Genomic DNA, 57,058 nt, shown 5'->3' on the forward strand with positions numbered 1-57,058 from the left:
CCTGCTGTTTCAATGCTAAAGCGAGTAATGCTTTTATAGGCAATTGATTTGTATTCTGTTTTACTTCCTGTAATTCCTTGTACGTCAACCAGAATTAATCTTTTGTTCGTGAAGATAAAAGTATCGCGGATAAGTTTAAAACCCATTTCGATTTCTTCATTGTCTGTTAAAAGTTGTCCGTATTTTTTAATTAAATCTTCTTGACTTACTGAACCAGCATTACCAATAATAGCCGAAAATATTCCCATTTTTATAGTTTTTAATTTTTAATACAATCCTTTTTATATACTGTAAATATACTTGATTTTACTGATTTTATGAATTGCTTTTTAATTTTATAAAGAAAGGAGTTAAGATGAAAGAAAGTAAAAAGGATGAAATTCAGGATGTGAAAAGGAATCAGAGCATTAAAAAAAATCCATAAAAAAAGGCAGAACCTAAATTCTGCCTTTTTATTTTGTTATTCCAGTTCCGTTTTTATTGTAATTGGAAGATTGTATGCGGTGCGAACCGGTTTTCCGTCTAAGATACCTGGACTCCATTTTGTTCTTAATGATTTCAGAACGCGAATAGCTTCTTTTCCCATTCCGTAACCCGGATCTTTTTTTACCATGATGTCTGTTAAGGAACCGTCTTTTTCAACGACAAAAGAAACATAAACCTGTAAAGTTTTTTCAGCATCCAGTTCCGGTCTTTGGAAATTATTTCCAACGAAAGTGTAGAATTTAGCCATTCCTCCCGGAAATTCAGGTTGTTTGTCTAATGTTGCAGCAAGCACAGGTTCGTTAGTGGTTGGAGCTACTGAAGCTACTTCTCCGCCATTACCATTTGATGGTAAAACATTAGTAGTAGCAACCCCTGTTCCGCTGGTATTTTCAACTACGGGTGCATTTACTTTATTAGTCGCAATTTCCTGCACAGCCTCTTCAGTTCTGGCAACAACAGGATTTGTAAGCTGAACTACTTCAGTTAATGGTGTCGAAGCGCTTTGCGGTGGTGCAGGAGGAGCGGGCGGTATGTCCTGATTTAGATCTACTTGTGTAACAATAACAGGATCCGTCATGGGAATATCCGTAGGTATTGGGTCAATGACTGCACTTGGTTTAAATTTGTTTACCAAAACAGAAGCACTGCCTATAGTTGCTATGACTAGCAATCCTGCAAATAAAGCTGTTATTGAATTTTTAGAACTTTCCTGGCGTAATTGGTACGCGCCGTATTCTTTGTTTTTGTTTTCGAAAACAAGATTGGTCCACTTGGTTTCATAGATGCTTAGTTTAGACATAATTAGATTGGATTTTAAGGTTAAGTAAACATTAAATCATAAGCAACAAAATTTTTGATTTTGATTGGACAATAAAAACAAAAGAACATGTAAGGGTTTGTGAAATTTTAATCTTTTTAAGAAAAAATACGTGGCTATTTTAATCTTTAACTAAAGATAATAAATTATCTATTACGTTCGATGATTTCTGCTAACAATTTTTTAGCGCGGAGTAGTTTTACTTTTACGTTGCTTAAAGGCTCATCAATCTTGAGTGCAATTTCCTGATAAGTCATTTCCTGAAAATAACGCAGCTGAATTACTTCCTGATAATGGGGTTTTAATTCTTTGATGCATTGCAGCAGACGGGAAAGATTTTGCTCTTTAATTAAAGCATCTTCCGCAGACGGAGTAGTGTCAGCGATGTTATATGCCTGTTGGTCTTCAGTATCCGTAATTTCTATAAAAAGATTGGTTTTCTTTTTACGTAATAAATCAATGTAAACATTTTTTGCAATTGCAATTAACCAGGTGTTGAACTGAAATTCAGGATTGTAAGAGGCAATTTTGTCGAAAGCTTTTGAGAAAGTTTCGATCGTAATATCTTCGGCAGTAGTTTCGTTTTCGGTACGTTTCAGCATAAATCCGTACACTTCATTCCAATAGAAATCTAACAAAAAAGTAAAGGCGATCTGATCGCCTTTTTTTGCTTTTTCTATTTTAGAATTTATTTCCAATGTACAGGTTTTGAAAAGATATTAGTTATAAAGATATTAATTTGCGTGAATATAAGCATGATTTCTACAATAGGAAACCATACTTTTAAATCTTTTTCTCTCAATTTTCCGGCTGAAAACCCCATTACAATCCACGCAATGGTGTAGCGAGTCGCGATTAAAGCCAATACAGCAATCCACTGAAATTGAAAAGACAATAGAAGGATAACTAATAAAAAGAAAAATAATTGTGAGGTGTAAAAAAGACCTAACTGAATTTTATCAAAAACTTTGTAATAATTTGCAGTAGAAACATGTCTTCTTTTTTGAGAAAACCATTCTGCATATGTTTCTTTTGGTTTCGAATACGTGAAACTTTCAGGAGTGTAGGCAATTGTAGTGTTGCTTTTATTGGCAGCCTGATTCACGAACAAATCATCATCACCCGAACGAACCTGAATGTGCTCGATAAATCCATTTACATTGAAAAACTCTTCCCTTTTGTAAGCTAAATTTCGCCCAACGCCCATATAGGGAAGTCCAATTTTTGCCCAGGAGAAATATTGTACTGCCGTAAGAACAGTTTCAAATCGAATAAGTTTATTCAATAACGAACGCTCTCTTTTCTCGTAACCGCCATAACCTAAAACAATGGTTTTGTTCAGGGTAAATTGTGAAGTCATTGCCGTAATCCATTCTTTTGATGTCGGATAACAATCTGCATCGGTAAATAAAAGATATTCTTTTTTGGATGCTTTAATTCCAAGTGTCAAAGCATATTTTTTGTTCCCCCAAAAGGCTTCATTGTTTTCTACTTTTACTAAACGAATGTTGCTGTATTGTTTTTCAAATTCTTCAAAAACTTCCAGTGTTTCATCGCTTGAAGCATCATCAATTAAAACAATTTCAAAGTCAGGATAGTTTTGTTCCGCTAATAGCGGGATATATTTTTTTACATTTTCTTCTTCATTTTTGGCACAGACAATCACAGAAACCGGAATGTCTTTTGGTGTGATGCTTTGCGGTTTGCCGAAAGCAAATTTCCCGAAAATGCCCAGATAGTAAGAAAGTTGTAGAACAACAATAGCAATAAAAAAGTAAAAAATGAATGTAAGCATCTGATTTTAATGTCTTTTGATTTCTGAATCTTGCGCGTGCAAATGTACTTATGAATTCCTAATTTTCAATGATTAATACCAATTTACTTTCGGCATTTTGACATTTCTTTCGCAACAGCAATAGCCTGAGGGTTTTCGGTCTTTTCCAACTCCGAAATTATGTTTTTATAATTAAAATCGTCTCTGTTTTGCGATAGTTTTTTTGTCGCCTGAATTTCATCAATTGCGATTTCAAAACCAAAAATTCCTCTGGCTTCACGCATGGTTTTTGTGGACAGGTTATCCAGGCGAACCGGATTCTCTGAACCAGCTTCGTATTTATCAACCAATTTTCTAAGGGATTCAATTGTTGCGGCTTCATCGGTAATTTTGATGCGTCCGTAAACATGTACGGCTATATAGTTCCATGTCGGGACATTCTCATGATCGTACCACGAAGAAGAAATATAACTGTGAGGACCTGAAAAGACAGCAAGAACCTGATCGTTTTCTGCAAAACCTTCTGCCTGCGGATTTAATTTTGAAATATGACCCTGCAGAACTTCTGTGCCATCAGCCTTAATTTCGAGTTCGATCGGAATATGGGTAGCACATAATTTTCCGTTGGTCAGATTGATCAGGATTCCAAAACTATTTTCTCTTAAGAAAGCTCTGATCGATTCCGGATCTTCGTTTTTGTATATCTCAGGTGTGTACATTTTTAGGTCTTGTTTTTTTGCCACGAATTGCATGAATTAATCCGAATAAATTAGTGGGAATTCGTGTAATTCGTGGCAGGATATTTAAATCAAATCACATTTACTTCAGCTTCGATATGAATGCCAAACGTTTTAAAAACCGTATCCTGAACGTCTTTTGAAACGGCTAAAATTTCCTGCCCGGTGGCATTTCCGTAATTCACCAAAACCAAAGCCTGATTTTTATGAACTCCGGCATCTCCGAAACGTTTTCCTTTAAAACCGGCTTGCTCAATCAGCCAGCCCGCAGGGACTTTTACTTCCGTTTCCGAAACTTCGTAATATTTCATTTCCGGAAATTTTTGGTGGATTTTCTCAAAATCAGATTTCAGTAAAATCGGATTTTTAAAAAAACTGCCGCTGTTTCCCAATTCCTTCGGATCCGGTAATTTACTTTGCCTGATAGTAATTACAGCATTGCTTACGTCTTTTAAAGTCGGCGCAGTAATATTGTTTTTAGCCAGTTCAGCCAGAATATCTCCATACGAAGTGTTGATTTTATGATTGCGTTTCGTCAGTTTATAAATGACCGATGTGATAATATATTGGTCTTTGATTTCATTTTTAAAAATGCTTTCCCTGTAGCCAAAATTACATTCGGCGTTGGTGAAGATTCTCATTTCCTGAGATTCAATGTGCATCGCTTCGCAGGAAACAAAAGTGTCTTTGATCTCGGTTCCGTACGCACCAATATTCTGAACCGGAGTCGTGCCAACGTTTCCGGGAATTAAGGACATGTTTTCTAAACCGCCAAAATCATTTTCAATGGTATAGAGAACGAAATCATGCCAGGTTTCTCCTGCCTGACTTTCGACCCAGACAAAATCATCGTCTTCTTTAATGATTTTTTTACCTTTTAAATCGATATGAATGACCAAAGCGTCAATATCTTTCGTTAAAAGCATGTTGCTGCCCCCGCCCAGAACAAATTTTTTCTGGTTTTTGCTTTCCTCTAAAATGGTTTTCAATTCGGCTGTTGAATGAACGGCTACAAATTGTTTCGCTTTGGCTTCAATACCAAAAGTGTTGTGTTTTTTTAAAGAAAAATTGGATTGGATTTCCATAGATAAAAGGCTTTTTTGACGTCCCTAAAATTCGGGATTATTCTGAGTTCAAAAGTAAGAATTATAATTTTTGGTTTTACCGCAAAGACACAAAGTTTGTGCAAAGTTCGTTAAGCTTTGTGTTCATTGCGTATCCCGATAGCTATCGGGATTGCGTTCTTTGCGGTTAATTTTTATTTCGCAAGTCTAACAATTCATGATACTTATCCGCAATAATCTTCATATTAATATTGTAATTCGCATTCTCTTCCACAAACTTTCGATTCTGTAAAATTGCATTGTTCCGGGATTCGACATTATTAAAAGACCAGATTAATTCTTCTGCCAGCATTTCGATATTATCAATTTCAATCAATTGCCCGTTCTCGCGGTGCGTGATCCAGCTTTGATTTCCGGCAATATCAGAAACTACCGGATAACAATTGCAGGCCATCGCTTCAAATAAGGAAGCCGAAACGCCTTCGGTTATCGGCATGCTGATATAAATATTCGATTGCTGCAATAATCGGGGAAGTTCCGTATTCGGAATTCTTCCTGTAAAAATCACTTTGTTTTCGATCTGTAAATCTTTGGCTAAATCTTTCAAAAAAGACAAACGGGTTCCGTCGCCCACAATAGTCAGTGAAAAATCAATCCCTTTTTGGTTTAAAATCGAAAAAGCTTTTAGAATCGAATCATGTCGGTATTCCGGCTGTAAAGAACGTGTTACGATAGCTTCAATTCGGGTGGCATTGGAAATGGACGGGGTGAAAACTGAAAAGTCAATTCCTTTTGGCAGCACCAGCACTTTATTCATGTCAACACCTCTTTCCTTCATCGAAATGGTCATCACGGGGCCCCAGGCATGAATCAGGTGTGCTTTTTTGAAAGCATATTTCTGAATGAATTTCTTAAAAGGCAATAAAATGGAACCTTCCGGCCATAAATCGGTTCTTCCCTGTTGCGCAATGGCAATGGTTTTGGCACCGGATAAAGCCGCAAGAAAGCCATAACTGGTGGTTCTTTCGGCAATTACCATATCGGGTTTTTCTTTTCGAATGATTTTTCGAATAGCAAAAGGAGCGAAGAAATATTCTGCGATACGCCTGAACCGGTTTAATTTTGAATTATTGGGTGTCTGAAGTTCCCATGTTATAATGTCAAAATCGCCAAATTCTTTCAGGCCTTTCATCCAGGTGATAGCATCAGCGCGATAGGACTCGCCAAGAAAAAGTATTTTTCTTTTTTTCATTCGGCAAACTTAATTTTTTTGCCACAGATTAAAAGATTTTACAGGATTTTTTAATCTGTGTGAATCTGTGAAATCTGTGAAATCTGTAGCAAAACTTTATATTTTCTAAAATTCATCAGTTTCTAAAGCACGATTAATGAATTCGTTTAAAGGTTTTAAAGCAATCAGCTTCTGACTCATCTTTGCCACAAAATCTTTTTGGGTCACTTCTTTAATGTCATACTTTTGAGTAGCGGTAAAACTTTTTAATTTTAAGAATTCAATGGCAGGATGTTCTTTTTCATAACCACGCGGTGGATTTTTAAGCGAATTGTTTTCATCGAAATCCAGATTTCCAAACTCTTTTTTGAAGTTCTTGTCGGCTATAATACCTTCTAAGTCCTCATGGAAAAAAGCAATTTCTTTACGGACTTTTTTTAGTTGTTCCGGATCCGGTGAATAAAAACCTCCTGCAATAAAACTGGCGCCTTTTTCAATATGGACATAATATCCCGAACGATTCTGACCTTTTGCGCCAGAAGACATCCAGACTCCTAAATGTGCTTTGTAAGGCGATTTGTCTTTAGAAAACCGAATGTCACGATTGATTCGGAACGTGCAATTTTTAACTTCCAATAATTCCAGCGAAGGATCTAAAGGTTTCATCGCATGAAGAAAATCACCCACTAACTGATGGTAATCTTTTTTGAAAATCTCGTATCGTTTTTTATTATCTTGAAACCAGTCTCTGTTGTTATTGGCTTTTAAGTCGTCTAAAAATTGCAATGATTCTTTCGTTAGCATATTGGATATTTATGACAGTTATTTGTTTTGGCTAATTTAATACTTCTCCGTCAGAGTGGTTGTAAAGTTCGACACGAATTTCACGAATTAGCACGAATTTTAAAAGTTTTTTTAGTCGTCTGGCTTTTACAAAGTCTTCAAATCTGTGGCTAATGATTATTGCAGATTATTATAATGAGTAAAAATTCGTGGCAAAAAAAGCTTCTTACAAATTAAAGATCTTATAACTCTGATGGGTCGATTTTACGATGGCTTCAGTTCGCTCCGGATGGGTATCGGAAATAAAGAGCTGCCCAAAAGTGTCACTGTTTACCATTTCGATAATTTTAGCTACCCGGCTTTCGTCTAATTTATCAAAAATATCATCAAAAAGCAACAGGGGTTTTACACCGCTTTGTTTTTTCAGAAATTCAAACTGAGCGAGTTTTAAGGCAATCAAAAAAGATTTTTGCTGGCCTTGCGAACCGAATTTCTTTATCGGATGCGAATCGATTTCAAAAGACAAATCGTCTTTGTGAATTCCGGAACTGGTATAATGTAACGCACGATCCTTATTAATCGTTTCCTGTAAAAGCGTCAACAGGTCTTTTTCGAATAAATGGCTTTCATAGACCAGTTGCACGGATTCTTCAGATCCGGTTATGGCTGCATGGTGTTTATTAAATATAGGTATAAACTGTTCCAGGAACTCTTTTCGCTTTTCAAAAATAGATTTTCCAAAAGCATCCAGTTGTTCATTATATATAGATAAGGTGTCGTTGTCAAAAACATGATTCAGGGCAAAATATTTCAAAAGGGCATTTCGCTGCACAATGATTTTCTGATATTGAATAAGCTGATGCAAATAGGTATGGTCCAATTGTGAAATTACACTGTCCATGAATTTACGGCGTGTCTCGCTGCCTTCAACAATCAGATCGCGGTCGGCGGGTGAAATAATCACTAATGGAATAAATCCGATATGATCTGAGAACTTATCATAGGCTTTACCGTTTCTTTTTAAGATTTTTTTCTGTCCTTTTTTTAAACTGCAGATAATTTGCTCTGTTCTGTCATTTTTTTCCAGTTCGGCATCAATCACAAAAAACTCTTCCCCGTGTTTGATGTTTTGAACGGCCAAAGGATTAAAATAACTTTTTCCATACGCTAAATGATAAATTGCATCCAGCACGTTAGTCTTTCCTATTCCGTTTTTCCCAACAAAACAATTGATTTTGTGGTCGAAATCAAAACTGGCTTCGGAGAAGTTTTTATAATTGAATAAAGAAATTTTGTTTAGGTGCATTTTTAAGGATTGTAAAGGATAAAATCTGCTGTTTTGAGCAGGACTTTTTCCGGAGATCCAGTTTTTACACCACAGATTGAAGGATTTTCAAAGGATTTCTTTTAAAATAGTGCTCTAATCTGTGAGAATCTGTAATATCTGTGGCTGAAATGATACCCGCAGCTCAGGAAAAGTCATGTTTTGAACAACAAAAATTTGAGGGTGCAAATTATCGAAAATTATCGATATAAAAGGCTTTTGAAGCTTTTCAGGATGAATTATTTTGCTGCTGAAGTCAAAGGAGTTGCGATTGTTGAAATTATTTTTTTTAAAATAGTGATAAAATTGATTTTTTTTACCTCAGTTTCAATAAAAATTTTATTTTTGCCGTTCACTAAATTAATTTTAAATGGCTACTTACAATAAAAGAGGATATAAAGCACCAAAAGAAAAGGAAGTTAAAGAAGTAAATGAAGAACAACAGGTAATCATTGACGAAAAAGACAGCACAACAGCTGGTGTTTTTTCAAAATTAGATGAGACTGCTTCTAAAACGGAGGATTGGGTTGCTAAAAATCAAAAAATCATTATTGGTTTAGTTGCTGGTATTGCAATTGCGACTATTGGATATTTGGCTTACCAAAAATTTATCGAAGCTCCGAAACAGGATGAAGCTGCCAACGAAATGTTTGTTGCACAACAAAACTTCCAAAAGGCGACTGATGGTGTAGCTAGCGATTCATTATACAAATTAGCTTTGAATGGTTCTGAAGGTAAATTCGGATTCATAAAAATTGCTGACGAATATTCAGGAACTGACGCTGGAAACTTAGCAAATTACTACGCTGGTATGGCGTATTTGAATACAGGTAAATTCGATGAGGCAATTAAATATTTAGGTGAGTTTAAATCTGAAGATTTGATTTTAAGTGCTTTGGCAAAAGGTGCAATCGGAGATGCTTACTCTCAGAAAAATCAGCAAAAAGAAGCTTTAGACTATTATGTAAAAGCGGCTGAATCTAACAAAAATGATTTTACAACACCTCGTTTCCTGCTTAAAGCTGGTAAAACTGCTTTAGCTTTAGGTCAGAAAGAAGATGCTTTAAAATACTTTACCGATATTAAAGAAAACTTCGATGCAACACCGGAAGCTGCTTCTGTTGATGTATTGATTGGATTAGCACAATAAAAATATTAGATTTTAAATTTAAGATTGTAGATTTGTATTTAAGAATCTAAAGTCTAATATCAAAAATCTTAAATATAAAAGATGGCTACCGAAAATAAAAATTTATCAGAATACGATAAAAACACGATCCCAAATGCGAAAGACTTTCGATTTGGGATTGTTGTTTCTGAGTGGAATGAAACGATAACTGAAGGGCTTTACAATGGTGCATTTGAAGCATTGATTGATAATGAAGTTCCTGCCCAGCAAATTATCCGTTGGAATGTACCGGGAAGCTTTGAGCTTATTTACGGTGCAAAAAAAATGCTGCAGACCCAAAATGTTGATGCCGTTATTGTCATTGGATGTGTCATTCAGGGACAGACGAAACATTTTGACTTTGTATGCGAAGGTGTTACGCAGGGAATTAAAGATTTGAATGTTCAAACGGATATTCCGGTTATTTTTTGTGTTTTAACAGACAATAACATGCAGCAATCTATCGACAGAAGTGGTGGAATTCATGGCAATAAAGGAACTGAAGCGGCAATTGCAGCTATAAAAATGGCTTATATCCGTCAACAGGCTTCTATGTCACACCCTTTTCATCAGCCATTATTGGCTTCAGGCGCTATTCAAATTGAAGAAACACCCATAAAAATCGAGAAAGAATAAAACACAATCGTTTTAAAAATACTAAAACCTGTACTGTGTAAAAATAGTATGGGTTTTTTGTTTTTTTTATGACTGCAGATGTTCTGAATCACAATCAAAATTAATTAAATTTGTACACCTTGGTTTTTAAAACCGGAAAAAATTAACAATATCAATCTGAGATTTTCCAGTTGGCTGAAATCGAGGACAAAACCTTAAACCCAAATTTCTTAATGTCAAGTATTATTCAATTACTTCCTGATCACGTTGCTAATCAGATTGCCGCCGGAGAGGTAGTTCAAAGACCTGCTTCGGTTGTAAAAGAGTTGTTAGAAAACGCTGTTGATGCCAAAGCAACCGACATTAAATTGATTATTAAAGATGCCGGAAAATCGTTGGTTCAGGTGATTGATAATGGAGCAGGAATGAGTGTGACCGATGCACGTTTGTGCTTTGCACGTCATGCGACCTCAAAAATACGTCAGGCAGAAGATTTATTCTCCCTTCATACCAAAGGGTTTCGCGGTGAAGCATTAGCTTCTATCGCTGCGATTGCCCACATGGAAATGAAAACCAAACAGGATCAGGAAGAACTGGGAACACACATTGTGATTGAAGGCAGTAAATTTATCTCTCAGGAAGTAGCGGTTTTGCCAAAAGGAACTTCATTTGCAGTTAAAAATCTGTTTTTTAATATTCCGGCACGCCGTAACTTCTTAAAGTCTGACACTGTTGAATTTCGCCACGTGATGGATGAGTTTCAGCGTGTAGCCCTGGCGCATCCCAATATTCATTTTACTTTTTATCATAACGGAAGCGAAATGTTCAATTTGCCCGCTGCGGGATACCGACAGCGAATTGTAGGTATTATGTCGGGTAAAACCAATGAGAAACTGGTTCCGGTAAGCGAAGAGACCGAAATCATAAACATTCAGGGATTTGTATGCAAACCTGAATTTGCTAAGAAAAACAGGGGAGAACAGTTCTTTTTTGTAAACGATCGTTTTATTAAAAGCGGTTATTTGCACCACGCTGTAATGGCGGCTTATGACGGACTTTTGAAAGATGGTTCGCAACCGAGTTATTTTCTTTATCTGCAAGTACCGCCCAATACAATCGATATCAATATTCATCCGACTAAAACGGAAATCAAGTTTGATGATGAGCAGGCTTTGTATGCCATTTTGAGAGCTTCGATTAAACATAGTTTAGGTCAGTTTAATGTAGCACCTGTATTAGATTTTGATCGTGACTCGAATTTGGATACGCCTTATCATTATAAAGATTTAGAGGGTGAGACACCAACTATTCAGGTAGATGGAACTTTTAATCCGTTTACAGACGACAAAACCAACCAGCATTATTCTAAATCCGGATCAGGATCGAGTTACGCAAGTAGTTCCGGCTCTGGTTCAGGATCAGGTTCTTATTCCGGCTATTCCAAAAGAGTGGAACCAACTGCCAGTTGGGAAAGTTTGTACGTGGGTTTAGAAACGGAAAGTATTGAAAGTTCTCCTTTTACATTCGAAAATGAAGAAGTTACTTCGTCTTTATTTAACGATGAGGATGTGGAACAGGCCAGTCAGAAAACCTATCAGATTCATAAAAAATATATTGTTTCCCCAATAAAATCCGGAATGGTGATTGTGGATCAGCAACGGGCGCATCAGCGTATTTTATACGAACAATTTTTGTTGAATATGACTGTTAATCAGGCTTCAAGTCAGCAATTGCTCTTTCCGTTGAACCTCTTTTATTCTTCGGGAGAAATGGAATTGATTGAAGAACTGAAACCTTCTTTGGAAACAACAGGTTTTGTTTTTGAAGGTGCTCAAGCCGATCATATCGTAATTTCGGGAATTCCGGTCAATATCACAGAAAGTGAAGTGTCACTGGTGATTGAACAGTTGCTAACGGACTTACAGGACGGAATTCCGGCGAGCAGTTACAGCCAAAATGATACAATAGCCAAATCGATGGCCAAAAGTTTAGCGGTTAAAACCGGATCTTATTTAACCGAAAAAGAGCAGGATAATTTAGTAAACGGATTATTTGCCTGTAAAGATCCTAATATTTCACCTTTTCAGAAACCAACCTTCATCACGATGCGTGTTGAAGATATAGATAAAAAGTTTGCCTTATGATGAACATGACTCCTGTAGTAAAACAATTGTTGATAATCAATATTATCTTTTTCATTGGTTCGCAATTGGTACCTGTTTCTTACGAATATTTCGCGATGTTTTTTCCGGAAAACCCAAGTTTTAAAGCCTGGCAGCCAATCACGCATATGTTTATGCATGGTGGAATCCTGCATATTGCATTTAATATGTTCGCGATGGTTTCCTTTGGATCGGCATTAGAGCATTTTTGGGGTCCTAAAAAATTTCTGTTCTTTTATATCTCCTGCGGACTTGGAGCGGCATTATTACATACTGGTGTGAATTATTATTTTTTTCAGGACAGTATAAATACCTTAATAGCGAACGGTTATAATAAAACAGCTATTTTGCAACTTTTAAACGAAGGTAAAATTGATACGAGATGGCAGGAATTGCTAACGGTTTCACAATTTGAAAGTTTTACGGGAGCTTATATGGGCACTGTTGTTGGTGCGTCCGGGGCAATTTATGGTCTGTTGACCGCTTTTGCTTTTATGTTTCCTAATGCAGAGCTGGCTTTAATGTTTATTCCGGTTCCCATCAAAGCAAAATATTTTGTTCCGGGAATTTTAGCAATTGATTTGTTTTTAGGTTTTAGAGGTAATTCTTTATTTGGAAGCGGTGGTACAGGTGTTGCCCATTTTGCTCACTTAGGTGGAGCGATTACGGGTTTTTTAATGATGCTTTACTGGAAAAAAAATCAATTTAATAAAAACCGTTGGAATTAATTTTTAACTTTAGATAATTAATTGTAAAAACCAAAAGAGAACTTTATGAACATTCTTGATGATTTGAAACTACAATACAAATTAGGTGGTATCGCAATGCGTGTTATTTATTGGAATGTAGCCTGTTTTCTGATTTCCTTAGTGTTCTTTTACCAATTTTCAATCGGGCAGTTTGCTTTTCCGGGCTGGCTGGCTTTATCATCAGATCCTGAAGTATTTTTATTTAAGCCGTGGACATTCTTAACCTATGCCTTTTTTCATGATGGATTCCTGCATTTGTTGTTTAATATGATGGTTTTAAATTTTGCCAGTAATTTGTTTTTAACCTTTTTTACACAAAAACAATATCTGGGATTGTACATTTTAAGTGCTGTTTTCTCCGGAATCATTTTTGTTTTAACCTATTATTTTTTAAATTATTCCGCTTCTATTGTTGGGGCTTCGGCTGCTATTATGGCAATTTTAGTAGCAACGACAACCTATCAGCCTCTAATGAATGTTCGTTTATTATTGGTAGGAAATGTAAAATTATGGCACATTACCGCTGTAATTTTAATTTTAGATTTAATGCAGTTGCGACTGGGTAATATGGGTGGTCATATTTCACACCTGGCTGGAGCGTTCTTTGGATTTGCGTATATAAAATTGCTTCAAAACGGAACAGATTTAAGTGTTATAATTTCTAAAATATTAGATTTTTTTGCCAATATTTTCAAAAAATCCCCTTCGACCCCATTTAAAAAAGTTCATAAAAATTATCAAAAACCTACAGAAAAAGTTACTTCCAGAATTGTTACAAAAGACAAAACCCAACAACAAATTGATGAAATTTTAGATAAGATTAGTCAGTCAGGTTATGATTGTCTGACCAAAGAAGAAAAAGAGTTTTTATTTAAAGCTGGAAAATAATCCCTGTAATAAAGAAAGCATGCAAAACCTGTCGTGGTTTAATAAATTGATGTTCTTTTTGAATATAGTACTTACTGTAGTGACATTTAGTATCTATGTTTTACCTTTCTTAGCCCCGAAAAGCTTTCCGCTTTTGTCGGTGCTGACGCTGTTTATGCCGGCCTTTTTTGTGATGAATGGATTGTTTTTCCTCTATTGGGCGATTCAGTTTAAAAAGCGTCTTATTTTGTCTGGTCTGGTATTGCTGACCGGGATTACATTTATTAATAAATTTTATAAATTTTCCGGCAAGGAATATGTAGAAGATGAGAAGGATTTTTCTGTAATGAGCTATAATGTTCGTCTTTTTAATGTGTTTAAATGGTTAGACCGTGATGATATTCCATCGAATATTAAAACGTTTATAGACGAAAAAGACCCTGATATTTTGTGCATTCAGGAATATTCCAATTCTGCTCATATTGACTTAAAAGTGTATCCGCATCGTTATATTTTTATAGACGGTAATCAAATAAAAACAGGGCAGGCCATTTTTTCGAAATTTCCAATTCTGTATCAGGGCAGCATTATCTTTCCTAAATCAGACAATAATGTGATATATGCCGACATAAAGCTCGGTAAAGACGTTATACGGGTATATAATATGCACCTGCAGTCGATTAAAATTTCTCCGGATGTCAATGATATTTCAGATAATATCGATAATGTAAATCAACAGAAATCACAGTTGATTTATACCCGAATTAGTAAAGGGTTCCGACAGCAGCAGGAGCAGGCTGAAATTTTTAAAGAAAATATTAAACAATGTAAAAGCCCGATTATTATTTGCGGAGACATGAATAATAGTCCCTTTTCTTACGTGTACAGAAACATAAAAGGAAAGCTGAAAGATACTTTTGAAGAGGCTGGTCAGGGTTTTGGGGCAACCTATAAATTCCGCTATTATCCGGCGCGAATCGATTATATCTTTACGGATAGTAAAATGAAAGTAAAACAATTCCAAAGTTTCTCTGATTTCGAAAATTCAGATCATTATCCTATTATGACAAGGCTTTCGATGGAATGAAAATTCTAAATATCAAATTCCAAATTCCAAAAAAAAAACATAGAATCTGGTTATAGCAGTTTTTGTGTTTTTAAATAATCCATTGCAAATTTACCTTCGTTAAAAAGCAAATCCAGTACGCTCAGATTGTTTATAAAACCATGTTTGTCATCAAAAACCTGCGTATATTTTTCAAATGTATTGGGGTCTTTTTTTCCGTTGGCCAAAAATCTGAAGTCAGTACTGCCTGCTGTCTCTGCAAAATATTCCGTGGTCTTTCCGAACTCTAATTTCATTCTTAGGCACTTCGTTACAATAGCTAAAACTTCCATATTTAAATCCATTAGGAAAGTATGTTGTTTTTCGAAAACAGGACGAATATCATCTTCAAAAAATTCAAAGAAAGGAGAGCTTCTGTATCCGGCTTCCAAGGATTTAAAATGCTGTTTTTGCCAGTCGAATTCATTCTCGATTCGCACCTCTTTTGTTTTTTGATGTGGTGCCTTAGAATGCTTAACAGGTATATTTAATAACTGAATTCCGTTTGGACTGTAAATATAAGCGCGGTTTCTGTTGGTTTGTTTCTGAAAATTATCTTCCATTTCAAAAGTAATATTTTCAGATTGAGCCATCACTGCAAAGTGGCTGATTGACGGAAAATAGGTAGGAAGTAGTAGAGCGTTCATTGTGATTTATATTTAATCGGCAAATCGTTTAATCGTACTTTTAAAGAAACGATTAAACGATTTGCCAGTTCAACGAATTAACGTTTTTTATGCTTTATTTTCTTTTCTTTTTCTCCAGAAGAATTCTCCAACGAAATAAAGGGCAAGCAAAATTAAGAAGTACTTAAAGTAAGATTGGGGCTGTCCTTCACCGTCAACAGTTGTGAATACTCGGCTCCAGCGAATTTTATTAATTCCTTTTGCGTTGCTGTCCCAGCTTAACCAGATGAAGACAGGTTTCCCTACGATATGATCTTCGGGAGTGTAACCAAAATACCTCGCATCCAATGAATTATGGCGATTGTCTCCCATCATCCAATAGTAATCTTGTTTGAATGTATAGGTAGTGGCAGGTTTTCCGTTAATTAAAATTTCTGACCCGTTTACCTGCAATTTATTTCCTTCGTAATTCGAGATTATTTCTTTGTAAAGCGGCAACGTTTTACGTGTCAAAGCCACCGTTGCTCCTTCTTTCGGAATATATATAGGCCCCATGTTATCGCAGCTCCAATTATTGGAAGTAGATGGTTTTCCATCCTGATAATCGGGGAAAATACCATCTTCAGGACCTTTAGTGATTTGTCTTTTTACACCTGTAATTCCGGGAACATTTTTTAGTCGGTCAACACTTGCCTGGGTTAATGCTCTGAAAAACAGAGTGTCTCTGTTTTTACCTGTAAAACCAGCACCATCGGTAATATCTAATTCTCTTAATAATGTCTCAAAATCAATCGGTGTTTTGCCATCATAACCTACAGAGTAAGAGTATTGTGGTTTTGCTCTTTCAGGAAATATAAGTTCTTTGCCATTTATAAAAACAATACCATCCTTAATTTGTAAAGAGTCACCTGGAATTCCAACGCAGCGTTTTACGTAATTGGTTTTTTTATCAATTGGTTTGTAATAAAACTTATCAGCTGGAATGTACATATTGTAAGCAGTATCTCTGGGCCAGTTAAATACAACAATATCATTGTTTTTAATTTTTTGCAGGGCAGGAAGCCTTAAATACGGCAACTGAGGCCAGCTTAAATATGATTTTATTTTTGCAAAAGGAATAGTATCATGAACCATAGGCAGTGCCACAGTAGTCATAGGAACTCTCGGACCATAATTTACTTTACTTACAAAAAGGAAGTCACCAATTAATAATGATTTTTCCAACGATGAAGATGGAATTGTATACGGCTGTACCAGATAAGTGTGAACTAATGTTGCTACAATTATAGCAAAAAGCAAGGAGCTTACAGTATCAGCAGTTTTGTTTTCAGGAGTTAATTTTCGGTTAGCGTTATATTCTAATTTCTGGGTGTAGTTCACATAATAGATGTAAAATCCGAAAGTAAAAATGCCTAAAAAAGTATCCAAAGAAGATTTTTTTCCAAAAGTTCTTAAGGTTTCCACCCAAACAACCGGAAACATAATCAGATTGATAATTGGAATGAAAAGTAATAATGTCCACCAGGTTGGTCGGCCAATGATTTTCATTAAAACAATTGAATTGTATACTGGAATTGCAGCTTCCCAACTTTTTCTTCCTGCTGCCTGATATAATTTCCATGTTCCTAAGAAATGGATAATCTGTACTGCCAGGAAAAAAACAAACCAAAGATATAGTGTCATAATATTTTGTTTAAATGTTCGGGTTAAGATATTGAATATGGAGTTTTTGCCTTAACCTTAAATTAGTTTATTTTAAATTTAAAACATCTTTCATGTTATAGATTCCCTTTTTGCCCGCCAGCCATTCCGCTGCTATAACGGCTCCAAGAGCAAAACCTTCACGGTTGTGAGCCGTATGTTTTAGTTCGATATTGTCAACAATTGAATCGTAAGTCACGGTATGAGTTCCGGGAACGTCTCCAATTCTTTTGGCTTCTATATGAATTTCATTCGTTTTTGCGTCTTCTAATGTCCAATTGGCATAATTGCTGTTTTCAATAACACCTTTGGCTAATGATATCGCCGTTCCGCTTGGGGCATCTAATTTCTGTGTATGATGAATTTCTTCCATCGTCACTTTATAGGAATCAAATTGAGACATGATTTTGGCCAGATATTCATTCAGTTCAAAGAAAATATTTACCCCTAAACTAAAATTCGAACTGGAAATAAAGCCACCTTGTTTTTCATTGCAAAGCGCTATCATTTCATCATAATGTTCCAGCCAGCCGGTTGTGCCTGATACTACGGGAACATTGGCATGAAAACTATTTGAAATATTGGCTACGGCAGCGGTAGGAACACTAAAGTCGATAGCAACATCAGCAGTCGAAAGTCCGTCGTAGCTGTTAAATTCGTCTTTCTTTAAAACAATTTCATGACCTCTTTCTAAAGCAATTCTTTCGATTACTTTGCCCATTTTTCCATATCCTAAAAGCGCAATTTTCATTTGTATATTTTTTGAATTTTAACTAGAAAGTCAATCTAATTAAAAGTGATAATTAAAAGTTAGTCCAACATTGGGTCTGAATGTCATGTCATCAGGGTAAATTTCCGGACGCAGTGATAGTCTTTCGTTTACGTTGAATTGAATTAAAGCCGCGTCAACATTGGCGTCGATAATGTTTAAAACATAAAAACCTACAACGAACAGAGCAGATAAATCCCTGTTTCTCTGGTAGAATTTCTGACCGGCAATAAGCCTGCTGTCATCTAAAAAAGCATAATCATCAGGAAGGCCTTCCAGTCTTTTTTTGTAGGCATCGCGATAATTATTGTATTTTTTATTGTTATCGAGGTAAAAGTATAAACTGGTTCCAATAGCTCCGTAAACTAATGGAATTTTCCAATATTTTTTATTGTAAGCCTGACCAAGACCAGGTAAAATGGCAGAGTAAAATGCTGCTTTTGCTGGTGTAAGCGGATCTATTTCCTCTAACTTAGTAGTGTCTTTAGCGACTAAAACCGTCTCTTCTTTTGCCTGGGCGAAAAGAGAAACGGTTCCTATAAGAAAGAACAATAGACTTATGGGGACAATTTTATTCACTACCCGTTTATTAATTTTATAATTCTGTTAAAGTCGGCTTCAGAATTAAAAGGAATTGTAATTTTTCCTTTACCGTTGCCAGCGACTTTTATATCAACTTTCGCACCAAAATATTCGTTGAAGGTACTTTTCTTAACTTCTTCAATTTCAAAAGAAGATTCTGATTTTGCTTTTCCTTCCGCTTTTGGTTTCTCGCCTTCATGATAATTTTTTACCAAAGCTTCTGTCTCACGAACGGATAAATTCTGACTTACTATTTTCTGGTAAATATCTGTCTGAACATCTAAATCTTCAATATTAATGATTGCCCTGCCGTGACCCATGCTGATAAAACCATCACGAATACCAGTCTGAATAATAGGGTCTAATTTTAAAAGACGCAAATAATTGGCAATGGTAGAACGTTTTTTACCCACACGCTCGCTCATTTGTTCCTGGGTCAATTGAATTTCATCAATCAGACGCTGGTATGAAAGTGCGATTTCAATCGGATCTAAGTCATGACGCTGGATGTTTTCAACCAAAGCCATAACCAGCGATTCGTTGTCATTGGCAATACGGATGTAGGCAGGAACCGTCGTTAAACCTACCAAGGTAGAGGCACGTAAACGACGCTCTCCGGAAATTAGCTGGTATTTGTTGAAGTCTAATTTTCGAACAGTAATAGGCTGAATCACACCAAGTTCTTTAATAGAAGTGGCTAGTTCACGTAATGATTCTTCATTAAAATTGCTTCTAGGCTGAAACGGATTTATTTCGATAGCACTTATTTCAAGCTCTATGATATTTCCAACAACCTTGTCAGCATTTTTGTCTTCTACTGAGGTAATGTCGTTTTCCGGATCTTTTAATAATGCTGATAATCCTCTTCCTAAGGCTTGTTTTTTAATTGCTTTTGTCATAAAAACTATTTACTGTTTTTCTTTATAATTTCCTGAGCTAAATTAATGTAATTAACTGCTCCTTTGCTGGTTGCGTCATAATTAATGATGCTTTCTCCAAAACTTGGAGCCTCGCTTAATTTTACATTTCGTTGAATAACGGTATCAAAAACCATATCGTTAAAATGTTTTTGAACTTCTTCAACTACCTGATTGGATAAACGTAATCTTGAATCATACATTGTTAATAACAATCCTTCAATATCAAGATCAGGGTTATGTATTTTTTGAATACTTTTTATGGTGTTCAGTAATTTTCCTAATCCTTCAAGTGCGAAATATTCACACTGAATCGGAATAACTACAGAATCAGCCGCTGTTAAAGCATTTAAGGTTAACAAACCTAATGAAGGCGCGCAGTCGATAATGATAAAATCATAATCATCTTTCACACTTTCCAATGCTTTTTTAAGCATGTATTCTCTGTTTTCTTTATCAACCAATTCGATTTCGATGGCAACAAGGTCAATGTGAGCAGGTATCACATCAACATTTACAGCTGAACATTTTATAATCGTTTCTTTAGGGGTGTGGCTGTGTTCAAGTATTTGGTAGGTACCAATCTCAACTGATTCTACATCAATCCCAAGACCAGATGTCGCATTGGCCTGAGGATCAGCATCAATCAATAATACTTTTTTTTCTAAAACACCCAATGAGGCCGCAAGATTTACCGATGTTGTAGTTTTTCCAACGCCTCCTTTTTGATTAGCAATCGCAATGATTTTGCCCATTTATTTTCTGAATTTTGAACCGTAAAAATACAATTATTTATGGTTTTTGAAAATCTATTTTGTTAACATTTAAGAAACTTAGGTTAACCGCTGTTTGGTGGGTGTTTGATTGGATGTGTTTTTTGTTTTTCAAAGAAAACAGCTATGAAAAAGTCAGGTAGATAATGGTTCGTTTGACCTTAAAAAGTGTCATAAATGAAATTTTATTTTTAATAAAAAGAAATTGGGAGGTTTTTGCGGGATTTTTCAAATTCCGGTTATGAAATTAAAAATAGTTCTTATTTCTCAATTTGTTTTGGATAAGCAAAAAATAGTTATATATTTGCACCCGCTTACGGGGTGTAGCGTAGCCCGGTTATCGCGCCTGCTTTGGGAGCAGGAGGCCGCAGGTTCGAATCCTGCCACCCCGACGAAAATCCTTTCTGTATCTGCAGAAAGGATTTTTTTATTTTATATCTATTTTAGATTCTCTATTTTAGAATAGCAAAAACTGATTATCTGGCTTCTGAAATCCAACAATAAAAACTTACTTTTGCACCATCAATTTAACACAATTCTATTATGTCAGATACTATCGAAAAAATTAAATGCCTAATTATAGGTTCTGGTCCTGCGGGATATACCGCTGCTATTTATGCTGCCAGAGCTAATATGAATCCAGTTTTATACCAGGGAATGCAGCCGGGTGGTCAGTTGACTACAACAAATGAAGTGGAGAATTTCCCGGGTTATGTTGATGGAGTTACAGGACCTGAAATGATGATTCAGCTGCAGGAACAAGCCAAACGTTTCGGCTCTGATATTCGTGATGGCTGGGCTACTAAAGTTGATTTTTCAGGAGATATTCATAAAGTATGGATTAACGATTCAATCGAATTACATTGTGAAACGGTTATTATTTCTACAGGTGCTTCAGCTAAATATTTAGGATTACCATCAGAACAACATTATTTACAAATGGGTGGAGGAGTTTCTGCCTGCGCTGTTTGTGACGGATTTTTCTACCGCAATCAGGAAGTGGTAATTGTTGGAGCTGGTGATTCTGCTTGTGAAGAGGCGCATTACTTATCTAAACTTTGTAAAAAAGTAACGATGTTGGTAAGAAGTGAAAAATTCAGGGCTTCTAAAATTATGGAAGACCGTGTCCGCAAAACCGAAAACATCGAAATTTTACTGAATCACGATACTGTTGAAGTATTAGGAGACGGAAATGTGGTACATGCGATAAAAGCTTTGAACAAAACTACTGCTGAAGTTGTTGAAATTCCTGCAACCGGATTTTTCGTAGCTATTGGGCATAAACCAAATACCGATATTTTTAAAGATTACCTAAATTTAGATGAAACCGGTTATATCATCAATACTCCGGGAACTTCTAATACCAATATTGCAGGTGTTTTTGTAGCCGGTGATGCTGCAGATCATGTATACCGTCAGGCGATTACGGCTGCAGGTACAGGTTGTATGGCTGCCCTGGATGCTGAAAGATATTTGGCAGCTAAAGAGTAAGTTTTCAGTTTTCAGTCTCGGTTCTCAGTCGCACTCTCAGCTTGTTGGAATTTGGACAAGACAATAAAATAAAAAAAGTCCCAATCAGTTTTTTACGATTGGGACTTTTGCTTTTTTTAATTTATAAAGTTTCACACTGAAAACTCAAAACTGCGACTGCAAACTGCGACTGAATACTAAATTCTACTTTATCTTCTTAATCAGTTTAGCTTCTTCAGAAAAACGGGTAAGCTGTATCGTTGGATTTCCAAAAAGAGAAAGTTCTGCTTTGTCTCCAGCGGCTATCGAAATAGAAGTTTCTGCTAAAATACTCGCCGTTGCATAATTTTCAACAGTAACATTCGATTCTTTTAAAGTGAATTTTGTTCCGATAAAAACAGAATTGTTGTCTAGGCGAATGGTTGCTTTTTCAGCAATACCTTCAATAGTAGCCACTGCTTTCTGATACAAATCACATTTGAATTTTATCGCAGAAACCAATGTTTTGACAGAAGCGTTTTTACTTAATTGTAAATTAGCATCCTCTGCTTTTACGTTTAATTCCGTTTTTGATTTGTCATCAGCTATCAGGGAGAATTTTTTCGAATTTACATTCAGGAATAATTTTGAATAATCAAAGCTGTTAAAGGTAATGTCGTCCAGCTGAAGTTCCTGAATGGCGTAAATAGCAGCTTCATTTTTAGCAATAACACTCTTCAGTGATTTTGTATAGGTCACACGGACAATCAATTTTTTAAAAATGGAACTTTCTTTTGAGGTATACAAACGAAGTGTACGGTCTCTTAGATCCATTCCGATAATATCGTGAAGATTGTCGTCGGCTTCGATTTTGATTTCGTTTTTTTCTCCTCTTTCTAAATAAACTTCTAAATTATCGTCGGCTTCAATACCATCAAATTCCCCGACTTCCTTTATAGAAGTGGTAACGATTTTAGATCCTTTTATTTTTTCTCTCTTTTGGGCAAAAGTGAATGTGGTAACCAATAATAATAGGAGTAGGGCTGTGTTTTTTTTCATTAATGCTGGATTTGATTTTCACAAATATAAAAAAATCATCCACTTTCGATGAATGATTTTTTTATATTTAACAGATAAATATTCTTTACCCCTGGCTGATACTTCCTCCCGAATTCGCAGTTTTCTCAATTGATTTTGGTGTACTGTCATAATTGATACTTGCTCCGCTGCTGGCTTCAGCTTTCAGGCTTACAATTGGATGAACGCTTACATTAGCTCCGCTTGAAGCTTCTGCCGTAACATCATTTGCCAATAATTTCTGTGCATTGATAGTAGATCCGCTTGAGGCTGAAGTTGAGATTTTCAGAGCTTTTCCTTCCACTCTCACCGAACTTCCGCTGCCGGTATCAACCGTAATATTGTCAGATTCCAGCTTCACATCCATAGTTGCGGCACTTGAAGTTTCCAAATCAATATCCATCCCTTCAATAATGCCTGTGCTTACTACAGAAGAAGCGCTTGAAGCTTCTATCCTGTCAATTTTAGGCATTTTTACAGTTACTTTTTTCTTGGTAACATCTCTAAAAGAACTGTATTTACATTTAATGATTAAAGTTCCGTTTTCAACTTTAGTAGTGATTTCTTTCTGTAAGTTGTCATCCGCTTCCACAACAATTTCAGTTGCATCGGCTTGTTCGATTACTAAATCGATCGCGTTGCTTACGGATATTTTTGTAAAATCTCCCTGAACGATTCTTTTTTCAGTTGTAACATTTCCGCTTCCTTCAATGGAGTTTCCATTAAAGTTACAAGAAGCAAACAATAAAGCGGTAATGGTCGCAACGACGAATTTTGTAATATGAATGATTATTTTTATCATGGCTTAGTTAATTTTGATTATAACTCCGTTTTTGTCAGTGGTTAGCTTTCCTTTAGTTTTTTTTCCGTTTAAAACTTCTTTTCCGTTAATTTTAACCGAAACTTCATTTATGGTATCATTATCAGCAGTAGTTTCTTCTTCTACATCATCATAATCATTTTCTTCTGATGGGCAATTCAGGCATTTGATTTTTGAACCTTCTACTTTATAGTTGTAATTACCACTAAAGTGCAGGTTAAAGAAATCATCTTCTGAATCATCATAATCTTGTACAGAAGCGTCCGGTTTGAATAATTGCCCTTCCGGAAGGTATAAAAACACATCTACTTCCTGACCTCTGAATTTGTTTTTTACATCCGTAAGAAAATAATTATCCAAAATTAAATGATTTCCTGTGATTTGAAACTTATAATTGATTTTTTCTGCTCTTTGCTTGGCAGAAATAAACGAATTTCCTCTGGCACTTTTTTCTATTTGAAGAAAAGGAGCAGCTTCATCCGTATGTAAAACGTGCAAACGAACATCATTTGAATATAATAATTGGTGGTTGGCCGAATCTTGTACGAATTCAAATTCTCTGTAATGATTCAAATCTTTTGCGTAATAATCATTGTATTTGAATTTGATGAACAAAGTATCTTTTGGACTGATATTGATTGCTTTTTTCTCTACCGTTTTATTGTCGTAGGAGATTTCAGTAGCTTGTTTGATTCCGATGCTGATGGCAATGGCAACTGCTATAATCCAGATCGCTAACAAAGTATATTTGGTAATATTCCCGATAGATTTTAAGTTTGGAGATAACAATTTGAAACCTAAAAGGGTCAAAAAGAAGAACGGAATTCCAACAGCAAAGAACATTAACAAACCAAATGACCATATCGGATAATCGGTAAAGTTTCCTGCTTCTACAAAGTTTTGCCAAGGAAAATCAACAAAAACATTGGTTCCTAAAGTAAACACACCAATCAATAACATGATCAGAACACTAATTCCGGACATGATCAGGATTACGCCTAAAAACTTTGCGAAGATTTTAAAAACCGTCATTATAAAGTCTCCAAATGAACTACTTATTCTCTCAGCTCCCGACTTTACCTGGTTTCCCATTGCGTCATAATCTGCATTTTTAAATTTATCAGACAACGATTCGATTTCCTCACGTACCTTTTTTTCAATGTTCGAAATGGTTACCGGCTCACCCGTCATTTCCAGTTTTTCAGAGGTTGTAATCGCTTCCGGAGTTACAACCCAAAGTACAAAATAAGCTAAAATTCCAGTTCCGAAACCTGCGAAAACAAATATTAGGAAAATGATTTTGATCCAGACAGCGTCAACTCCGAAATAATGTCCTAAACCGGTAGCAACACCGCCAACCATACCTTTTTCTTTATCACGGTATAATTTTTTATGCTTTCTGTTACTGTAATCATTAAAAGACTGGCTTGATTTTCCTTCGTCTTCAATGATGTAATCTTCTGGCTGTCCCATAACAGCAATCACCTCGTCAATGTCTTTCAATCCCACAACATGTTTTTCGCTTTTTTGTTTTTCTGTTAATAGTTCAGAAAAACGCATTTCGATATCTTTAATAATTTCATCCTGACCAGACGAATTGTTTAATGATCGTTTTATAGCGTCAAAATAACGAGTTAGTTTCAAATATGCGTCTTCATCAATGTGAAAAGACATACCTCCTAAGTTTATATTTACTGTTTTGTTCATGATTATTGATTTTGATTGGTGATTAGTTTTACGGCATCAGACAATTCTGTCCAGGTTCCGCTAAGTTCGTTTAAAAATGTTTGTCCTATTTCGGTTAACCCATAATATTTCCGTGGTGGTCCTGAAGTTGATTCTTCCCAGCGATAATTGAGCAAACCGTCGTTTTTCAGCCTGGTTAACAGAGGGTAAACTGTTCCCTCAACCACTAGTAATTTGGCGTTTTTTAAAGTGTCTAATATTTCTGATGTGTATGCATCTTTTTCTTTTAGTACGGATAAGATACAAAACTCAAGAACACCTTTGCGCATCTGTGCTTTTGTGTTTTCAATGTTCATAATTTCATTTTGTTTTTTTTAGATTGAACAATTCGTTTTTTGATTGATGATGATTGATTGATGATTGATTTCGAATTTATTCTTTTGGAATGAGTTCGTATATCGTATAACTTTTAATCTTTTGAAATTACTTTATAAAAGGAATCGTCATAGGATACTTGTAATATTCTCCGTTTGATGTTTTTATAGAAGCGTAAATCACTAAAAAGAATTCAACTACTTTTAATAATCCGAAAAGTAAAACGGCCGTTGCCCCAATACTGATTAATCCAATGTTTCCCTCAAAATTAAAATTTCTGATTACGAAATCTTCGTCATTAAAAACAGCTTCCATTGGCAGGTTTTGAAGAAATACGATTATAAAAATCGGAATCGCAATTAAAGACAGAACCAAAGTATAAAGCAATAGACTTAATTGAAAATTCAAGGTCTGTTTTCCGTGGTGATTTGCAAATTCTGATTTGTCTTTGTAACTCGTCCAGATTAAAATTGGAAAAATATAATTTCCAAAAGGAATGATGTACTGGCTTAATGTACTTAAATGTGTGAATGTTGCAGTGTTCTTTTCTGATGTTGTTTCCATGATGAGTGGTGTTGTTGTTTCCATGATTAAAAGTATATAGTATTTTCTTATGCAAATATATGGTTAAAAGACAGTATCTTGTTTTGCATAGTACCAAATATTAACAAATTTTTAACAAATTTAAAATTTAATTGGGAAATAAAAAAGACTAAAAATCAGTGTCAATGCCTTGTTTTATTGCCCTTTTAGGAAAGTAAAAACAATTTATTGTGCGTGCATAGTTTTTTTGTATTTTTACATAAAAAATAAATCACATGGCAGTTTCAGTTTCCAAACTCAACAAATTTGTATTATTCAAATTACCATCGGCGTATATTTGTGGCGTTCGTGTAAAAGCGATCGATAAGGACAGTTGTATCGTAAGTGTAAAACACCGTTGGATCAACCAGAATCCTTTTAATTCGATGTATTTCGCTGTTCAGGCAATGGCCGCCGAATTAACAACGGGAGCTTTGGTTATTTCTCAAATCCAGGAAAGCGGAAAAAAAATTTCCATGCTGGTGGCCAATAATAAAGGAAACTTTACTAAAAAAGCAACAGGCAGAATTACATTTGTTTGTAATGATGGGCATTTAATTGCCGAAGCCATTGAAAAGACAATTGCAACAGGCGAGGGACAAACCTTCTGGATGAAATCGATTGGAACAGATGAAAAAGGAATTCAGGTTTCAGAAATGGATTTTGAATGGAGCGTTCGTATTAAATAGTTTTTTTTGCCACGAATTTCACGAATTTCCACTAATTATTTTTTACAAAATGGATCAGCATTTTGAATTTGTGAAAATTCGTGAAATTCGTGGCAAAAAAAAATACGCATAAAAAAGACCTCAACTATTTGAGGTCTTTTTTTATGGAATAAATGCCATCTTATTTTTTAACGCAACACGTTTTTTTGTCTTTTTTTACTGCATCTGTTTTTGTGCAGCAAGACTCTTTTTTAGCTTTTTCTTTTTTTGCTGCTGGTTTAGTTTCCTGCGCCACTATGCCAATTGAAAATAAAGCCACAGTCAGAAAGGTAATTACTTTTGTCATTTTTTTGTTTTTTGGTGTTGATGATTCAATTTTGATGCATCAAATATAACGCGAATTGGGATTTGTAAGAATAATTAAGTTGTTAATGTTTTTGTAAATAAACAACCCATTATTGCCAAACCTTATTAACATGCTTTTGCCACAGTTTTTTCGCATACTCCCTAAATGCTGCAGGGCCTTCGTTAAAAGCTTTGTCAAAAGTATATTTTCCGCCTAAGTAACGCTTCTCCTCTACCTTCACCTTATTTTCCCCACGCATTGAAAATTTTTCATTGTTCTCGTGCATAATTATTTTCATAGTCGAAGGACTAACATCTCCGTGACAAACAGTGGTGTACATGACCCAAATTTCAGCTATTCCGTCTTTGTTCAGATCAGTAATGCTGAAAGTGTTTTTTACAAAGTTCGCTTCTATTTCTACTGGACAGTCATGAATAAAATCATAGATTTTCCAGTTCAGCGCTGCATTTTTTCCGGATACAATATAATGGTAAGCATATAATGCGGCATCACGGGAATCTTCACTATCAGAGTTTTTAGTCGTGAATTCCCCTGTTTCAGTCAACAAAACAATATTCTCTCCAAGTTTGTCATTCCAGGATACTGCGTTTTTGACATTACCGGTGTATTTTATCTCTTTTGGAATTTTATTCGGATCTGTTTTTTTGGGAAGAATGGTCGTATTCTGGCCAATAAGTTTTGCGGAAAGGATGGTAAGCAGGACCAGAAACTTAATTTTATTTTTCATTTGCTAGGCTTTTGTTTTATTTAAGGTGTAAAAAAATCAGTATTACTTAGTATTACGATTGTAATTTCTCTTAATAAAATATTGAATGAATATGGTTATTACTAAAATTATTATAAAAATAAATTCGACAAAAATTAATCCTAACAAAGGCATTCCGCAACGGATTTGTCCATTTGAATTAATTCTGAGATTGTGTGAAACGATTTGAAAAGCCAAATAGGAGAATACTGTTTGTGAAAGAAAGCTAATTACGCTGACTTTAAAAAAAGATAATTTTATAGTTTCAGGCTTAAAGTTTCTTCCAAAGATAATTTGAAAAATCAGAGGTAAAACAAGTAATAAAAAAGGATTGATTCCGTACATGAATTTAAAGAGTTTTTGTTGGTTTTGCTCATTTCAAAAGTAATGCCAGTTCCTGAAAGATAGTTATACTTTTATAAATTCATTTCGATAAATAGGAATCATTAGCTTGTTTTTAGTGAAGACAAAACCTTCTCTTTCAAGCGCTGCTTATCTCCCCATTCTTTCAAATGATTGATAAACGGAATCAGTTCCATGCCAATGTCGGTTAAAGAATATTCTACTTTTGGCGGCACTTCATGGTACACTTTTCTGGAGACCAATTCATCCTCTTCGAGTTCTCTTAAAGTCTGGGTCAGCATTTTGGGCGTTACATCTACAAGAGTTTTTCGTAATTCGCCATAACGTAGTATATTTTTATTACTCAAATTCCATAAAATCCTTCCTTTGTATTTACCGCCAATTCTCTTAAAAGCGTAGTCAACGGAGCAAACTACATCTGTACAACCGTCTGTATAATTATTTTTCGCCATTTTTTTAATTTTTAAATCCTTGATAATCAATAATAGTATACTTTTGGTGTGTAGGGTACAAAAAAGTGCATACTTGTGGCAAAGATACTGATATTATACTTTTGTACTTTAATTTTAAAATAAATTATGATGAAAGCAATTATATTGAATGAAGCAGGACCTGCATCCAACTTTAAATATGTAGATATTCCGAAACCGGAAATTAACGCTGATGAGGTTTTAGTAAAGTGCCTTGAGTATCAATCCGGTTGATTACAAAACAAGGTCTTCTGAAGGTGGGATCAAACGTTTTTTTGAAGACGAACGTCCGGTTATTTTAGGCTGGGATTTGTCCGGGACCATAGTGGAAACCGGGAAAGAGGTTACGGATTTTAAACTAAACGATGAAGTATTCGGAATGGTAAACTTTCCCGGAAAAGGAAAAGCTTACGCAGAATATGTTGCGGTTCCGGCTTCGCATTTGGCTTTAAAACCAGAAAATATTTCGCATGAAGAAGCGGCAGCGGGAACACTTGCTTTGCTTACAGCCTGGCAGGCTCTGGTTACGAACGGAAAAATAAAAGAAGGGGATAAAGTTTTAATTCATGGTGCATCGGGCGGAGTAGGGCATTATGCCACACAAATTGCCAGACACTTTAAAGCGCATGTAATCGGAACTTCCTCTGAGAAAAATAAAGAGTTTGTTTTGCAAAACGGAGCCGATCAGCATATTGATTATACCAAAACAGATTTTGAAAAGGAAGTTTCTGATGTGGATTTGGTTTTAAATTCAATTTCAGATGCCATCAACAATCGTTCGGTCGATGTGGTAAAACCAGGCGGAAAAATCATTTATATTTTAGGTGCAATTGCTCCGGAATATGCAGAAAAAGCCAAAAACAAGAATGTCGATTTATTTGCTATTCTGGTTGAATCTTCCGGTGCTGATATGAAAGCTGTTGCTGATTTAATGCAAAAAGGAAGTATCAAATCGCATGTGTCACAAATATTTTCATTTGATGAAATGGACAAAGCACATTTGCAATTAGAGACCGGAAGAACAGTGGGTAAAATTGTAATTAAGCTTTAATCGCATTCATTTAAATAAAAAACATCCGTTCGTAGTTAGTAGGAATGGATGTTTTTTTTGTTTAAATACAATAAGAACAGTTTAAAATCTAACGGCTAATAATTCAGATTGACTCCAAAACCAACTCCCATATCGCTGTCATAATGCGTTGTAATTCCGAAGTTTCTTGCCACGATATATTTAATTCCGGTCCTATATTCTTTATCGGTATTCCACATTAAGTTCATGCGTAAACGTTTTGAAAGCGGAATGTCTTTTCGTTCCAGTTGAAAACGTATATTTCCATCGGTATAGACCTCTACCTGAGCTTTTATAAGCATTGGTAACGTATATTCAAGACCCGCGCTAAAAACAGAACGATTGTCTTTGGTATTAGACTGGCCGAAAAGATTTTGTTCCTGTTCGTCCATTCCCATTTTTCTGTAACGCCAGTCAAAACCGATAAAAAGCATCAGCCATTGATTTTTTCCAATGTAACGCCCAATGTGGGTTTCGGTTTCGTAACCGTGACTATCATTGTAGCCCAGTCTCCATTCCGTTCCAATACTCCAGCGGGTGCTGCTGAACATCGCTTCACCGTCATTTCCGTTTGTAGCAAAATCATTTTCTGCCATAAAATGAAACATTCTGTCGTCCATTTTTAGCATTTTGTAAGCCATTTTCGGATCATGAATCAGCGGATTCGGTGCTGAATTTTCATAACTGAAAATACGTCCCATTCCTGCCATCATGTGGTATAAAATATGACAGTGAAAAAACCAGTCCCCATCTGCATTGGCCTGAAATTCGATGGTATCGGTTTCCATCGGCATAATGTCAATTACATTTTTTAGCGGAGCATAATCGCCCTGCTCGTTCAGGATTCTGAAATCGTGTCCGTGCAAATGCATGGGGTGTCGCATCATCGATCCGTTGTACAATACAATGCGTACATTTTCTCCTTTTTTGATTAAGATTTTATCGGTTTCAGAAATCACTTTATTGTCCAGACTCCACACATAGCGATTCATATTTCCGGACAATTCAAAACGCAATTCCTTAACGGGAGCGTCTTTTGGGAGATTCGTTTTGGTGGGTGATTTCAGCATTCCGTAATTCAGAGTAACAATTTCAGGAGTTTCAGTGCTGTCATTACCCATTTGCATGCTTTCTGTGTGTGCTGCGTGGTTCACAGGTTTTGAATTTTCATCTTCGCCTGAAATTTCAGGATACATTACGGCATTCATATCCATTTTATTCAGGGACATTTTCATGCCCATGTCATTCATTTCGCCGTTCATTTTCATCATGCCGTTCATCATTTTCATTCCTTCGAAATATTTTAGTTTCGAAAGAGAAACAACAGGCTGTTGAACTCTGTCTCCCAGAAATAAAGATGCTGATCCCGTTCTGTCTTCGGCTGTAGCCAAAAAAGCAAAGGATTTTTTATCTTCCGCAATGGTAACAATAATATCATACGTTTCAGAAACCGCAATAATAAGGCGATCTACTGCTACAGGTTCAACATCGTTCCCGTCACTGGCTACAACTGTTATTTTTCCGCCTCCGTAAGTCAGCCAGAAATAACTGGAAGCACCGCCGTTTGCAATTCTGAGCCTGACTTTTGCTCCGGGTTTAAACTGTGAAAGCTGCTCCTGATTTTTTCCATTGATTAGAAACTTCTCATAATACACATCGCTCACATCCATGGCATTCATTCGTTTCCATTCGTTGGTTACTTTGGTTGAAAAATGACCTTGTTTCAGGGCTTCGGCATAACTTTGGGTGGTTCCTTTTTTTATCGCAAACCAATCGTTGGCATTGTGCAGCATTCGTTGCACGTTTTCGGGTTTTAAGTCGGTCCATTCGCTCAAAATAACAGGAACGGTTGGTAAATCATCAATGCCTTTTCTGAAAGTCGGATCGTCTTTCTTTTTATTGATAATGAAAAGTCCGTACAAACCCACTTGCTCCTGAAGACCGGAATGGCTGTGGTACCAATACGTTCCGTTTTGAATAATTGGAAAACTGTATTTATGAGTGGTGTTGGGCGCAATCGGCATTTGGGTCAGATACGGAACACCGTCTTCTTTGTTGGGTAAAAATAAACCGTGCCAATGCAGCGAAGTGCTTTCTTTTAATTCGTTATGCACATAAATTTCCGCAATATCTCCTTCCGTAAAAGTAAGGGTTGGCATTGGAATTTGTCCGTTTACTGCAAAAGCCTGTTTTTCCTTGCCTGAAAAATTGACAATTGTATCCCGTACGTATAAGTCATAACGCACCACCTTTTGTGAAAGCATGATTTGTATGCTAAAAAGGAGAAATAGTGATGAGAAAAATATTTTTTTATAATCCATATTATAGCATTGTTATCAGCATTATTAAACTCATGATGATCATTAAACCATCTTCTATAATGGTCACGGTGCTCATTGGTAAATTAAAAACGTCTCCTAAACAGGCACATTGAATTTTCTTTTTGTTCAATACAGATTGCAGGACACCAACGATGCTAATACTCATAACGATAAAGGTAAGGGCATTGGTCAGCAGCGGATTAAAATTGATTACATACGAAATTCCTAAACCCAGTTCGAGAAAAGCATATACATAACCCCAGACCGGGATTTTTTTCGCCAGCACATCGTACATTTTATAGCTCTCGGCAAAACCTTTTAAGTTCAGCATTTTAAAAAATGAAAAAACCAAAAAGAATCCCGCCATGAAATGACGCATTGCCTGCATAAAATCAAAATGAGAATTGATAAGCTGAATCAGGCCGGTAATCAGACTGATATAAAAGAAGATCAGTAGAATTGGTTTGTAGGTTTCCAGCCAGGATTTTGTTTCTTCTGCCATTTCATTATGGTGGATCGCTGAAATTTGATATTTACTGTCCAGAAGATGCTGCAATTCATTCAGACCAACATGTTTGCTCATGGTCACAGTGGCACTGTTTTTTTCTTTGAAAACTTCAACCGCGGTTACATGCTCTGCCGATTGCAGTGCTTTTTTTACTTTGTCGGTACAGCTGGTGCAGGTCATTCCGGTAATCTGATAGGTATGTGTCATTGTTTTATCTTTAAATAGTACAATGCAAATTTCCGAAGCAGGATTGGCTTCGTGTTGTATAATTTTGTGAATGATTTGTAATATTTACAAAATAATAATAACCGCAAGGGTCGCAAGGTTTTGTATCTGTCGTGTTTTATAAAAATGCAACGTTCACAAAGCTTTGCGTTCTTTGCGGTAAAAAAAAAATTACAAATTCTCGATCTGAATACGTTTTTTGTCTTTCAGCTGCTTAAAATAAGTGGGTGTAAAACCGGTGATTTTTTTGAACTGATTGCTCAGATGTGCCACATTACTATAGTTTAGGATGTCGGCAATTTCGCTTAACGAAAGTTCATTATAAATCAATAATTCTTTTACCTTTTCTATTTTCTGACTAATGAAATATTTTTCGATAGTAGTATTTTCTGTTTCCGAAAATAAATTGCTCAGCGTGTTATAATCCTGATGAAGGTTTTCAGACAAATAATCAGACAAATTGATTTTCAGTTCATTGTTTTTATGATGAACCAAATCGATAATCAGGTTTTTTATTTTCTCGATTGTTTTGCTTTTTTTGTCATCAAGCAGGTCAAAACCCAAAGAATGCAGGCTTTGAAGTAAATCTCTTTTTTGATTTTCTGTGATTTCCTCCTGCAATTCAACTTCACCCAGTTCAACAGAAATAGTGTGAAGTCCGAGTTTCTCAAACTCAGACTTCACTACCATTTTACATCTGCTGCATACCATGTTTTTGATATAGAGCGTCATAATTTATTTGATCGTTTCTACCACATTTCCACAAGTCAGCATTGAAGAACCGTAATACGGATTTTTAACTGCTTTTTCTTTGCTTAACCAATTGGCATCTGCCATAGGACAATATTGGTAGTAAACCGTTTCTGCAGGATTGGAAGCTTTGATCAGTTCGTAAGTGCTTTTAGATAAGGATTTAAAAGTTTCTCTTTGTTTTTTAAGCTCCTGATTCGATGCAATTGCTTTGGCATCAGCAGTCATTTTTTTCATGACTTTCATCCAGACGTTGTGCTCTGCGGTTTTTAACTGATCCATTTTTACGGCAGCAATGGCAGTTAAAAGGTCTTTAGATTTTGCTGAAGTGGTTTTTGCGTCACTTTTGATCAGGGCGTCTTTCATCGCAAAATACTCATCAAAAACAGGTTTCAGTTTAGAGTCCTGAACTTCTTCTGTTGTGATTGGAGATTTTATTTCTTTTGCTGAAATGGTGTTTACGGATAGTATTATTGTAATTGCTGACAAAACAGCTGTTATTGCGTTTTTCATTTTTTATATGTTTTGGAAAAAGATTTTAAGTTTTCCTTTCGATTAATTTTTTTTGTTTTCTGGTAGTCTTCCTTAAAATAGCAAAGAAAAATAAGCAATAAACCTGCTGTCTTTGCGTAAAATTTTAGGATAAGCGGTGCTGTCAAAACCCATTTAGGGCTGTCACAGCTACAATTATTATATTTTAGGAGGTAGCCAGATAGAAGTGAAACCATCAGAAATTCGGGCTTCATTGTGATAGGAAACAGGTTTTTCTATTGAAAAATTGAAAAGAATATTCGGAAGTTCAAAGTCATTTAAAGCCGGAATGCTAAACTGTAAAGAAGAGGTTGTACAATTCGTATGGTTGCATTTTCCGTCACAGTCATGCTTCTCTTTTTTGGGAGAGGCAGTTTTCCTGCAACAATCTTTTGTACAGCAGTCTTTTTCTTTTTCGTTAGCGCTAATTTCTTTTTTGTGAGCGCTTTTGCCTGTATGATTTTCACATGCATAACCCGAAATCGGAGTCAGAAAGAAACCAATGGCCAGGAATACAAATAATATGAAGGCTTTTTTTGTCAACGAAAATGGTTTGGTGATACAAATTTAGATAAAAATTATTCAGGTCTGCGCTCTTTTAAGATTTCAATAACTAAAGTCTTTTAAAATCAGTAGGTTTCATATTCTTTCTTTTCTTGAAATAATTGGACAAATGGCTTTCATCGGTAAAACCGAATTCGTACGCAATTTGTTTGACGGGCAATTGATTGTTCTGAAAACGTTTTTCGATCAGGGTTGTTCTCAGATTATGAATGTAATCGCGGTAACTAATTGCAAAAGTCCTTTTGAAATAGGCACTGAAATAAGTCTGGGCAATATTAAAATGATCGGCAATTACTTTAATCTGAACCAGTTTCGGCTGATAAATATTCTGATGGATGTAAGAAGTAATCTGCTCATTGTCAATAGAATTTCCTTTTACGACCAGATTCAGGCCGCGCATCGTTTCTTTTATTAATCCAAAAATGGACAGGATCTGGTAAAATACAATGGGCGAATTCGAAATATCGGTTTTGCAATTGTAGGCAGAAATGTTTTCAATTGTATTTCTTAAAATCGTTTTACACGGATCATCCAATTTTAAAACAGTTTCTTTTAGTGTTTTATCCCGCATGAAACTTTCGGGTGTATGAACTAAAAATTCATCACAGGTCAGGTTTTGTTTGGAATTGAAATAATTGTCGGTAAACTTGATATAAAAAAAACGCGTGCTTTTCTTTATGTCAAAATAATGCTCGTCATCTGGCGAAATCACAAATAAATCACCTGTTTTATAAGGTAAGAGATTATTATTTAAATGATGAATTCCGTTTCCTTTTTTTATATAGATGATTTCATAATAGGTATGGGTATGCATAGGAAGATGAAATTTCTCGTCTTCAAATTCATCTATTAAAAGCGTTTCAAATTGATTTAATTTAGTCATAGCTTAAATATACAAGTTTATGTCGTAAATGTACAACTATTTTTTTGTAGAAGGGGCTTAAATTTGCATCATAGAAAATCTATTCCTTTCTTGTAAAAAAAAAATGAAAAAAAGTCTTATTGCGCTGTCATTGGGTGGTTTAACGATCGGGATTACCGAATTTGTTATGATGGGCCTGTTGCCTGATATTGCTTCAGATATGAAAGTTACGATTCCCGTTGCCGGATATTTAATTTCGGCCTACGCACTTGGAGTTGTCATAGGAGCACCCCTGTTAGTAATTCTGGGCAGAAATTTTGCTCCGAAAAAAATGCTTTTAATTTTAGCTTTGATGTTAACGGTTTTTAATGCGCTGTCGATCATTGCTCCCAACTATAATTTTTTATTCGCTTCGAGGTTTCTCTCCGGACTGCCACACGGCGCTTTCTTTGGAGTGGGAGCGGTTGTTGCTAGCCGTTTGGCGGACAAAGGAAAAGAAGCGCAGGCGATCGCTATCATGTTCTCAGGTTTAACACTGGCTAATCTGATTGGTGTACCGATTGGAACTTATATCGGGCACCATTTTATCTGGCGTTATACCTTCATATTGATTGCCATTGTTGGCTTGCTTACCTTTTTGTTTATCTATTTATGGATGCCCAATCTGGAAAACAACCAAAAGGTAAATATGAGAACGCAATTAAAATTTTTCCAGAAAATGGATGCGTGGCTCATTATCGGAATCACATCAATTGGTTTTGGCGGATTGTTTGCCTGGATCAGTTATATCGCGCCGCTGTTGATTAATGTTTCTAAATTTTCTCCCGAAGATGTTTCGTATATTTTAATCCTGGCCGGTTTCGGAATGGTGGTAGGGAATTTTTTAGGCGGTAAACTGGCGGATAATTTTCTCCTGCACCGACTACCTTGGCTTTGTTGTTTGTCATGTCGATCGATTTGGTTTTGGTTTACTTTTTCTCGTACAATCAATATGCTTCTTTGGTCTTTACGTTTTTAACAGGAGCGATTTCATTCTCTGTTATTGCGCCTATTCAAATGCTTATGATTCGTACTGCAAAGGGTGCAGAGATGATTGCTTCAGCTTCATTGCAGGGAAGCTTTAATATCGGAAATGCATTAGGTGCTTTTCTTGGCGGTTTGCCGCTTATCGCAGGATATAGTTATGCTTCTCCGAATCTTATCGGGGTTGGAATGTCGATTGTAGGGATGATTATTACTCTTGTCCTGATTCAAAGAAGAAGTACGGCTCCGGATTTACAGACGGTGGAAACTGTTTAATTTTCTTCCAAGGCCTGATTTTAAAAAAGGATGAAGTAATCCTCTTTTCCAGATAATTCAAAATTTGGTTTCATAAAAAATGGCTGACAATTCGTTTTGTCAGCCATTTTTTTGATGTCGGTTAAAAGTGAATTAAGGTTTTACCAGCCTTTTACTGCGCCGCCTTTAAATTCTTTTTCTGCTGCTTTGGCAACTTCTTCAGATTGAAATGCTTTTAGGAATTTCAATACTTTCGGGTCGTTTTTATTGTCTTCTCTTGAAACCACCAAATTGACATAAGGAGAATCTTTATCTTCCACAAATAAAGCATCCCTGGAAGGTACAAGTCCGGCCTGAGATGAGAAAGTGTTGTTGATAATGGCTATCGTTACATTCTGATCGTCTAATGTTCTTGGAATTTGCGGAGCTTCTAATTCTAATATTTTTATATTCTTCGGGTTTTGGGTGATGTCTGTTACTTTTGGTAAAAGGCCAACATTGTCTCTCAGTTTCAGAATGCCATTTTTTTGAAGCAGTAATAGGGAACGTCCTCCGTTTGTAGGATCATTTGGAATTACGATTGTACTTTCCGGTTTTAATTCGGCGAGCGTTTTTATTTTTCTGGAATAAGCCGCAATCGGATAAATGAAAGTCTTTCCGATAATCGCCAGCTTGTATCCCCTTTGTTGTGATTGTGCATCCAGATAAGGTTTGTGCTGGAAAGCATTGGCATCAATATCACCCTGATTTAAGGCTTCGTTCGGAACTACATAATCATTGAATGTAATTAACTCCACTTCTAAGCCGTATTTTTCTTTGGCTACTTTTTGAGCGGCCTGTGCTACTGCAAATTCAGGTCCGGCTGCCACTCCCACCTTTATATAATTGGGGTCATTTTTCTTGTCTTTTCCACAGTTGGCCAGCAAAAGTGTTAGCAGTAAAATTCCTGTCAGTATCGAAAATTTATTTCTTGTATTCATGTTTTTATTTTAAAATTAAAGCTGGGTTTTATCTGTGATCAAAATATTTAGAAAGTCTGTCGCCTGCAAATTGTATGATAAATACAAGAGTAACGAGCAAAATCAGAACGGTATTCATAATCGCTGCATCGTAACCAATATAACCATATTGATAACCAATTTGTCCGAGTCCACCGGCACCTACAGCACCACCCATTGCAGAATACCCTACAAGTGTGATCAGTGTAATCGATGCGGCATTAATAAGGGACGGAAGGGCTTCCGGCAATAGAACTTTGTATACAATTTGTAAAGGTGTTGCGCCCAGGGCTCTTGCTGCTTCAATCAATCCGGAAGGCAGGCTGAGTAAACTGTTTTCTACCAGTCTTGCGATAAAAGGAGCGGCACCAATGCTTAAAGGTACCAATGCAGCACTAACACCAATAGAAGTTCCGACCAAAGCTCTGGTAAAAGGAATCATCCAGACAATTAAAATGATAAAGGGAATCGATCTGAAAATGTTGATGATGATCGAAAGAATACGATTGAATACCACATGTTCCAAGATCTGGCCTTTTCGGGTAAGGAATAATAAAATTCCCGATGGAAGTCCTAATAAAAAACCGAAAAATCCGGCCAGGAATGTCATTACAATTGTTTCTAATGTTCCTTGTACTAGTAATGTTATAATAGATTCAGACATAGCCTAATATTTCTGTTTTTACGTGTTTTTCTTTAAAAAATTGAATTGCTTCTTTTTGCTGCGTTTCGTTGCCGGACAATTCGACGATCAGAATTCCGAAATTGGTCTCGCCGGCATATGCCGTCTGAGCGGTAATAATGTTGGCATTCACACCAAACTGAATGGCAGCCTGAGTCAGAATAGGCTCGTTTACTGATTTTCCGTTCAGTTCTAATCGTAAAAGAGGATGTAAGCCTTCCTTGTAAGCTGACTCTAGACGTTCCTGATACACATCCGGGATATCAATGTGTAAGGAAGAGGCGATAAACTCGCGTGTCAGTTCATGCTGCGGATTGGCAAATATTTCACCTACAGTTCCCTGTTCTATTAGTTTTCCGTTACTTATTACAGCAACCTCGTCACAAATTGCCTTAACGACTTCCATTTGGTGGGTGATGAGCAGTATTGTGATATTAAGACGTTTGTTGATGTCTTTTAACAGATTTAAAATTGACCTTGTAGTTCCGGGATCCAGTGCGCTGGTCGCTTCGTCACACAAAAGCACTTTTGGATTATTAGCGAGAGTTCTTGCAATAGCGACACGCTGTTTTTGACCACCGGAGAGACTGGCAGGATAATCATTGACTTTTTCAGTTAGTCCGACAAGTTCTAATAGTTCCTGTACACGTTCTTTAATGATGCTTTTAGAAACACCGGCTAATTCTAAGGAAAACGCGACATTCTCAAAAACAGTTCTGGAGGATAAAAGATTGAAATGCTGAAAAATCATTCCGATTTGTCTTCTTTCCTGTGCCAGTTGGGAATTGCTTAAGAGCAGCAATGATTTTCCGTCCACGATTACCTCGCCCGAAGTTGGTTTTTCAAGTAAATTGATGCAGCGGATTAAAGTACTTTTTCCGGCTCCGGAAGTACCAATAACACCGAAAATTTTTCCTGGAGGTACATGTAGTGAAACATCCTGCAATGCATTAATTTCACGGCCTGTTTTATAAAAGGTCTTCGTAATATTCTTTAATTCTATCATATTTTATTATTTGCAATCCGTTGAAAGCTAAAGAAGAAAAAAAAGTTCTTCTCAATTTGGGTGCAAATGTAAGCGATATTTATTTTATAATCAAATCTATCGGCTAAGTAGAATATTGATAAAATGTTAAATTTTCAATCAAATGTCTGATTTTTATTTTATGAAGGCATGGATTTGAATCGTTAATTGATTAAATGCTCAGTTTTTCAGTCTCACTTTCCAGTAACGACTGTAAACTGAGACTGAGACTGAGACTGAAAACTTATTCAATATCCAAATCAAACTTCTCCAGCAAACCGGCAAGTGCACTATGGGAAACTTTTGTTCTTTTGATTTTATTTCCGGAAGGGTCAAAAGCATAATTCCTGGAAGACCTGAAATCCGTTTTCTCTAAAATACATTCGACAAAAGTCGCATTCGAAAGATCACAATTTTTAAAAACGGCCAGCGATAAATCAGTATTAGAGAAGTCAACCTCTTTAAGGGAGCAATCTGTAAAATATGTTTTCTTTAATTTTTTATAAATGAAAGTAGAATAATCAATCATGCAATCCTGGAAATTCATTGAAAACAAAAAACTGTTACTGGCGCTAAAGTCCAGTCCCATTAACTTACAGCCGATAAAATTGATGTTTTTCAGTCCGGTATTCTTAAGCACCGCCAGTGAAAGATTGCAGTTTTTAAAAGTACAGTCTAAAAAATCAATATAACTGAAGTCACTTTTCGAAAAGTTGCAATTGATAAATTCACAACTAATAAATTCATTATCGGATAGTTTTTGATCTGAATAATCAACGGTGTCAAAGGTTTTGTTTTGATGCAGTGCGGCTTCCATAAATAGAGGTTGAAATTGATAAATGATTCTAGGCAGGTAAATTTTATTCTAATTCGATACAGTCAAAAACCGTGTTTTTGAGGAATAATTCTGTTATTTCGGTTTCACTGTCAATTCTCAGAATGTTATCGCAATCCTCAAGATCAAAGTTCCATTGGGCATCGGTCAGTAATTCGCTAAGTAATTCGGAGGCTAAGTTTAATTTCGATTTTGTATCAACAGAGGTTTTAAAAACATAAATCATAATTCGCTTTTTTTTTACCCTGCAAATTTCTATAAATAACAACCAGTACGATAGGATTTCGTAATCAATAATCAGGACTTATCAATCAATTTTCGATATTGAATAGGTGTAATACCTTCGTGTTTTTTGAAAAAACGACTAAAGTACGAATGATCTTCATGGCCTACCTGCATGGAAATTTCACTTATAGAAAGTGTGGTCTGGAAAAGCAGGTATTTGGCTTCCAGTAAAATGGTTTCTTCAATCCATTTGGCAGCAGACTTACCGGTAGTAGATTTTACAGATTTGTTTAAATGGTTTGGCGTAATATTAAGCTGGTCCGCATAGTAGTTTACCTGATGGTTTGTTTTAATACCTGCGTAAATCAGTTCCCTGAACCGCGCAGAAATAACATGAGCTGCCGCAGTATTTTTAGAGGTTTTAATGGCGTTAATGTTCATTTCACAGAACAAAGCCATCAGATAAGATTGTATGAGGTCTAAATTGACGGTTTCTGTTTTCAGATATTCAGCTTCGAGACGATTTAGTAAATTGGTGATAAAAGGAAAGTCTTTTTCAGGAACGCTAATTTTTGGATTGCCCCAGATTTTCAGGAAATCAAAATCATGGAGCGTTTCACGGTTGCCGTATTTGCTGATCAGAATATCGGGATGTACCTGACAGATATAACGCTGGTAATTACTGTTAATATCCTCAATTGAGAAAATCTGGCCGGCCGGAACCACAATAATTTCACAGGGTAATGTCTTATACTCCTCAAATCCAAGGTTGATAATGTGTATGCCTGAAGTGATAAAGAGCAGGGTATGGCAAACATGTTTGGAAGGTGGAACAGGATACTGAAGCTGCATGATTTCTTCCAGTTTCAGGCAAAAAAAATGATCCGAATTCGATTTGAAAAGCTGTTGTAGAGGGTTTTCTGATCCAATAAATTTTTCCCGAAATCCCTTTAATTCATATGTTTTTACTTTTTCGGCCGTTTTCATTTTCATCATTTTAATAATACAATCTAAAATCGAGTAGTTGGCAAAGATTGTAATGTTTCTGGAATAATTCTTCTACAACTTCTGTAAGATCGTCATTGTCCTGGTATAAACTAAAAAATGCCTTATCGATTGTACTGCAGCTCGCTATTTTATTATAAGTGGATCCATAACCCGAAATGGCACGTGCTCCGGTAATATCTAAAAAATATTGTGCTTCATCATTGGTTAAATCCAGGATTTTTTTGTTGGCAAAATGAATCACCTTTCCTTTCATTTTTCCTTCAAAAAGTTCCGCAATTTCCTGAAGACTGTAATAATAATCATGAAGGCAGATATTATTGGCTTCTCCGGGCATTACCAGATAAATAATTTCATAGTCCGTAAAATTATGATCTTCGTAAAGTAATACATTCAGACTTTCTTCTAATCCCTCAATTGTATCGCAGGTTTTGTAGATACTGGCAATGCCCCAGTTGATGGCTATTTCCTCCAGATTTTTAACCACGTCGGTAGTTAGGATTGTATCTACGTCCGGAACACCTTCCAGGCAGAAAATAAATTTATCATTATCCATACAATTGTATTTTACCGGTTTTTTTTAAAGTGCCAATAAGATCACTTTTCTCGATGTGACAAATGTATTTTTTCTTGGATAAAAACGAGTACGGGAAATAAATTTTAACGCAATTTTTTTAGCTCATTTAACGAATGTTTATGTTATAAAAAAAATGTAAAGCATTTTTTAGAACCTCTGAAAATGTCTTTACATTAAGATCGATGTTTATGAAGCAGTTAAATTGTCTGAGTTGTTTGAAGTATTCGGCAGGATTAAAAATATAAATCTCAGTTTTCAGCTGCAGTATTCATCCCCAAATGAAACCGTTACTGAGACTGAGATTTTTATATTGTAGTACGATGTGAATTTATAATGTAACCTTTTTTTCTGTCGATTCGAATGAAACCGGATCCGTAAATTAATTGTCTCTGTCCAAAATCAGGAGCTTCTGCCACCATTTTTGTTCTGTTTTATGCAACAGTTCATCCATTGGCCCGTTATTATTAGCTCTTTTATGTCCACAAGCTGCGCAAAAAGAAGCTTTAGAAGTTCTGTAGGGCTTATTGCAGTTTTCGCAAGGCGGGCCGTACAGTTCAATTCTATGGTGCATTATTGCATTAGGCTCCGTTTCTTCAAAACCGGACAGCTCTTTGTAATAGTCGAGCAGCGCTTTAAAACGCTCCTGTCTTGTCATATTACATTTGCCTGTTTCAAAACCCTGGCGATAAAGTTTAGACGCAATTAAATGTTCTTCTTCATTCAACATGGGAATTTCCATTTTACAACGCCAACACCAAAGATTTTCCATAGTTTGATTTTTTATCGATTCAACTTATGTAATGTTTTACTTTTTATGACACCCGGTCTTTTATTGTGCTAATTTGAGTTATTTTATTGATAAATACTTACGGTTTTCCACATTTGAATACAAAAATCGCTTTTATTATGAAAAAAAAAACGAGTAGAAATACCTGTTTTTGAAAAATAGCCATTTATAAGGCATAAAAAAAAGATTACTTTAGACAAATCCATTTTTGAATTGGTCTTTAGTATTTTTTGAAATTCATGTTTTATTTAATTTCAAAAAAAAGATACAGTGATACTATTCTCCGTTAAAATATTTAGATCGGTCGGTTTAATTTTAAAAACACTATTCCAAAAAGAAACGGAATCTTTTGGATAAGGTATTTTTATAACGGAGGGAATCAGTTTTTGGCCATTATTTCTTTCAAAACGAATCTGATCTAAAATATAGGCCTGAACATGCTTTTTATTAAAAGTTTCCAGAAATTCAGGTCTTACCTCTATCTCTTCTGCAAGACAGACACGTCCTTCACCCGATACTGGTGATATATAAGTAATTCCGATAATATCTTCTATTACTGCCAGATCCGTGCGTTTTATTTTTAGCATTTTGAATAGACTAAAGTTGAGGTTTTAAATAAGATTAAGGTCTTAAAATTTTCTCCATGGCTTTTCCTTTTGCCAATTCATCAATCAATTTGTCTAAAAAGCGGATCTTTTGCATGAGTTTATCTTCGATTTGTTCTACACGATAGCCACAAATCACACCGGTAATTTTTGAAGTATTCTGATTCATTTCCGGCGCTTCGGCAAAAAAAGTTTCGAAATCAGTTTTGTGGTCAATTAGTTGCTGCAATGCCTGTTGATTATATCCTGTCAGCCAGTAAATTATAGTGTCTACTTCTTCTTTTGTGCGGCCTTTTTTCTCTGCTTTGCTGATATAGTGCGGATAGACACTTGCAAAAGATGTCGTAAATATTCTATGTTTTTCCATAGCGTTTAAAAACTTGTTTTACAATCGGATCTAATCGAAAGGCTCCCAAAGCTGAATTTTGTTTCCTTCCATATCAATTATATGAACAAATTTTCCGTAATCATAAGTTTCTATCTGGTCGACAATTGTCACGCCTTCTTTTTTTAATTCTTCCACCAATGCTTCCAGATCTGCAACTCTGTAGTTAATCATAAAGTCTTTTGCAGAAGGTTCAAAATATTTTGTAGCCTCGGGAAACGGACTCCATTGTGTTGAGCCATTTTTGGTGGAATCTGTCGCTTCTTTCCATTCAAATGTTGCCCCGTAGTCATTGGTATCCAGGCCCAGATGGGTTTTGTACCAATTTCTCATTTGTTCAGGGTCGTTGCATTTGAAAAAAATGCCCCCAATACCTGTTACTTTTTTCATTTTTTTTGCTTTTTTATTTTTTAAAATCGGAGCGAAACTAAATTCAGAAAATGTTGTGTTTCGTAAATTGATTTTTATCGCTAAGCTAAATTAAGAATTTTTATACTAAATATTCGGGTAAATTTATGGGTACGATAAAATTTTCAAAATTCTGGAATTCAGCATTTAAGAAACTTACGAACATTTAAGAATAATCTCCTAAGAAGAGTTTAAAAAAAACAAATGATAAGGAAAAACAACGATATATCGTTGGCCTTAAAAAATGCAATTTACTGGTATTATACTCCAATTTATCAATAACTTTGAAATTAAGAGTTAACCCTATATACTTAATAGATGAAACCATCTGCCTGCACAGAATATTTTATCGTTATCCTGCTTCTGGTTGGTAATTCGTTCGTTATAAATGCCCAGTCACATTTGTATACGGAGGCAGAAGTAATCAAAAACGAAAAGTCCCTGGCAGAACTAGAGGGAGTTGATAAGGTAAAAACTTTACTGAAATTAAGTGACTGGTATGAAATGTCATACAATAACCCTAAAACATTAGAAAAAGCATTTCAATATGCTGAGGAAGCCCTTCGGATAAGCCAGAATCTTCATTCTAATATTTATGCTGGTAAATGTTATCTGCAACTTTCCATGGTGCAGGAGTTGCGAAATAACAATTCAATGATAGAAGTCAACGCCAGAAAAGCCATAGACGTATTGAGTAAAACAAATCAAACAGATGATTTGGGAGAAGCATGGGTAATGGTCTGGTCCGCTAAAATGCGTACTAATGCACCAATAGAAGAGAGATTAGTTCCAATTTTTAAAGCCGCATCTCAATTTGAAAAATCCAGAAACAATAAAAGAAGCGGTGACTGCTATAGAGAAATCAGCGAATTGTATTTTTCAATCTCAGATTTTCACAACTCTCTAAATTCGCTAAAAAGAGCTATATTTTTCTATAAAGCAGCTAATCTTAAAGAAAATGATATTTATCCTATTTCCTCCAGACTGAACATTATTTATGAAACAGAAAAGAAAAGCATGGATATTATCAAACTTAAAAATAAAACCTTGTTGTAGCAAAGCAAACTGAAAAACGAGATATTTTTACGTAATTCCATGGTAATTTTTGTTTTCCTTTTACTTATAATCCTTGGATTACTTTATAAAAGTTTTATGTTTAAGAAGAGAACAAACAAGGTGCTCGAAACACAACAAAATGAAATCAATAAAAAAAATACCGCACTGCAAAAGCTGGTCGTTGAAAAAGAATGGCTGCTGAGAGAAATTCATCACAGAATAAAAAATAACCTTCATATGGTGGTTGGGCTTTTGGCAAGTCAAACGGAATTTTTAAAAAATGAAGAAGCAGTTCAGGCCATCAACGACAGTCAGAACAGGATTCAGGCTATGTCTTTAATTCATCAAAAATTATATCAGTCAGAGAGTTTATCTATAATTGATATGCCATCTTACATCTTCGAATTAACTGAATATTTAAAAGATTCATTTGAAATCAGAAATACCATCCGGATTATTTTAGACATAGACAGTTTTAATCTGCCTTTATCACATTCAATTCCAATTGGGCTGATTTTTAACGAAGCAGTTACAAATGCTATTAAATATGCTTTCCCGGATCATAAAAACGGAGTTATTACTATTTCACTTAAAGCCGTCAAAAACAACAAGTATGTATTGATTATAGGCGATAATGGTATTGGGCTTCCACCTGATTTTGACCCTTATAACAACCCTTCATTAGGAATAAAGTTAATGCATGGACTTTCTGCCGACATCGATGGAAAGTTTTTAATTACAAATTCAAACGGAACCAAAATAACTTTGGAATTCATTTTCAATGAAAATAATTCTCTTTAACTTAATTGTAAAATGGCAAAACCACTAAAAATACTTATTGTTGAAGATCAGTTTGTAGAGGCCAATCATTTACGGCTTATGCTGAAAAAAGCCGGGCATTCTGTTATGGGAATGGCAAGGTCAGTAACTGATGCCAAATATTATATTGCACAGGAAAAACCGGAATTGGTATTATTGGACATCTTTCTTTCGGGAAAGCAGACCGGTATTGATCTTGCTGAAATACTTAAAGAAGATGATATTCCATTTATTTATCTCTCTGCTAATTCTAATGAAGAAGTGCTGAGCAAAGCGAAACTTACCCATCCTTACGGCTTTTTGGTAAAACCTTTTAGAGAAAAAGATTTATTAATCACCATTGAAATTGCCGAATATCATCAGCAGCACGGAATAGAATCTTCCATTAGAAAAGAGCTCTTGTTTCAGAAACAATTAAAAACCATAGTGACAAAAAGCGGCACCTGGGACGACAGGGTTCTTAACATTATTACTGCATTGCAGTCTTTAATTTCTTTTGATCTTGTAATGGCTGTTTTTTATATGGAAAATAAATTATCCAGCAGAGTTTTGGGCTACGCAAGAACAGGCTTACACGAATACCAGCGAATAGGAATTGAAGAGTTGCAAAATATTACTGCTTTAAAAGAATCTGAAATTACTGAATTGCGGAACAAAAGTAAGGTTGAGACCGAAGCCACATTCTATAACGGTGATGATTTTATAAAAATATGCAATAAAACCCCTATCAAAAGGGTAATAGCATCCGCAATGAATATGCATTCGAATCTCATGCTGCCCGTTCCTTTATCACTCAGTAATAATGGCGGACTATATTTATCTTTTTTCAGCAGAAAGGCAGACAATTATAATAAAAACCATTTAACACTATGCGAGAGGCTTCAGGAACCCTTAATTTTTGCCATTGAAAATTTAATCAGTCATGATAAGAAATTAGACCATAAACATACTTCTTCTGAAAATCCCGATAAAAGTAAGCATATAAAAAATTCAGGCTTTGAATCAATTGTGGGGAAAAGTCCGGCCCTGCTAAAAATATTTGATCATATTTTGCAGGTGGCTCCCGCTGATACAACAGTTTTGATTACTGGAGAAAGCGGTACGGGAAAGGAAAGTATTGCCCATACTATCAGAGAGCTTTCAACAAGAAAGAATCAGCCTTTTGTTAAGATTAACTGTTCTGCGCTGCCTCCGAGTCTTATAGAATCGGAGCTATTCGGACATGAAAAAGGATCTTTTACCGGTGCATCAGAAAGACGAATTGGTAAATTTGAACAAGCAGATAATGGTACCTTATTTCTGGACGAGATCGGTGATATGCCATTGGAAATGCAGGCAAAACTGCTAAGGGCGATTCAGGAAAAAGAAATTGAACGTGTTGGAGGAAATGTTTCCATAAAAGTAAATGTCCGGATTATTGCAGCTACCAATTGCAATCTTGAAAAGGAAGTCGCTGATGGTCGTTTCAGACTTGATTTGTATTACAGGTTAAATGTATTTCCGATTCAGTTACCGCCTTTACGGGAACGAAAAGAAGATATCGGTCTTCTTGCCCGTCATTTTATTGCTGTCTATAGTTCTAAAACGGGAAAAAATGTGACGGAAATAGCGGAAAGTGCTTTAAAAAGTCTTTTATCCTATCAATGGCCGGGGAATATCCGTGAACTTGAGAATCTTATTGAGAGAAGTATTCTTTTGGCAAAGACAGACACCATTGAGCACATCCCTCTCCCTGCTTTTGATGAAGTGAAAATAAATAACAATTCAAATGAGTGGTACTTTAAAACTATTCAGGAAAATGAAAGAGAGCATATTATAAATGTTTTGGAGAAATGCAACGGAAGAATCAGAGGAACGGGAGGAGCATCAGAGATATTAGGGCTTCCTCCCACAACACTGGCTTCAAGAATGCAGAAATTGGGCATAAAGAGAAGTCATTTCTAAATTGTGAATTTGTAAAATGTAAGATGTGAAATGTAAAAATGGTTTGAAATACTTTTAAATTTACTAAATAGTGTTACTTACATTTTACTGTTATATTTCACATCTCACAAAAAAACGATATTCAGTTGCATTATTTTCGTTGTACGACGAAATAAAGTCGTTTAAAATTACAATTAAAAATATAACTTACTGAAAAACAATTAGTTGATAAAAAGGTTCGGTTTTAGTTTATACTTTGGCATAACATTAAAATTTGTATTATGCTGACTGAAAACCCTACTACGATACTTTTTATTACAGGCGCATTTGTAAGCAATAAATGCTGGGAGGAATGGAAAGTTTTTTTTGAAAGCAAAGGCTTTAAAACGCTGGCTCCGGCGTGGCCTTATAAAGACGCTCCTGCAGCTGTTTTACGCGATCGTCATCCTGATCCTCAAATTGCAGGTCTCAGGTTAACTCAATTAATCGAATACTTTGAGGAGGTTGCCGGAAGCCTTCCTCAAAAACCTATTATAATTGGCCACTCTATCGGCGGGCTTATAGCACAGATACTTTTACAGCGTAATCTGGCATCAGCCGCAATTGCCATTCATTCAGTTCCTCCACAGGGAATTATGACTTTTAAATTTTCTTTTTTAAAAGCAGGCTGGGGACCGCTTGGTTTTTTTACTTCAGCAAAAAAAACTTTTTTAATGAGCTTCAGCCAGTGGCAGTACGCATTTACTAACGGAATGCCTGAAGAATGGCAGGACAAAGCGTATTGTGACTCCGTTGTTCCGGAATCTAAATTAATCGTTCGTGATACGATCACTTCAGCTGCAAAAGTAGATTTTCGCGCTCCGCATAAACCCTTGCTGCTAATTGCAGGATCAAAGGATCACACTATTCCGGAATCCCTGAATTATGCTAATTACAAAAAATACACAGACAAAAATTCTATTACCGATTTCAGGGTTTTTCCCGAAAGAAATCATTTTGTTTTAAATCAGCCCGGCTGGCAGGGAATTGCTGTCTTTATACAAGACTGGATCTTAAATCTGCCCGCATAAAATTATAATAACCAATTATTTAGTAACCAATTAAAATTTTAATTATGAAAACAAATTTAGTAAACACCGCCTTTTTAAACTTCAAAAACAGAGCAGCCCAGTTTTTCACCTTTGGATTTTTACTATTGACTTTAATTTCTTGTAATAAAAAAACAGAAGAAAATCCTGCGACAGAAACAAAAACTGCAGCAGCAGCCGACACGGCTCAAGTTGCACCTGCAGATCCGCCATCGAATTTCAAACATGCCACCGCATTGGTAAATGGCGTAAATATTCATTATGTAATTGGCGGTAAAGGAGAACCTCTTGTACTGGTACACGGTTTTGGTCAAAACTGGTACATGTGGAACCGTCTGCTTCCGGAACTTTCCAAACATTTTACGGTGATCGCACCGGATCTTAGAGGAGTTGGTGAATCAGACAAACCGGAAACCGGTTATGATAAAAAAACAATGGCTACTGATATTCATGAACTGGTGAAAAAATTAGGATACAATTCCGTTAATCTTGCCGGACACGATATCGGACTTATGGTAGCCTACGCTTATGCTGCGCAATATGGCAGTGAAGTTAAAAAATTAGCTTTGATGGATGCGCTGCTTCCGGGTATTGAACCGGTTTGGTCTAAAGTTTCGGCATCAGCATGGTGGTTCGGATTTTTTGCATGGCCGGCTTCAGGAGATATCGTAAAAGGCAAAGAGAAAGAATTTTTGATCAATTTCTGGCCAATGGTAGGACATGTTAAAGATCCTTTTACAGCCGAAGAAACTGCTGAATTTGTGAGAGCCTATGCGGTTAAAGATGGTGCAAAATCAACTTTTAAATGGTTTGGAGCTTTTCCACAAGATGGAAAAGACAATCTGGTTTTTGCAAAAACGAAACTTAAAATGCCATTACTGGCGATGGGCGGTGAATATTTTGCGGCGGCTTTCCTTAAAGATCATTCCAAATTAGTAGCCGAAAATGTAACCGAATCACAAATTGCAGGTTCAGGACATTGGCTCGTTCAGGAAAATACAGCTCAGGTACAAAAAGATTTACTGGCTTTTTTCCTTGCAAAATAAGGTAACAGAAACAGACCAATTAAATCTGAAAAAATGAAACAAATATTTGTAATACTATTATTTTTCTTTGGTCTGTTGGTACAGTCTCAGGAAAAAGCGGACCTGATTATCTACAACGGAAAAATTGCCACCATGCAAAAACCCGGCGAATTTGTTCAGGCACTGGCAACAAAAAATGGAATTATCCTGGCAACCGGAACTTCAAAAAGTATTTTGGAAAGTTATAAAACCACAGCAACTAAAACCATTGATGTCAAAGGTAAAACCGTGGTTCCGGGACTAAATGACAGCCATATTCACGTGATTCGTGAAGGGCTCAATTATAATTCGGAATTGCGGTGGGACGGAGTTAAAACGTTGAAAAGAGCGATGGAAATGCTTAAAGAACAAGCCGCCAGAACGCCGCCCGGAGTCTGGATCAAAGTAATCGGGGGCTGGAATGAATTTGGATTCGAGGAAAAAAGACAACCCACCATCGACGAAATAAATGCGGCCGTTCCTGACAAACCTGTTTTTATAACCTATTTGTATGGTAAAGCATTTTTGAACAAAAAAGGAATCGAGGTTTTAGGCTATAACAAAGACACCCATTATGAAGGCAGTGTTTTAGAACAAGACAAAAACGGGAATTTAACCGGATTGATGTTTGCAAAAGAAACACCAAAAGCCATTTACACTACTTTGGGATTAACCACAAAATTAACTCCCGAAGAAAGAATAAACAGTTCGCTTCAGTTTAATCGGGAACTCAACCGTTTTGGTTTAACATCAGTAATCGATGCAGCAGGGGGATCACAAAACTACCCTGCAGATTATTCGACTTCTATGGAATTGGCCAAACAGGGAAAACTGAACCTCAGGATTTCCTATTATCTCTTTGCCCAGCAAAAAGGAAAAGAACTTCAGGATTATGAAAAATGGGTTTCCGAAACGGTTATCAACAAAAATGATAATCTTTTAACAGCCAACGGTTATACCGAAGAAGGTGCCGGTGAAAACATAGTAGCCTCTGCGGCAGATTTTGAAAATTTCCTGGAACCAAGAATTGTCCTTTCTGATGAAATGGAAAAAGATCTGGAACCTATCATCCGATTACTGGTTAAAAACAGATGGCCGTTTCGATTACATGCCACTTACGGCGAATCGATCGACAGAATGCTGAATGTTTTTGAGAAAGTCAATAAAGATATTCCGTTTAACGGATTGCGTTGGTTTTTTGATCATGCCGAAACGATTACACCTCAGGAATTAGACAGGGTAAAAGCGCTTAATGGCGGAATCGCGGTTCAGTTCAGAATGTATTTTCAGGGAGAATTGTATCAAAAAATGTATGGTACTCCAAAAACACAATTGCCTCCCATTAAAAGTATGTTAGCTATGGGAATCCCTGTTGGAATGGGAACTGACGCTACCCGTATTTCAACGTACAATCCCTGGATGGCGCTGCACTGGCTCATTACAGGAAAAACTTTAGGCGGCATGCAGTTTTGGCCAAAAGACCAGGTTTTGGATAAGTTTACCGCACTTCAATTATACACGGCAGGAAGCGCCTGGTTTTCTGGTGAGGAAAAAGAAAAAGGAAAGCTGGTAAAAGGAATGTATGCTGATTTCTCGGTTTTATCAGAGGATTATTTTACAATTTCAGCCGATAAAGTTCGAAATATCGAATCGGACCTGACCCTTGTAAATGGAAAAGTAGTGTACGGCGCAAGAGATTTTAAAGCACTTGATCCTGAAATTGCTCCGGTAATTCCGGATTGGTCGCCAGTAAAATATTTTGGCGGCTATACTAAAAAACTTTAAACATAAATAAAATTCGTTGGATGTATTGCTGACACATAGAGATGTAAATTAAAATAATAGCCACAGATTAAAGGATTAAACAGATTTCAAAAATAAAATCTGCTCCATCTGCCAAATCTGCGTGAAAAACGAACACATACATTAAAATTTTAAAATCAATATTGATTATGTGTTTTAAACCAATTACATCCAATGAATTTAATCAAACAAAATCTATAAAATTCAGATCATGAAAATTCAAAAAATAATTTCAGGATTAACTATCATCATCTTGTGTGTGCTGACGAATACAGTGGCTTATGCACAATTTCCAATGCCCGATCACGTGCCCATTTGGGACGCCAACAAAGTGACTTTAAAGTTGCATAAAATTGCAGAGAATGTGTATGCAGTTTCACCAAGTACAACCGAAACAGAAACCACGAAAGGTATTGCGCAAGCCACTTCGGCAGGATTTATTGTGGGTGACAAAGGCGTGCTGCTTATTGAAACCATGCTGAGCAAAGGGCTATACGATCAGCTTTATAAATTGATTCGATCTGTAACGCCAAAGCCTATCGTTTATGCCATCAATACCAGCGATCACGGCGATCACTGTTTTGGAAATTATTTACTTCCGAAAGAAACCATTGTGATTCAGAATGAATTCTGCAAAGAGAATCTGGCTAAAAATTATGGCAATATCAAACAATTTATGATCATGCTTTTCGGAAAAGGAAGAGGTATTGAAGAAAGTGTTTACCGTTCCGCCGACATTACGATAGCGATTAACCAGACCCTGAAAATTGACATGGGAAAAGGCAATATTGTAGAGGTAATCAATGTAGGAACCGCACAATCTCCGGCAGATCTTTTTGTCTGTCTGAAATCGGCTTCCGGAAATGTATTATGGGCAGGAAATCCTTTTATTGCCGAAAGTCCAACTATTCCGTGGCTGTTTGACGGGTATTTTTTAGAACCGGTTCAAAACCTGAACAAAATTTACAATATGATTTCGGATAAGGATATTGTCGTTCCGGGACACGGACGTATTACCAATAAAGCCGGAATCAAATATACGATCGATTATGTAACCGCTTTGCAGACCAATGTGGAAAATGCCGTAAAAAAAGGACTCACTTTAGAAGAAACTAAAGCCACTGTAACGATGAAGGAATTTGATAAAGGGTATGAACTTTTTAACTGGCTGCATTTTAATTTCAATCTTCCGAATGCCTACAAGGATATCAAACAAAACGGAACTAAATAAAGAGTAATCAGCTGGTAATACTTTAAAATTTGATGTATGAAAAACAAGATACTATTACTGGTTTTGTTGATTTCAATAGCAGGATCTGCACAGCGCTATCCGGATTTTAAATCACTTCGATTTGATGAAAATTATAGTTTTCTTGAGAATGATACCGTAAGCAATGATTGGTACAAAACAGTGAAATTCCTGCCCGTTTCTTCTTCTAAAAAGACCTATATCAGTTTTGGGGGCGATATACGGTTTCAGTACTTCTATGCTAAAAATGAAAATTGGGGAGATGGCCCGCAGGATAACGATGGTTATGTTTTAGGAAGATATTTGTTTCATGCCGATTTCCATGCCGGAAAACACTTCAGAACTTTTGTTCAGGTGCAAAGCAGTATGGCTGACGGAAGAATTGATCCGAATCCTGTGGAACAGAATCCGCTTGAAGTGCATCAGGCATTTGCCGATTTCAAGATGATAGATGAGGGTAGTAAAAGACTGATTTTTAGACTAGGAAGGCAGGAACTCACTTACGGATCACAACGTTTGGTAGCGGTTAGGGAAGGGCCCAATAACAGACAGTCTTTTGATGGGATAAAAACGATTATAGCCAGAGAGAATGTTACAGCTGATTTGTTTTACACGCATTATGTAGTGGCACACGATGGTATTTTTGACGACGCATCCAATAAAGACAGACAACTATGGGGAAGTTATGTTGTCTTTAATAAAATACCAATTGTCAAAAATATTGATGTGTATTATTTGGGTTACCAAAGAGCAAATGCCGCCTTTAATGATGCAGCAGGAGAAGAAAAACGACATTCAATCGGAACCCGTATTTGGGGAAAAACGGAAAACTGGCGTTACGATGGTGAAGCCGTTTACCAGTTTGGGGATGTGGCCGAAAAAAGGATCAATGCCTGGACTGCTTCCGTGAATGCGGGATATCGTTTTAATGCCGTAAAATTTCGTCCGGAAATTGGCTTTAAGGCCGAGGTAATCAGCGGAGACAAAAAGGCAGGGGATTCCAGTCTGCAGACTTTCAATCCGCTTTTTCCAAGAGGCGCTTACTTCGGACTGGCTTCTGTAATCGGACCCTCCAATTTGATTGATTTTCATCCGTCGCTGAGTTTTGAAATTGCCAAAAATGTAGATTGGATTATTGACTATGATATGTTTTGGCGCTACAGCGGCTACGATGGTATTTACGCGCCAAATACGTCACTCATTTATCCCGGAGATACTACCACAGAAAAGAAAATCGGGAATCAGCTCGAAAGCGAAATCGTCTGGGAGCCTAATCAATATATTTATTTCAGGCTCGAAGCGACCTGGTTTAAAGCAGAAGATTATATCAAAGCATCCGGAACAGGTAAAAACATCTTCTTTACCGGACTCACGATGCAGCTTCACTTTTAAGCAAATTTAATCACACGAAAATTATGGAACAAACTGTAATACAATCAAAAATGAAAAAGGTACAATTAACAGCACTACTGCTGTTGATGAGTTTTTCGATACAGGCGCAGTTATATTCTGATGAAGAAATCAATACAAAGCAGACAGTAGATAAATTCTTTGGATATGTCGGAGCCAAAAATCCGGAAAAAATAGCCTCTATGGTTTCAGAAAACGTAGACTGGTACATTTTCGAATCGAAATATATGCCCTGGACAGGACACCGTTCTAAACGCGCAGAAATTTCGGAATTATTCAAAACGCTGTTCAGTTATTTTATTGATGGGAGCGAAAAACTGGAAGCCCGGTCCTTTTTATTGCGGGGTAATGAAGTAGCCGTATTTGGCACTGTAGAGCGAACGGTAAAGAAAACAGGTAAACATTTCAAGATGCCTCTGGCAATGCACATCACAGTGGAAAACAATCTGATAACCAAATTTTCACTGTACGAAGAAACATTAATTATTGAAAAAGCACTTCACTAAAAACAGAATTTAATATTTAGTGTAAAAACAAGGAGAAAGAGTTTTCAAATAAGAAAATTTCAAGATTCGATTGTTTTTGCCTTTTTGATTGTGATAATGGCTGCCACATCATTTTGTACAATAGAGGACAATAAAAGAATTAAAACCAAAATCAATGATAACCTAAAATTTATTTATTATGAAAAATTTACTCTCAGCAGTACTGTTTTTAGTTGCTGTTACAGGATTTTGCCAAAAGCCAGGTCCTGCATTGTTAAACCCGACCAATCATGCATTAGTATTGATAGATTATGAAGGTCAGATGGCTTTTGCAACCAGCAGTATTAGTATAGACCAATTACGAAACCATGTTGCATTGGTAGCAGGAGCATCCAAAATATTTGATATTCCTACTGTCGTGACTACCGTGGCCGAAAAATCATTCAGCGGACCTATGTTTCCTGAAATTTTAGAATTGTATCCGGAATCTACTTATATCGATCGTACTACGATGAACACCTGGGAAGATGTAAACGCCTATAAAGCCATTGTAGGCAAAAACAAGAAAAAACTGGTTTTTGGTGGCTTATGGACAAGCGTATGCATTGTTGGTCCGGCTCTGTCAGCCATTAGTGAAGGTTATGATGTCTATGTAATTACAGATGCCTGCGGAGACGTCAGTAAGGAATCGCATGATCAGGCTATCACACGTATGGTTCAGGCTGGCGCACATCCTATGACTTCTCTCCAATATCTGTTAGAACTTCAAAGAGACTGGTCAAGACAAGCAACTTATAAACCGGTAAATGATCTTGTGGTTAAATATGCCGGAGGTTATGGAGTAGGAGTACAATATGCACGTCAGATGGTGAAGCATTAAGAATGCACATTGTTTATTAATCATTTAAAACCAAAATCATGAAAAACAATTTACAAATGATAAAATTTCAACGTTCAAAATGGTTCTCCTTTTTGTTTGTGATAATGGCTGTCCTTTCGTTTAACACAGTAAATGCACAGCAAAAAGTAAAAAATATTGTCCTTATACACGGTGCTTTTGCCGATGGATCGGGTTGGGAAGGAGTTTATAGAATCCTTACCAAACATGGCTATAATGTAAGTGTTGTAGGGAATCCGAACACGGGACTGGCAGATGACGCAGAAGCAACCAGAAGAGTTTTGGAACGCCAGGATGGTCCGGCAATTTTGGTAGGACATTCTTACGGAGGTGCTATCATTACTGAAATCGGATTAGAAAAAAATGTAGCGGGACTTGTTTTTGTCGCGGCCTTCGTTCCGGATGCAGGAGAATCATTACTGCAGCTGGCACAATCTGGACCTCCCTCTCCAAATTCTGGTATTTTGCCTCCTCAAAGCGGGTTTTTGTGCCGATGTCAGTGCCGAAAAAGCAGCTTTTATGTACGATTCGCAAATTCCTGTGGCCTTTGCAGCTTTTCAGGCGCCCATTACCAAAGTCGCGTGGAAAACAAAACCAAGCTGGTATATAGTGGCTTCGGAGGATCAGACCGTGCCACCGGAAGGCCAGCGCTTTATGGCGAAGCGCGCCAATGCAAAAATTACGGAAATCAAAGGCAGTCATGTTGTTTTTATCTCACAGCCGGCCGCAGTTGCCGCAGTAATTGAAGAAGCGGCAAAAGGCGCTTTGAAAT

General features: G+C 36.2%; 61 protein-coding genes, 1 tRNA gene and 2 pseudogenes (2 of these 64 only partly in view). 24 read left to right on the forward strand and 40 right to left on the reverse strand.

Translation table 11 applies throughout. The features are described from left to right. From EV142_RS13995 to recF, 9 genes are all read right to left on the reverse strand, one after another. A protein-coding gene (locus EV142_RS13995) for a PH domain-containing protein (protein ID WP_132036485.1) crosses the window boundary here: on the reverse strand, nt 1-248 show its 5' portion. It extends 133 nt beyond the left edge of the window; only the first 248 of its 381 coding nucleotides appear in the window; the start codon lies at nt 246-248; its stop codon lies beyond the left edge, outside the window. 212 nt (nt 249-460) lie between these two features. Then, nucleotides 461-1,285 (reverse strand): energy transducer TonB, encoded by an 825-nt coding sequence (locus EV142_RS14000; RefSeq protein ID WP_132036486.1) that lies wholly within the window; start codon nt 1,283-1,285, stop codon nt 461-463. Between the two features lie 164 nt (nt 1,286-1,449). Continuing rightward, nucleotides 1,450-2,001: an RNA polymerase sigma factor gene (locus tag EV142_RS14005; protein ID WP_132036487.1), complete on the reverse strand. Its 552-nt coding sequence runs from the start codon at nt 1,999-2,001 to the stop codon at nt 1,450-1,452. Then, on the reverse strand, nt 1,992-3,098 hold the full coding sequence (locus tag EV142_RS14010) for a glycosyltransferase (protein WP_132036488.1): 1,107 nt from the start codon (nt 3,096-3,098) through the stop codon (nt 1,992-1,994). Before EV142_RS14010 ends, EV142_RS14005 begins: the two co-directional genes overlap by 10 nt. Before the next feature lie 83 nt (nt 3,099-3,181). Next, a complete protein-coding gene (locus tag EV142_RS14015; RefSeq protein ID WP_132036489.1) occupies nt 3,182-3,796 on the reverse strand; it encodes an FMN-binding negative transcriptional regulator in 615 nt (204 codons plus the stop codon). An 89-nt stretch (nt 3,797-3,885) separates the two neighbouring features. After that, nucleotides 3,886-4,899, reverse strand: a complete 1,014-nt coding sequence (murB, locus tag EV142_RS14020) for a UDP-N-acetylmuramate dehydrogenase (RefSeq protein ID WP_132036490.1) — start codon at nt 4,897-4,899, stop codon at nt 3,886-3,888. Between the two features lie 166 nt (nt 4,900-5,065). Beyond that, a complete protein-coding gene (locus tag EV142_RS14025) occupies nt 5,066-6,130 on the reverse strand; it encodes a glycosyltransferase (protein WP_132036491.1) in 1,065 nt (354 codons plus the stop codon). Nucleotides 6,131-6,235: 105 nt separating this feature from the next. Then, nucleotides 6,236-6,913 carry a DUF2461 domain-containing protein gene (locus EV142_RS14030; protein WP_132036492.1) on the reverse strand — a complete coding sequence of 226 codons (678 nt, stop codon included), beginning with the start codon at nt 6,911-6,913 and terminating at the stop codon, nt 6,236-6,238. A 205-nt stretch (nt 6,914-7,118) separates the two neighbouring features. Then, nucleotides 7,119-8,198 (reverse strand): DNA replication/repair protein RecF, encoded by a 1,080-nt coding sequence (gene recF / locus EV142_RS14035; protein WP_132036493.1) that lies wholly within the window; start codon nt 8,196-8,198, stop codon nt 7,119-7,121. A gap of 388 nt (nt 8,199-8,586) precedes the next feature. Here recF and EV142_RS14040 point away from each other — a divergent pair, with 388 nt between their 5' ends. From EV142_RS14040 to EV142_RS14065, 6 genes are all read left to right on the forward strand, one after another. After that, a complete protein-coding gene (locus tag EV142_RS14040; RefSeq protein ID WP_132036494.1) occupies nt 8,587-9,366 on the forward strand; it encodes a tetratricopeptide repeat protein in 780 nt (259 codons plus the stop codon). A gap of 81 nt (nt 9,367-9,447) precedes the next feature. Then, nucleotides 9,448-10,020 carry a 6,7-dimethyl-8-ribityllumazine synthase gene (gene ribH / locus EV142_RS14045; protein ID WP_065450990.1) on the forward strand — a complete coding sequence of 191 codons (573 nt, stop codon included), beginning with the start codon at nt 9,448-9,450 and terminating at the stop codon, nt 10,018-10,020. A 212-nt stretch (nt 10,021-10,232) separates the two neighbouring features. Then, nucleotides 10,233-12,143: a DNA mismatch repair endonuclease MutL gene (gene mutL, locus EV142_RS14050; RefSeq protein WP_132036495.1), complete on the forward strand. Its 1,911-nt coding sequence runs from the start codon at nt 10,233-10,235 to the stop codon at nt 12,141-12,143. Then, nucleotides 12,140-12,889 (forward strand): rhomboid family intramembrane serine protease, encoded by a 750-nt coding sequence (locus tag EV142_RS14055; RefSeq protein WP_132036496.1) that lies wholly within the window; start codon nt 12,140-12,142, stop codon nt 12,887-12,889. Before mutL ends, EV142_RS14055 begins: the two co-directional genes overlap by 4 nt. Before the next feature lie 45 nt (nt 12,890-12,934). Continuing rightward, complete coding sequence (locus tag EV142_RS14060) at nt 12,935-13,798, forward strand: rhomboid family protein (RefSeq protein ID WP_132036497.1); 864 nt, start codon at nt 12,935-12,937, stop codon at nt 13,796-13,798. Nucleotides 13,799-13,847: 49 nt separating this feature from the next. After that, nucleotides 13,848-14,864: an endonuclease/exonuclease/phosphatase family protein gene (locus EV142_RS14065; protein ID WP_132036630.1), complete on the forward strand. Its 1,017-nt coding sequence runs from the start codon at nt 13,848-13,850 to the stop codon at nt 14,862-14,864. 50 nt (nt 14,865-14,914) lie between these two features. Here EV142_RS14065 and EV142_RS14070 read toward each other — a convergent pair whose 3' ends face one another. The 6 genes from EV142_RS14070 to EV142_RS14095 all read right to left on the reverse strand — a co-directional run bounded on the left by EV142_RS14070 (nt 14,915) and on the right by EV142_RS14095 (nt 20,232). Continuing rightward, nucleotides 14,915-15,529 carry a WbqC family protein gene (locus EV142_RS14070; protein WP_132036498.1) on the reverse strand — a complete coding sequence of 205 codons (615 nt, stop codon included), beginning with the start codon at nt 15,527-15,529 and terminating at the stop codon, nt 14,915-14,917. Nucleotides 15,530-15,616: 87 nt separating this feature from the next. Further along, a complete protein-coding gene (gene lepB / locus EV142_RS14075; RefSeq protein WP_132036499.1) occupies nt 15,617-17,191 on the reverse strand; it encodes a signal peptidase I in 1,575 nt (524 codons plus the stop codon). A 67-nt stretch (nt 17,192-17,258) separates the two neighbouring features. Beyond that, nucleotides 17,259-17,960 carry a 4-hydroxy-tetrahydrodipicolinate reductase gene (gene dapB / locus EV142_RS14080; RefSeq protein ID WP_132036500.1) on the reverse strand — a complete coding sequence of 234 codons (702 nt, stop codon included), beginning with the start codon at nt 17,958-17,960 and terminating at the stop codon, nt 17,259-17,261. A 39-nt stretch (nt 17,961-17,999) separates the two neighbouring features. Continuing rightward, nucleotides 18,000-18,557 (reverse strand): DUF5683 domain-containing protein, encoded by a 558-nt coding sequence (locus EV142_RS14085; RefSeq protein WP_132036501.1) that lies wholly within the window; start codon nt 18,555-18,557, stop codon nt 18,000-18,002. Continuing rightward, nucleotides 18,557-19,459: a ParB/RepB/Spo0J family partition protein gene (locus EV142_RS14090; RefSeq protein ID WP_132036502.1), complete on the reverse strand. Its 903-nt coding sequence runs from the start codon at nt 19,457-19,459 to the stop codon at nt 18,557-18,559. Before EV142_RS14090 ends, EV142_RS14085 begins: the two co-directional genes overlap by 1 nt. A gap of 5 nt (nt 19,460-19,464) precedes the next feature. Next, the gene (locus tag EV142_RS14095) at nt 19,465-20,232 is read right to left on the reverse strand and encodes a ParA family protein (protein ID WP_132036503.1); all 768 of its coding nucleotides are present in this window, start codon (nt 20,230-20,232) and stop codon (nt 19,465-19,467) included. A gap of 335 nt (nt 20,233-20,567) precedes the next feature. Here EV142_RS14095 and EV142_RS14100 point away from each other — a divergent pair. After that, nucleotides 20,568-20,642, forward strand: a tRNA-Pro gene (locus EV142_RS14100). Nucleotides 20,643-20,793: 151 nt separating this feature from the next. Further along, nucleotides 20,794-21,741 (forward strand): thioredoxin-disulfide reductase, encoded by a 948-nt coding sequence (gene trxB / locus EV142_RS14105; RefSeq protein WP_132036504.1) that lies wholly within the window; start codon nt 20,794-20,796, stop codon nt 21,739-21,741. A 183-nt stretch (nt 21,742-21,924) separates the two neighbouring features. On the opposite strand, the gene EV142_RS14110 is transcribed toward trxB, so the two are convergent. The 5 genes from EV142_RS14110 to EV142_RS14130 all read right to left on the reverse strand — a co-directional run bounded on the left by EV142_RS14110 (nt 21,925) and on the right by EV142_RS14130 (nt 26,245). Next, nucleotides 21,925-22,758, reverse strand: a complete 834-nt coding sequence (locus EV142_RS14110; protein WP_132036505.1) for a GIN domain-containing protein — start codon at nt 22,756-22,758, stop codon at nt 21,925-21,927. An 85-nt stretch (nt 22,759-22,843) separates the two neighbouring features. Continuing rightward, nucleotides 22,844-23,578 (reverse strand): head GIN domain-containing protein, encoded by a 735-nt coding sequence (locus EV142_RS14115; protein ID WP_132036506.1) that lies wholly within the window; start codon nt 23,576-23,578, stop codon nt 22,844-22,846. A gap of 3 nt (nt 23,579-23,581) precedes the next feature. Next, the gene (locus EV142_RS14120) at nt 23,582-25,303 is read right to left on the reverse strand and encodes a PspC domain-containing protein (protein ID WP_132036507.1); all 1,722 of its coding nucleotides are present in this window, start codon (nt 25,301-25,303) and stop codon (nt 23,582-23,584) included. Nucleotides 25,304-25,305: 2 nt separating this feature from the next. After that, on the reverse strand, nt 25,306-25,638 hold the full coding sequence (locus tag EV142_RS14125) for a PadR family transcriptional regulator (RefSeq protein WP_017498072.1): 333 nt from the start codon (nt 25,636-25,638) through the stop codon (nt 25,306-25,308). Between the two features lie 127 nt (nt 25,639-25,765). Continuing rightward, a complete protein-coding gene (locus EV142_RS14130; protein ID WP_238698724.1) occupies nt 25,766-26,245 on the reverse strand; it encodes a DUF4870 domain-containing protein in 480 nt (159 codons plus the stop codon). Nucleotides 26,246-26,475: 230 nt separating this feature from the next. Here EV142_RS14130 and EV142_RS14135 point away from each other — a divergent pair, with 230 nt between their 5' ends. Next, a complete protein-coding gene (locus EV142_RS14135; protein WP_132036508.1) occupies nt 26,476-26,928 on the forward strand; it encodes a DUF4442 domain-containing protein in 453 nt (150 codons plus the stop codon). A 160-nt stretch (nt 26,929-27,088) separates the two neighbouring features. Here EV142_RS14135 and EV142_RS24155 read toward each other — a convergent pair whose 3' ends face one another. The 3 genes from EV142_RS24155 to EV142_RS14145 all read right to left on the reverse strand — a co-directional run bounded on the left by EV142_RS24155 (nt 27,089) and on the right by EV142_RS14145 (nt 28,834). Further along, nucleotides 27,089-27,253, reverse strand: coding sequence for a hypothetical protein (locus tag EV142_RS24155; RefSeq protein WP_164502532.1), 165 nt, complete (start codon nt 27,251-27,253; stop codon nt 27,089-27,091). Between the two features lie 109 nt (nt 27,254-27,362). After that, nucleotides 27,363-28,001, reverse strand: coding sequence for a M949_RS01915 family surface polysaccharide biosynthesis protein (locus EV142_RS14140; protein ID WP_132036509.1), 639 nt, complete (start codon nt 27,999-28,001; stop codon nt 27,363-27,365). Nucleotides 28,002-28,465: 464 nt separating this feature from the next. Next, nucleotides 28,466-28,834, reverse strand: coding sequence for a winged helix-turn-helix transcriptional regulator (locus EV142_RS14145; RefSeq protein WP_132036510.1), 369 nt, complete (start codon nt 28,832-28,834; stop codon nt 28,466-28,468). A gap of 129 nt (nt 28,835-28,963) precedes the next feature. Between EV142_RS14145 and EV142_RS14150 the strand changes: the two are divergent. Next, nucleotides 28,964-29,903: pseudogene (locus tag EV142_RS14150) on the forward strand (NADP-dependent oxidoreductase). Between the two features lie 95 nt (nt 29,904-29,998). On the opposite strand, the gene EV142_RS14155 reads toward EV142_RS14150, so the two are convergent. The 6 genes from EV142_RS14155 to EV142_RS14180 all read right to left on the reverse strand — a co-directional run bounded on the left by EV142_RS14155 (nt 29,999) and on the right by EV142_RS14180 (nt 35,703). After that, nucleotides 29,999-32,185: a multicopper oxidase family protein gene (locus tag EV142_RS14155; protein ID WP_132036511.1), complete on the reverse strand. Its 2,187-nt coding sequence runs from the start codon at nt 32,183-32,185 to the stop codon at nt 29,999-30,001. A 58-nt stretch (nt 32,186-32,243) separates the two neighbouring features. Then, nucleotides 32,244-32,957, reverse strand: coding sequence for a heavy-metal-associated domain-containing protein (locus EV142_RS14160; RefSeq protein WP_132036512.1), 714 nt, complete (start codon nt 32,955-32,957; stop codon nt 32,244-32,246). Between the two features lie 189 nt (nt 32,958-33,146). After that, nucleotides 33,147-33,707, reverse strand: coding sequence for a helix-turn-helix domain-containing protein (locus EV142_RS14165; RefSeq protein WP_132036513.1), 561 nt, complete (start codon nt 33,705-33,707; stop codon nt 33,147-33,149). 3 nt (nt 33,708-33,710) lie between these two features. Continuing rightward, nucleotides 33,711-34,238, reverse strand: a complete 528-nt coding sequence (locus EV142_RS14170; protein WP_132036514.1) for a DUF3347 domain-containing protein — start codon at nt 34,236-34,238, stop codon at nt 33,711-33,713. Nucleotides 34,239-34,415: 177 nt separating this feature from the next. Further along, nucleotides 34,416-34,799 (reverse strand): hypothetical protein, encoded by a 384-nt coding sequence (locus tag EV142_RS14175; RefSeq protein WP_132036515.1) that lies wholly within the window; start codon nt 34,797-34,799, stop codon nt 34,416-34,418. A gap of 70 nt (nt 34,800-34,869) precedes the next feature. Next, nucleotides 34,870-35,703: an AraC family transcriptional regulator gene (locus EV142_RS14180; RefSeq protein WP_132036516.1), complete on the reverse strand. Its 834-nt coding sequence runs from the start codon at nt 35,701-35,703 to the stop codon at nt 34,870-34,872. A gap of 103 nt (nt 35,704-35,806) precedes the next feature. Between EV142_RS14180 and EV142_RS14185 the strand changes: the two genes are divergently transcribed. Further along, nucleotides 35,807-36,700 carry an MFS transporter gene (locus tag EV142_RS14185; RefSeq protein ID WP_371311639.1) on the forward strand — a complete coding sequence of 298 codons (894 nt, stop codon included), beginning with the start codon at nt 35,807-35,809 and terminating at the stop codon, nt 36,698-36,700. A gap of 44 nt (nt 36,701-36,744) precedes the next feature. Next, a complete protein-coding gene (locus EV142_RS24700) occupies nt 36,745-36,981 on the forward strand; it encodes a hypothetical protein (protein ID WP_396184591.1) in 237 nt (78 codons plus the stop codon). A gap of 140 nt (nt 36,982-37,121) precedes the next feature. Here the strand turns inward: EV142_RS24700 and metQ are convergent, their stop codons facing one another. The 11 genes from metQ to EV142_RS14240 all read right to left on the reverse strand — a co-directional run bounded on the left by metQ (nt 37,122) and on the right by EV142_RS14240 (nt 44,473). Beyond that, on the reverse strand, nt 37,122-37,940 hold the full coding sequence (gene metQ, locus EV142_RS14190; RefSeq protein ID WP_132036517.1) for a methionine ABC transporter substrate-binding lipoprotein MetQ: 819 nt from the start codon (nt 37,938-37,940) through the stop codon (nt 37,122-37,124). Between the two features lie 28 nt (nt 37,941-37,968). Beyond that, nucleotides 37,969-38,622: a methionine ABC transporter permease MetI gene (gene metI / locus EV142_RS14195; protein ID WP_132036518.1), complete on the reverse strand. Its 654-nt coding sequence runs from the start codon at nt 38,620-38,622 to the stop codon at nt 37,969-37,971. Further along, on the reverse strand, nt 38,615-39,646 hold the full coding sequence (gene metN, locus EV142_RS14200) for a methionine ABC transporter ATP-binding protein MetN (RefSeq protein WP_132036519.1): 1,032 nt from the start codon (nt 39,644-39,646) through the stop codon (nt 38,615-38,617). The genes metI and metN overlap by 8 nt, the downstream gene beginning before the upstream one ends. A 262-nt stretch (nt 39,647-39,908) precedes the next feature. Beyond that, nucleotides 39,909-40,481, reverse strand: coding sequence for a pentapeptide repeat-containing protein (locus EV142_RS14205; RefSeq protein WP_132036520.1), 573 nt, complete (start codon nt 40,479-40,481; stop codon nt 39,909-39,911). 43 nt (nt 40,482-40,524) lie between these two features. Further along, nucleotides 40,525-40,725, reverse strand: coding sequence for a hypothetical protein (locus tag EV142_RS14210; protein ID WP_132036521.1), 201 nt, complete (start codon nt 40,723-40,725; stop codon nt 40,525-40,527). Nucleotides 40,726-40,796: 71 nt separating this feature from the next. Then, on the reverse strand, nt 40,797-41,711 hold the full coding sequence (locus tag EV142_RS14215) for a helix-turn-helix domain-containing protein (RefSeq protein WP_238698725.1): 915 nt from the start codon (nt 41,709-41,711) through the stop codon (nt 40,797-40,799). Between the two features lie 10 nt (nt 41,712-41,721). Beyond that, nucleotides 41,722-42,285, reverse strand: a complete 564-nt coding sequence (locus tag EV142_RS14220; RefSeq protein WP_132036523.1) for a DUF6642 family protein — start codon at nt 42,283-42,285, stop codon at nt 41,722-41,724. Nucleotides 42,286-42,685: 400 nt separating this feature from the next. Next, a complete protein-coding gene (locus EV142_RS14225; RefSeq protein ID WP_202978503.1) occupies nt 42,686-43,075 on the reverse strand; it encodes a hypothetical protein in 390 nt (129 codons plus the stop codon). A gap of 272 nt (nt 43,076-43,347) precedes the next feature. Beyond that, nucleotides 43,348-43,680, reverse strand: a complete 333-nt coding sequence (locus EV142_RS14230; RefSeq protein WP_132036524.1) for a hypothetical protein — start codon at nt 43,678-43,680, stop codon at nt 43,348-43,350. A gap of 34 nt (nt 43,681-43,714) precedes the next feature. Next, nucleotides 43,715-44,065 carry a DUF2200 domain-containing protein gene (locus EV142_RS14235; protein ID WP_132036525.1) on the reverse strand — a complete coding sequence of 117 codons (351 nt, stop codon included), beginning with the start codon at nt 44,063-44,065 and terminating at the stop codon, nt 43,715-43,717. Nucleotides 44,066-44,095: 30 nt separating this feature from the next. Then, nucleotides 44,096-44,473 carry a VOC family protein gene (locus EV142_RS14240; protein ID WP_132036526.1) on the reverse strand — a complete coding sequence of 126 codons (378 nt, stop codon included), beginning with the start codon at nt 44,471-44,473 and terminating at the stop codon, nt 44,096-44,098. Nucleotides 44,474-44,809: 336 nt separating this feature from the next. Between EV142_RS14240 and EV142_RS14245 the strand changes: the two genes are divergently transcribed. The 12 genes and pseudogenes from EV142_RS14245 to EV142_RS24710 form a co-directional block, all read left to right on the forward strand. Next, the gene (locus EV142_RS14245; protein WP_132036527.1) at nt 44,810-45,547 is read left to right on the forward strand and encodes a hypothetical protein; all 738 of its coding nucleotides are present in this window, start codon (nt 44,810-44,812) and stop codon (nt 45,545-45,547) included. Between the two features lie 96 nt (nt 45,548-45,643). After that, on the forward strand, nt 45,644-46,348 hold the full coding sequence (locus EV142_RS14250; RefSeq protein ID WP_158286331.1) for a sensor histidine kinase: 705 nt from the start codon (nt 45,644-45,646) through the stop codon (nt 46,346-46,348). Between the two features lie 12 nt (nt 46,349-46,360). Then, a complete protein-coding gene (locus EV142_RS14255; RefSeq protein WP_132036529.1) occupies nt 46,361-48,310 on the forward strand; it encodes a sigma 54-interacting response regulator in 1,950 nt (649 codons plus the stop codon). A 260-nt stretch (nt 48,311-48,570) separates the two neighbouring features. Further along, on the forward strand, nt 48,571-49,359 hold the full coding sequence (locus EV142_RS14260) for an alpha/beta hydrolase (RefSeq protein ID WP_132036530.1): 789 nt from the start codon (nt 48,571-48,573) through the stop codon (nt 49,357-49,359). A 44-nt stretch (nt 49,360-49,403) separates the two neighbouring features. Then, complete coding sequence (locus tag EV142_RS14265) at nt 49,404-50,423, forward strand: alpha/beta fold hydrolase (protein ID WP_132036531.1); 1,020 nt, start codon at nt 49,404-49,406, stop codon at nt 50,421-50,423. Between the two features lie 33 nt (nt 50,424-50,456). Continuing rightward, nucleotides 50,457-52,226 carry an amidohydrolase gene (locus EV142_RS14270; protein ID WP_132036532.1) on the forward strand — a complete coding sequence of 590 codons (1,770 nt, stop codon included), beginning with the start codon at nt 50,457-50,459 and terminating at the stop codon, nt 52,224-52,226. 229 nt (nt 52,227-52,455) lie between these two features. Continuing rightward, the gene (locus EV142_RS14275) at nt 52,456-53,475 is read left to right on the forward strand and encodes an MBL fold metallo-hydrolase (RefSeq protein ID WP_132036533.1); all 1,020 of its coding nucleotides are present in this window, start codon (nt 52,456-52,458) and stop codon (nt 53,473-53,475) included. A gap of 36 nt (nt 53,476-53,511) precedes the next feature. Continuing rightward, a complete protein-coding gene (locus tag EV142_RS14280) occupies nt 53,512-54,885 on the forward strand; it encodes an alginate export family protein (protein WP_132036534.1) in 1,374 nt (457 codons plus the stop codon). Nucleotides 54,886-54,935: 50 nt separating this feature from the next. Next, the gene (locus tag EV142_RS14285) at nt 54,936-55,409 is read left to right on the forward strand and encodes a nuclear transport factor 2 family protein (RefSeq protein WP_158286332.1); all 474 of its coding nucleotides are present in this window, start codon (nt 54,936-54,938) and stop codon (nt 55,407-55,409) included. A 178-nt stretch (nt 55,410-55,587) separates the two neighbouring features. After that, nucleotides 55,588-56,268: a hydrolase gene (locus EV142_RS14290; protein WP_194100234.1), complete on the forward strand. Its 681-nt coding sequence runs from the start codon at nt 55,588-55,590 to the stop codon at nt 56,266-56,268. A gap of 104 nt (nt 56,269-56,372) precedes the next feature. Next, nucleotides 56,373-56,648 (forward strand): annotated as a pseudogene (locus EV142_RS24705) (alpha/beta fold hydrolase); the annotation flags it as partial. 157 nt (nt 56,649-56,805) lie between these two features. Further along, nucleotides 56,806-57,058 carry the 5' portion of an alpha/beta fold hydrolase gene (locus EV142_RS24710; RefSeq protein WP_371311641.1) on the forward strand. Its footprint extends 2 nt past the window's final position, so 253 of the gene's 255 nt are visible here — the first part of the coding sequence; its start codon is at nt 56,806-56,808; only part of the stop codon is in view: it crosses the right edge, with 1 base visible at nt 57,058.

The sequence above is a fragment of the Flavobacterium circumlabens genome (genome assembly GCF_004345565.1).
Taxonomy (GTDB): Bacteria; Bacteroidota; Bacteroidia; order Flavobacteriales; family Flavobacteriaceae; genus Flavobacterium; species Flavobacterium circumlabens.

Excerpts from the sequence above, each read along its gene's own strand:
- mutL (WP_132036495.1), top strand. The coding sequence starts at position 10,233 with ATGTCAAGTATTATTCAATTACTTCCTGATCACGTTGCTAATCAGATT.
- EV142_RS14115 (WP_132036506.1), bottom strand. The coding sequence starts at position 23,578 with ATGATAAAAATAATCATTCATATTACAAAATTCGTCGTTGCGACCATT.
- EV142_RS14110 (WP_132036505.1), bottom strand. The coding sequence starts at position 22,758 with ATGAAAAAAAACACAGCCCTACTCCTATTATTATTGGTTACCACATTC.
- EV142_RS14170 (WP_132036514.1), bottom strand. The coding sequence starts at position 34,238 with ATGAAAAACGCAATAACAGCTGTTTTGTCAGCAATTACAATAATACTA.
- EV142_RS14205 (WP_132036520.1), bottom strand. The coding sequence starts at position 40,481 with ATGGAAGCCGCACTGCATCAAAACAAAACCTTTGACACCGTTGATTAT.
- EV142_RS14030 (WP_132036492.1), bottom strand. The coding sequence starts at position 6,913 with ATGCTAACGAAAGAATCATTGCAATTTTTAGACGACTTAAAAGCCAAT.
- EV142_RS14235 (WP_132036525.1), bottom strand. The coding sequence starts at position 44,065 with ATGGAAAAACATAGAATATTTACGACATCTTTTGCAAGTGTCTATCCG.
- EV142_RS14280 (WP_132036534.1), top strand. The coding sequence starts at position 53,512 with ATGAAAAACAAGATACTATTACTGGTTTTGTTGATTTCAATAGCAGGA.
- EV142_RS14270 (WP_132036532.1), top strand. The coding sequence starts at position 50,457 with ATGAAACAAATATTTGTAATACTATTATTTTTCTTTGGTCTGTTGGTA.
- EV142_RS14290 (WP_194100234.1), top strand. The coding sequence starts at position 55,588 with ATGAAAAATTTACTCTCAGCAGTACTGTTTTTAGTTGCTGTTACAGGA.
- EV142_RS14145 (WP_132036510.1), bottom strand. The coding sequence starts at position 28,834 with ATGGCGAAAAATAATTATACAGACGGTTGTACAGATGTAGTTTGCTCC.
- EV142_RS14285 (WP_158286332.1), top strand. The coding sequence starts at position 54,936 with ATGAAAAAGGTACAATTAACAGCACTACTGCTGTTGATGAGTTTTTCG.
- EV142_RS24155 (WP_164502532.1), bottom strand. The coding sequence starts at position 27,253 with ATGACAAAAGTAATTACCTTTCTGACTGTGGCTTTATTTTCAATTGGC.
- EV142_RS14025 (WP_132036491.1), bottom strand. The coding sequence starts at position 6,130 with ATGAAAAAAAGAAAAATACTTTTTCTTGGCGAGTCCTATCGCGCTGAT.
- EV142_RS14060 (WP_132036497.1), top strand. The coding sequence starts at position 12,935 with ATGAACATTCTTGATGATTTGAAACTACAATACAAATTAGGTGGTATC.
- EV142_RS14265 (WP_132036531.1), top strand. The coding sequence starts at position 49,404 with ATGAAAACAAATTTAGTAAACACCGCCTTTTTAAACTTCAAAAACAGA.
- EV142_RS14125 (WP_017498072.1), bottom strand. The coding sequence starts at position 25,638 with ATGAACATTGAAAACACAAAAGCACAGATGCGCAAAGGTGTTCTTGAG.
- recF (WP_132036493.1), bottom strand. The coding sequence starts at position 8,198 with ATGCACCTAAACAAAATTTCTTTATTCAATTATAAAAACTTCTCCGAA.
- EV142_RS14155 (WP_132036511.1), bottom strand. The coding sequence starts at position 32,185 with ATGCTTTCACAAAAGGTGGTGCGTTATGACTTATACGTACGGGATACA.
- EV142_RS14000 (WP_132036486.1), bottom strand. The coding sequence starts at position 1,285 with ATGTCTAAACTAAGCATCTATGAAACCAAGTGGACCAATCTTGTTTTC.
- ribH (WP_065450990.1), top strand. The coding sequence starts at position 9,448 with ATGGCTACCGAAAATAAAAATTTATCAGAATACGATAAAAACACGATC.
- EV142_RS14245 (WP_132036527.1), top strand. The coding sequence starts at position 44,810 with ATGAAACCATCTGCCTGCACAGAATATTTTATCGTTATCCTGCTTCTG.
- EV142_RS14230 (WP_132036524.1), bottom strand. The coding sequence starts at position 43,680 with ATGCTAAAAATAAAACGCACGGATCTGGCAGTAATAGAAGATATTATC.
- metQ (WP_132036517.1), bottom strand. The coding sequence starts at position 37,940 with ATGAATACAAGAAATAAATTTTCGATACTGACAGGAATTTTACTGCTA.
- EV142_RS14185 (WP_371311639.1), top strand. The coding sequence starts at position 35,807 with ATGAAAAAAAGTCTTATTGCGCTGTCATTGGGTGGTTTAACGATCGGG.
- lepB (WP_132036499.1), bottom strand. The coding sequence starts at position 17,191 with ATGACACTATATCTTTGGTTTGTTTTTTTCCTGGCAGTACAGATTATC.
- EV142_RS14240 (WP_132036526.1), bottom strand. The coding sequence starts at position 44,473 with ATGAAAAAAGTAACAGGTATTGGGGGCATTTTTTTCAAATGCAACGAC.
- trxB (WP_132036504.1), top strand. The coding sequence starts at position 20,794 with ATGTCAGATACTATCGAAAAAATTAAATGCCTAATTATAGGTTCTGGT.
- EV142_RS14040 (WP_132036494.1), top strand. The coding sequence starts at position 8,587 with ATGGCTACTTACAATAAAAGAGGATATAAAGCACCAAAAGAAAAGGAA.
- EV142_RS14255 (WP_132036529.1), top strand. The coding sequence starts at position 46,361 with ATGGCAAAACCACTAAAAATACTTATTGTTGAAGATCAGTTTGTAGAG.
- EV142_RS14250 (WP_158286331.1), top strand. The coding sequence starts at position 45,644 with ATGTTTAAGAAGAGAACAAACAAGGTGCTCGAAACACAACAAAATGAA.
- EV142_RS14010 (WP_132036488.1), bottom strand. The coding sequence starts at position 3,098 with ATGCTTACATTCATTTTTTACTTTTTTATTGCTATTGTTGTTCTACAA.
- EV142_RS14065 (WP_132036630.1), top strand. The coding sequence starts at position 13,848 with ATGTTCTTTTTGAATATAGTACTTACTGTAGTGACATTTAGTATCTAT.
- EV142_RS14070 (WP_132036498.1), bottom strand. The coding sequence starts at position 15,529 with ATGAACGCTCTACTACTTCCTACCTATTTTCCGTCAATCAGCCACTTT.
- EV142_RS14055 (WP_132036496.1), top strand. The coding sequence starts at position 12,140 with ATGATGAACATGACTCCTGTAGTAAAACAATTGTTGATAATCAATATT.
- EV142_RS14120 (WP_132036507.1), bottom strand. The coding sequence starts at position 25,303 with ATGAACAAAACAGTAAATATAAACTTAGGAGGTATGTCTTTTCACATT.
- EV142_RS24700 (WP_396184591.1), top strand. The coding sequence starts at position 36,745 with ATGATTCGTACTGCAAAGGGTGCAGAGATGATTGCTTCAGCTTCATTG.
- EV142_RS14225 (WP_202978503.1), bottom strand. The coding sequence starts at position 43,075 with ATGGAAAATCTTTGGTGTTGGCGTTGTAAAATGGAAATTCCCATGTTG.
- EV142_RS14095 (WP_132036503.1), bottom strand. The coding sequence starts at position 20,232 with ATGGGCAAAATCATTGCGATTGCTAATCAAAAAGGAGGCGTTGGAAAA.
- EV142_RS14135 (WP_132036508.1), top strand. The coding sequence starts at position 26,476 with ATGGCAGTTTCAGTTTCCAAACTCAACAAATTTGTATTATTCAAATTA.
- EV142_RS14210 (WP_132036521.1), bottom strand. The coding sequence starts at position 40,725 with ATGATTTATGTTTTTAAAACCTCTGTTGATACAAAATCGAAATTAAAC.
- EV142_RS14090 (WP_132036502.1), bottom strand. The coding sequence starts at position 19,459 with ATGACAAAAGCAATTAAAAAACAAGCCTTAGGAAGAGGATTATCAGCA.
- metN (WP_132036519.1), bottom strand. The coding sequence starts at position 39,646 with ATGATAGAATTAAAGAATATTACGAAGACCTTTTATAAAACAGGCCGT.
- EV142_RS14015 (WP_132036489.1), bottom strand. The coding sequence starts at position 3,796 with ATGTACACACCTGAGATATACAAAAACGAAGATCCGGAATCGATCAGA.
- EV142_RS14140 (WP_132036509.1), bottom strand. The coding sequence starts at position 28,001 with ATGAAAAATAAAATTAAGTTTCTGGTCCTGCTTACCATCCTTTCCGCA.
- EV142_RS14260 (WP_132036530.1), top strand. The coding sequence starts at position 48,571 with ATGCTGACTGAAAACCCTACTACGATACTTTTTATTACAGGCGCATTT.
- EV142_RS14160 (WP_132036512.1), bottom strand. The coding sequence starts at position 32,957 with ATGACACATACCTATCAGATTACCGGAATGACCTGCACCAGCTGTACC.
- murB (WP_132036490.1), bottom strand. The coding sequence starts at position 4,899 with ATGGAAATCCAATCCAATTTTTCTTTAAAAAAACACAACACTTTTGGT.
- metI (WP_132036518.1), bottom strand. The coding sequence starts at position 38,622 with ATGTCTGAATCTATTATAACATTACTAGTACAAGGAACATTAGAAACA.
- EV142_RS14180 (WP_132036516.1), bottom strand. The coding sequence starts at position 35,703 with ATGACTAAATTAAATCAATTTGAAACGCTTTTAATAGATGAATTTGAA.
- EV142_RS14130 (WP_238698724.1), bottom strand. The coding sequence starts at position 26,245 with ATGGAAACAACAACACCACTCATCATGGAAACAACATCAGAAAAGAAC.
- EV142_RS14165 (WP_132036513.1), bottom strand. The coding sequence starts at position 33,707 with ATGACGCTCTATATCAAAAACATGGTATGCAGCAGATGTAAAATGGTA.
- EV142_RS14220 (WP_132036523.1), bottom strand. The coding sequence starts at position 42,285 with ATGGATAATGATAAATTTATTTTCTGCCTGGAAGGTGTTCCGGACGTA.
- EV142_RS14215 (WP_238698725.1), bottom strand. The coding sequence starts at position 41,711 with ATGAAAACGGCCGAAAAAGTAAAAACATATGAATTAAAGGGATTTCGG.
- EV142_RS14275 (WP_132036533.1), top strand. The coding sequence starts at position 52,456 with ATGAAAATTCAAAAAATAATTTCAGGATTAACTATCATCATCTTGTGT.
- dapB (WP_132036500.1), bottom strand. The coding sequence starts at position 17,960 with ATGAAAATTGCGCTTTTAGGATATGGAAAAATGGGCAAAGTAATCGAA.